Here is a 57671-nt window from a genome sequence, read left to right as displayed (position 1 = left end):
GGCCGTGAATACCTGCTGTAGTTACAATTTTATCACCTTTTTTCAGTTCACTGATTAACTTTTTATGGTCTTTAGCTTTTTTAAGCTGAGGACGGATCATAAAAAAGTAGAATACCAGTGCAATCGCTCCAAACATGATTAATTGTCTTGGATCAAATCCTCCTGCTGCCTGTAAAATTACTGTTGATGTCATTTTTATTTTTTTTGTTTTTTATGAATTTTGATCCTTATGGATGATGCCATAAACAATTGAACCAATTTATTTTTTAGCAAGTACCTCTCCTATCAAATGAACAGTGATTACCGTTGGGTTTGCATTTGATGTTACGGTTACTACCTTATCTTGCATACCCATTTTGCCTTCGCTATTGAAAACTACACTAATTATACCTTCTTTACCTGGCAAAATAGGTTCGCCTGGTACCTGCGGAATAGTACAGCCACAAGTTGCCGTTGCATTTGAAACGATGAGTGGACTTTTACCTGTATTTTTAAATTTGAAATCGTGCTTAACTTTTTCACCTTGTGTTATTTTACCAAAATCGAAAATATCGCGTTCGAAAACGATAACAGGTGCATCTGCCGGAGCAACTTTAGCCGTTTTTGACGTATCGTTGCCAACTGAAACAGTTGAAGAAGTTTCGCTGGTTTGATTATTTGCATTACGACATGCTACAAATGAAAGTGCAGCAATAGCCAGAATAAATGTTCTTTTCATTTTTAATCTTCGATTAATCCGCGGCCAATCTTTTTAATGGTATTATTTTTCTTAAGATCACCTAAAATTTTGTCTAAAATACCGTTAATAAACGAATTACTCTTCGGTGTACTGTAATCTTTTGATAACTCTAAATATTCGTTAATGGTTACTTTAACCGGAATAGATGGGAAATTTAGGAGCTCGCAAATGGCCATTTTCATCAAAATTGTATCCATTAATGCAATACGTTCTGATTCCCAGTTTTTAGTTCTATCGGCAATCATTTCCTGATATTTTGCATCGTTCTGCAAAGTATGTACAAAAAGATCCTGAACAAATTTGCTGTCTTCAACCCAATCGGCACTAATTTCGGTCAACTTATTTTTGAAAGGATCTTCGGATGTAAAGTTTTTCAAGGTTTTGGCAACCATACCTTTCATCACTTCGTGATCTACCTGCCAGTTGATAAATTTCTCTTCGAAAACCTGAATAATGGCCTGATTTTTTAAGATGATTTTACGGAAAATGTATTTTATGATATCTTTTGATGACTCTAAACTTTCGTTCGGATCGGCAAGATAATCGGCATATTCTTTTGATGCTTTTAAAGAATTGTAAACGGTTTTACGGATTTCCGGGTCGAAACCCCAATCAACCTTGTATTTTTTAATTGCAGAAACATACTCTGGATTTTGCTGCATTAAAACGCTAAACTTATTGTTTAGCAATTTCATGTTAGGATTAATATCCTCTGCTGTTTTAATAAACTTATTTGCGCGCTCCGCGGCGTCGTTAGCAGTAAATTCGGTAACTTCTACCATTAAAGATAACATCCAGATGTACATTTCGTACACGCTATCGATGCTCTGCATTAAAGTTTTTAAATCACCTTTAATGTCTTTTTTGTCTGCCATGTGCCATGCAAAAATATTTTGCAAAGCTTTGATTCTTAAGTGCCTTCTGTTTAACATGAATGTAAGAACGAGTGTGGTTTTTTAAAACCTGTTTTAATAATTATGATTTAATATGACGATTTAATTTTTTTAATATCTGCAATACGTTTCTCGGCAATGCGATTGGCAGCAATATTTGTTGATATATTTTCGGTTTTACTTAATTTAATTACACTGCGTGTAGCATCGTAAATATTATCTGTAAGCTGTACAGTACGTTTTTTACCAAAACCAGTTAACTCCGAATAGCAGGAAATTAATCCGCCTGCATTAATCAGGTAATCAGGTGCGAATAAAATCCCTTTCTTCAAAAGCAATTCGCTATCTGAAACCTCATCTTTTAACTGGTTGTTTGCTGACCCTGCAATAATTGCAAATTTCATTTTTTCGATGGTTTTGTTGTTAACTGTAGCACCCATTGCACACGGGGCATAAACATCGGCATCAGTTGTAAAAATCTTATCGGCTTCGATCGGTTTCGCTTTATATTTACGGGCAACATAAGTTAATTGTTCCTGATTAATATCGCTGATCAAAACTTCGGCGTTTTCTTTTCTTAACAGGGCAACCAGGTGCTCACCAACATTTCCGATACCTTGTACTACAATGGTTCTCCCTGCAAGCATATCTGTACCGAATACCTCTTTAACACTGGCTTTAATGCCTAAATAAACACCTTGAGCAGTAAAAGGAGCCGGATTACCCGCACCGCCTATTGACTCAGGAACACCGGTAACATAATTGGTTTCCATACGGATATATTCCATATCGCGTGTATTGGTACCCATTTCTTCTGCGGTAATAAATTCGCCATTTAGATTTTTAATAAACCTGCCATAGCTACGCATTAAAGTTTCTGTTTTGTCTTTTCTGGAATCGCCTATAATTACGCCTTTTCCACCGCCCAGATTTAATCCGGTTATCGCTGCTTTGTAAGTCATTCCGCGCGATAATCGCAGCGCATCTTCTAATGCTTCGCCTTCGGTGCTATAACTCCACATGCGCGTCCCGCCTAAAGCAGGACCCAATGTGGTATCGTGTATAGCAATAATTGCTTTTAAACCTGTATCTGGATCATTACAAAAAACCAATTTCTTGTGTCCATAGACACTTAACTGATCTAAAATTGATGAATCTGACGGAGAATTTGCTGGCATATTGAACGTTCGGCTAACCTGCTGCAAAATTAAAATAAAAAACCATTATTACATCTATTTAACGAAACTATAACAAAATTAATTCGGACGGGATTAAATAAACAAAGTTATTAGTTTGATAAAATTATTATTTTGGATATAACCAAGGTCTTGGGCCCTTATTAATTGATATAATCTTCTTTGTAGAAAATATACTCTATCTGATCTTAAGAATCACAGGCTTATGTTAAATAAACCTGATATAGCGGAAAGCCCACAGCGTAGCGAGGACTTGAAGCGATAGCAGGGCCGGTATGGCCAAAAAGCACCGAACCTTGCTTTTCAAAATAATCATTGACCACCTGAGAACAGCTTAGTTACCTTACATCTTCCATCCTACATCTTCCCTTTTACATTTGAAAGTGTCATTAATTTTTAAAGCTTAGGCCCGAATAGATAAATATGTGTTATGAAATAACAAAATTAGCTAAGTTTGTATGGAATGAAACATTTAAGCCGATTAAACAAATACTTTCTTAAGTATAAATGGTGGATTATACCCGGAAGTATTTTCGTGGTGATTTCTAATATTTTTGGTGTAGTGCCTGCACAGGTAATTGGCTATGCAGTTGATTTGATTAATGAAAACATTCAGATATTTAATCTATTTTATAGTTTCGATAGGCAGGCCATAATTTACGACATATTTAGCAGTAACCTTTTATTTTTTGGGTTGCTGGTTATTGCACTTTATTTATTACGCGGGCTGTTTCTGTTTTTTATGCGCCAAACCATTATTTTAATGTCGCGGCACATAGAGTTTGATATGAAAAACGATATCTACCAACATTATCAGAAGTTGAGCCTGGGTTTTTACCGCAGAAATAATACTGGCGATTTAATGAACCGGGCTACCGAAGATGTTAATCGGGTAAGAATGTATGTTGGTCCGGCGATTATGTACACCATTAATACCTTCGTTTTATCGGTGCTCATTATCTGGTCGATGTTTGATGTAAATTCGAAACTGGCCATTTATTGCCTGTTACCCCTTCCTTTCCTGGTGGTGATTATCTATTATGTGAATACGCTAATTTTTAAAAAAAGCGGCAAAATACAGGAGCGTTTATCAGATCTTTCCAGCTTTGTACAGGAACGTTTTTCAGGGATCAGAATCATTAAATCTTATGTTCGCGAAGATTATACACGAAACATGTTCGAAATACAGAGCAATGATTATAAAAAAGACTCAATGAGTTTGGTTAAAGTATCGGCTTTGTTTTATCCAACCATGCTTTTATTAATTGGACTGAGTACGATTTTAACCATATATATAGGTGGTATCCAGGTAATGAATGGCAGCATTACTGCAGGGAATATTGCAGAATTTATCATTTATATTAACCAGTTAACTTTTCCGGTAACTATGCTGGGCTGGGTCACTTCTTTAATCCAGCGGGCTGCTGCATCACAAAAAAGGATAAATGAGTTTTTAGATATTCCATCCGACATTGAATCGAAAGAAACTGCAGAAATTGAGCTAAAAGGTAATATCAAATTCGATAACGTGAGTTTTATTTATCCGGATACGGGCATTGAGGTCTTGAAAGATGTGAGTTTTGAGATCAATAGCGGAGAATTTGTAGCCATCATCGGCAAAACAGGTTCAGGAAAATCGACATTGGCAAATCTGATTATGAGGATGTATGACGTAGAAAATGGCATAATAGACATCGATGGAAAGAATATTAAAGCACTAAATCTTAAAGATTACCGTAACCAGATTGGCTTTGTACCACAAGAAGTTTTCCTCTTTTCGGATACCATAAAAAACAATATAGCCTTTGGTTTGGATACTGTTACTGATGAAGAAGTGCATACAGCAGCAAAAAATGCCTCGGTTTATACCAATATTATCGACTTCGAAGAAAAATTCGAAACGATGCTTGGTGAACGGGGAATAACCCTGTCCGGAGGACAAAAACAACGTGTTTCAATTGCAAGAGCATTGATTAAATCGCCTAAAATTTTAGTCTTCGACGATTGCCTTTCGGCAGTTGATACTAAAACAGAGGAGGAAATACTGCAAAACCTTGGTAAAATTATGGCCGGAAAAACAAGTATTTTAATTGCTCACAGGATTTCAACCATAAAAAACGCAGATAAGATTTTAGTACTTGATGATGGAAAAATCATCGAACAAGGCACACACAATGAATTACTTAAGCTAAATGGGAGTTATAAGGAACTTTATAATAACCAACTTTTGGAGGAGGAAACGCGTACGATTTAAATTGTATTAAAATTGTATTTTGAACTTTAAATATTTACTTTATATTTACCGAAACCAAAAACCAACATCAATACCAACCATGGGAGAATTCGACAACAAGGAAAGAGAAGAAGTTTTTTCAAAGAAAGTAAGAGCAGGTAAGAGAACTTATTTCTTCGACGTGAAGGCTACTAGATCGGGTGATTATTATTTAACAGTTACCGAGAGCAAGAAAAGATTAGAAGACGGTGTGTTTGTAAAACATAAAATCTTTTTATACAAAGAAGATTTCGAAAAATTTGCAGAAGGACTAAATGAAACGGTTGATTATATCAAAACTCACCAGGATGTGGTTGAAAAACGTTATGAATACTCTGAAAATGGAGAACATAGCACTAAAGCAAGCGACGATTTTACTTTTTAAGTAATTATAATTTCAATAGGAAGCCTCCGGTTTTAAAATCAGGAGGCTTTTTTTTGTGTATAATTTATTGTTTATTTTATACCTACACTACTTACGGCTACAGCAAGAATTAGCAGGAAATAACTCACTAGTAATACAATGGTAAGTATCCCCCAAAATTTAAAAAGTGATTTTACATTCGAAATGGCATCGTTTAAACTTTCCTGATCGCCAAACAGCACGCCTTGTTTGCCCTTAGCTGAAAAACGTAACAATAATAAACTTGGGTAAAAAAGAGTAAGGCTAGCAACAGGTAAAATATGGTAATCCCCGTGGCCCCGATACCCGCCAATGGTCCTAGTTGATTTAGCATTGCTGGATTTGCCGTTATTGCTGCTCCTATGCCAAATGAACTTAAGGTTAAAAATGCAGAGATAACAAAACCTACAACTGATAAAAACCTTGCCCATTTACTCATATCGTAAAAATAGCTCCGCATTTCTTCGGTAACAACCAATTTTACTTCCTGAGGTACTTCATTTTCAAAATCTTCCATTTATCTCTATCTATTTTGGGCTAAACTTAGATAAAATATAGATTTGATACAATAGTAAGGGTTTAAATAAAGGTTTTAAAAGCTTATCTTTGCGCGGAATTTAAGGCGGAAGGCGGAAGGCGGAAGGCGGAAGGCGGAAGGCGGAAGGCGGAAGGCGGAAAAGGTAAAATGGTTGATGGTATGATAGATCATGCCAAAATGCATAACTAAGCGTTAAAAATGAAACTCAAGGCTATTGACCATAAACTATGAACCAATGGCCAAAAACTAAAGATATAAAGACTAAAAAATAATGGCATTACAATGTGGTATAGTTGGTTTACCAAATGTGGGAAAATCGACTCTTTTTAATTGTTTATCAAATGCGAAAGCGCAGGCTGCAAACTTTCCCTTTTGTACTATTGAGCCCAATGTTGGAGTAATTACAGTACCTGATGACAGATTAACCAAACTAGCCGAGTTGGTTAAACCAAACAAAGTGCAACCAAACACAATCGAGATTGTTGATATTGCCGGATTGGTAAAAGGTGCATCGAAAGGTGAAGGTCTTGGAAACCAGTTTTTAGGAAACATCCGTGCTACCAATGCTATTATCCATGTTTTACGTTGTTTTGATGACGGAAATGTGATTCATGTGGATGGTTCTGTTGATCCGATCCGCGATCGTGAAATTATTGATACTGAACTGCAGCTTAAAGACCTGGATACCGTTGATAAACGGATTCAAAAAGTTGAAAAGATGGCTAAAACAGGTGGCGATAAGGATGCAAAACGTACCTATGAAATTTTAACGGTAGTTAAATCTCATTTAGAAAGTGGTAAATCAATCCGTACAGCACCATTGGCTCAGGATGATTTCGATTTTATTGAAGATTTAGGTCTACTTACGCAAAAACCTGTAATGTATGTTTGTAATGTTGATGAAGCATCGGTAATTAACGGCAATAAATATGTTGATTTGGTTAGAGCAAACGTTGCTGATGAAAATGCTGAAGTTTTAGTGATCTCTGCCAAAATTGAATCAGAAATTGCTGAACTGGATAGCTACGAAGAGCGTCAGGAGTTTTTAGCTGATTTAGGCTTAACTGAATCGGGTGTAAATAAATTGATTCGCGCAGCTTATAAATTATTAAATCTTTACACCTATTTCACCGCTGGTGTACAAGAAGTTAGAGCCTGGACGATTACGAAAGGTTTTACAGCTCCACAAGCTGCAGGTGTAATCCACACTGATTTCGAAAAAGGATTTATCCGTGCGGAGGTGATCAAATACAATGATTTCGTAACCCTAGGTTCTGAAAACGCGTGTAAAGATGCTGGTAAATTGGGTGTTGAAGGAAAAACCTATGTAGTGGAAGATGGCGACATTATGCACTTCAGGTTTAATGTTTAAGCCCCTAAATCCCCTAAGGGGACTTTTTAAAGCATAGATAGTGTAGAGCCATTCGAAAGAGTGGCTTTTTTTGCAGAATTTTTGCCACGGAGACACGAAATCTATTTAGCCAGAGTTGACAACTTTAATAATACAGTTGCACAGAAAGTTGTCAACTCCTCCAATATTATAAGTGATTTTTGTCACGGAAGCTCGGAAAACGTGGAAGATATTACGCTTTTAGTCGCGATTGGCTGCGTTACAGGAATTAACTACAGATGCGCACGGATAAACACAGTAATGAAGTGCTGTTTTTTCTTCTTTGTAGCAGTCATTTTGCAATCTAAACCCGATTGACAGTGAAAGCGCCTGATCCTTCATCGGGCCTTGAACAGAAAGCGGGAACAAACTTTAAAAAGAGCTTCTGCCTTTGCTTTTCAAATACAAGGAAATATTTTGATACAGAAAACACAGAAGAATTTTCGTTGCAACGATGATAAGCCGCAAACTCGTCATTCCGAGCGGAGTGCAACGTAGTCGGAAAATCTAAAAGATAGATTTCTCCATTTCGCTGCTCTTCAGTCGAGATGGCGATTTTTCTTCTAAACCACTAATCCGTAAGCAGCTAACTGTGCCCTGGTATCTTCGTAACCGGTATGATGAATACCTTTTAAACCCAAACCTTCAGCAACCTGTACAAATAACATACGGTCATCGACATACAAACTCGTTTCTACATCGCTTTGCGAAATATCAATGGCTACTTTAAAAATATCGGCATCGGGTTTACGGAAATGCACAAAACTTGAAGACACAAAAAAATCTACAAATTCATTCAGTTTAAAGGTATTAATGCGGTATTGGTTTAGCTCTCTTCCTTCGTTGCTGATTACAGCTACCTTCAGGTTATATTTCTTTTTTAAATCGCAAATTAACTGAATCATTTCGGGATAAGGAAGCGATTTTTGAACATGAATTCCTTAAAATCGTCGTAGGTAAAATTCCGTTCTTCGAAGAAAACAATACGCTCTAAATATTCATCAAGCGTTAATTTACCCACTTCATAGGTATCGAAAGTAAGGTGATGGCGTTCTTCGAGATCAACAGAGTCGAGGTTGAAAAGTACCGAAGCCTCTCCTCTTGCATGCCTATCCCAACCATTGGTTAATAAAACGCCCCCGATATCGGTAAAAAGTGTGGTAATTTTCTTCTGCATGATTTAAGTTTAAAGTAAAACGCCTTTTAAAATTAATACGGCAACACTGAAATAGATTACAATTCCGGTCACATCAACCATTGTAGCTACAAATGGTGCTGATGATGTTGCGGGATCGAGTTTCAGTTTTTTAAAATAATTGGCATCATCGAACCAATTAAACTGCCCCACAAAACAATGCCAACCAGGGTAAAAAAGATGGTAGCTGCTATTAAAAACCAATGTGGACCATAATTATAGAGATGTAACTGTTGCCAGGTTACAATTCGGACAAAACCAATGCTACCTAAGATGATGCCCAGCAAAGATCCTGAAATGAGCTCGCGGCGCATTACACGCCACCACTCGGCAATGGTTACCTCGCCTAAAGCCATGGCCTGGATAATTAATGTTGAAGCCTGAGAACCACTGTTTCCACCGCTGCTCATTATCAGTGGAATAAAAAGGGATAACACCACTGCCTTTTCGAGTTCGATTTCGAAGTGCTGCATGGCAGTTGCGGTTAACATTTCGCCTAAAAATAGCACAATTAACCAGCCAGCACGTTTTTTAACCAGTTTTAGGATCGGGATATCGAGATAAGGTTCATCCAAAGCTTCGGTACCCCCAATTTTGTGCATATCTTCGGTATATTCTTCATTCGCAATCCACAAAATATCATCTACCGTAACTATACCTAAAAGAATGTTATTCTCATCTACTACAGGTAAAGCCACACGGTTATTCATCCTGAAGATATTGATTGCATCTTCCTGCGGATCGTTTGCCTTTAAGGCAATGAAGCGTTTATCCGTTAATTCACCAATAATAGCTTCCGGATCGGCGAGTAAAACCTCACGAATCCTGATATCATCCAGCAATACCCCATCTTTATCAATGACGTAAACTACATCAATGGTTTCGGAGTTTTTACCATAACGCCTGATGTGCGCCAAAACATGAGTAATAGACCATTCGGGTTTTACAGCGATGTAATCGGGTGTCATTAAACGGCCGATACTATCTTCTTTATAGCCTAAAAGTGCGAGCGATTCTTTACGTTCTTCGGGCGGTAAAAGGGTGATCATTTTTTTAACCACATCACCTTTTAATTCGCTAAATAGTGCGGTACGATCATCAGGTGGCAGATCTTTGATGATCTGATTGAGTTTATTGCCGGAAAGTTTTTTTATGATACGTTCCTGCGTAGGAAAATCCAGGATCCTGAATACGTTTACTGCCCTGTTAAGGGATATGGTTTCAATAAATTTAGCTGCATATTGTGGGAGTTCATCTATCAGTTCTTCAACATCCGAAATATTAAGCTGATCCAGATATTGCTTTAACGCTTTATCATTCTCTTTTTCAAGTAGTTCCTGAATTTCTTCCACAACCATTTCTTCCATACACAGCTATTTAATTTGTTACATCCTTAAACCTCAATTAACGGTTCGCAAAGGTGCATTTTTATTTCCTAAAAAGCCAACCTAAGCATTTAAAAACCGTGAACCAAACAACCGAATTTAAAAATATGGATGCATAAAGCCAACATGAAGGAATGTCTGGGCTATGATTTAATCATTTTTTAACATAAAAAACATCAGGTTAAGCGGAAGCAGACTTAAGATCGGATTATTGGTTAAAATTTGCTTTTATATTTCGGCGAAATGTATTTGATTTTTCTATATTTGCAGCCTTGCTCCCGTAGTTCAATGGATAGAATTATGGTTTCCGGTACCATCGATATGAGTTCGAATCTCGTCGGGAGCACCTTACGAGACAAATCAGTTTTCACGCTGTTTGTCTCGTTTTTTATTTTATGTAAATCGCTATTAATCAGACATATTAAATCAACTCCCTCGTTCAATCTAGGTGTTCGATAACCCTTCACATCATATATTAGTTTTTCAGGGAAAATTGCTGCGATAATTTCACGTTTTAAGCCCATATCAGCCTCAAAATAGGCTTTTTTGATGCTTAGAAGGGTGTTCGATAGATTTTTGATCAGGTTGTCAATTTCAACTTGTTTTTTATCAAACTAGCAAAGATTTTTTCTTCAAACTGTTTTAATGACTCCTTAATCTTCAGGCGAAATTTGGTCGTTGATCATGAGTTTGCGAACTCTATCAATATTATCATTAGTGCATTAAGATTCTTTTTTCACCTGTCTTCTTTTCATAACTGCCCTTGATCATAATTATATTTAAAAGAGCGCACAAGTTGAGTCCAGTGATTAATCACTGGATAGTACACGTAATTTTCACGAAAGCATCAGAGATAAACAGCAATTAAACGGACAGAAAATAGCATTTTTCGTAAATATATATAGAGTTTACCAAACAGAAACTGCCGATTCATCACTGATTTTTGAAGATTCGTCAAACAAAAAACCGATTTTATACCATAAGCATTAAATAAACATCTTTTTACTCATATTTTCTCTACTTTCAGGTATTGACCAATCATTTTATAATCAATATTTTTACGCCCTAACGCTCTATACTTAATCTATGCTCGCGCGAATACTGTTGTCTCTGTTTTTCTTTGCCTTTATCGTTAAGGTACAGGCACAGCCACCCGTAAACGATGAAGTTAAAACCGCAAGCCTCCTTAAAAATGTTGCCGTTTATTGTTCTGGAGATGCTTCCTTTACCAGCGCCAATGCCACCGCAAGTGGGTATAAGAAGGGAAGCTTTTGGAGCAGCGAAGGAAAAGACGTTTGGTTTAGCTTTACAGCAATCGGTACCGATCTTACCGCTACGGTAACGGGACAGGCCGCTGGCAACAGCAACACATTGCTTACCCCCTTAATTGCTTTTTATACTTATAAAGACAATATACTTACCGAACAGATTGGTTCTATGACAACCGAGGGCAACCTTACGACTGCTTATAAAGGAGGGCTGATGATCGGGGAAATCTATTACATCCGTATCAGTGCCGAAAATGATGCCACAGGAAGCTTTAAACTTTGTGTAAATAGTTATAATCCACCTAATAAACCCGGACAAGATTTCTCATCCGCTTCGCCTTTATGCAATAAAGATGGTTTTACTGAGCTTAAAGTGACCGGGGCTGGAATGAATAACAGCGAGGCAAACGGCACCTGTTTAAGTATTGAATCGAACAGTGCCTGGTATACCTGGATAGCAGCCAATAATGGAACTTTAGGTTTTACCATTACACCTACTGCCGTTACAGATGATATAGATTGGGTATTATTTGATCTCGGGCCTGCCACAGCCCCAGCCACGCCATCTTCAACTAATGCCATCCGTTGCGCTGCAGGCAGTGGTGTAGATTGCAGTCCAAAGTATTACATTACAGGCGCCAATAGTACCTCGGTTGATCTTACCGAACAAGGTGGTTGCTCGCCAAACCAGGATGGTTTTGTTAAGGCCATCGACATGATCGAAGGGCACCAATATGCTTTATTGATCGATAATTTTTCGAACAAAAATAATGGCTTTACGCTTGCATTTGATGGAAATGGGGAGTTTTTAGGACCAAAATCAGCCATTGAGATTAAAACCGAAGATGCATGCCTCAATACCCAAAAATTTATATTTACTGCTAATGCGAGTAATTATAGCAGCTTAAAATGGAGTTTTGGCGAAGGTGCCAGCATCACCACTGCCAGTACCACCGGTCCTTTCGAAATTACATACAGTACACCAGGCCCCAAAACGGTAGTACTCGAAGCTTTTTCGTTGAGGGGTTGCCGCACCGTAAACAGTTATTCTTTTTATGTAACTCTAAAGCCCAATAAGCCAATAATCTCGGCGAATAGAACCAACTTTTGTTTAGGCAGCACGATGGAACTCAGTATACCGGAAGTACAGGATGCCTCTTACAAATGGACAGGTCCGGTTGGCTTTACCGATACAACCGCAGCCATTAGTGTGCCGATAACAGATTTTGCCCAAGTAGGCGATTATACGGTGACGGTAAGAGTGGGCGATTGTTATAGTGAAGTGGCGACAATTAATATACCTACCATTGTGAGAAACCCGGTAGCAAATTTCCAGACAGACCCTACTGTACCAGGTAAGTTTGCAGCCCCTGTTCCCATTACTTTTTTAAACCATTCACGCAATGCCGATTATTTTGAATGGAATTTCGGCGATGATGAAACCTCTACCGATTATCAGCCTACGCATGTTTACCAGAAAAAGGAAACTATATGGTAACGCTGAGAGCTTTTACCAACAATGGCTGTGTAGATATATTTACACTCAATAACCTGGTTGTACTGGACGGAAGTACTTTGCAGATCCCAAATTCTTTTCTCCTAACGGAGATGGCATTAACGACCTGCTAAATGTTAACGTAAGCAATTTAAAAAGATTTAGTTTTAAAATCTTTAACCGCTATGGTGATGAGCTTTTCTTCGCTACTAATATCTTCGATTCCTGGGATGGTACCTGGCGCAATAAACCTCTACCAGTTGGCGCTTATTATTATGTATTGAACGGAACAGATGTTTTTAATAAGGAAGTGCGTTTTACCGGCTCTATTACGCTGATCAGATAACTACCATTGACGTTGTGGACACACCACTTTATAAACATTATTGAGCAATAAACCCAGTACAATTTCGTGGCTACCCTTGCTGGCCTGGTTGAGGGTAGAAGTGGTAAAATCATAACTATAGCTTAGGTTAAAAAGGTGGTTGATATTAAAACCAGCCATCATATTTAAAGCATCTTGTTTTCTATAACCTGCGCCAACCCAAATACGGTCTTTAAAACCCATTTTCACATTCACATCTACCGACAAAGGAACATTTTGCACATACTTAAATAATAAAGACGGCGTAAAATTTAAGTCTTCGGCCAGGTAAAACTTATAACCACTATTCAGAAATACATGTGGAACCTGCTTGCCCGTATAATATTTTTCATCGCCAGAAAAGCTTAATTTCTGCGGCAAAACCTGTTGAACAGACAGTCCCGTAAAAAAATTAGCTCCGTATAACCAAGCACCCACTGAAAGATCGGGCAAAAGCCTGCCATTGGCAGTATTATTTAAAGCCGGATCCTGCGGATTTTCGAGCACCAGGGCATTAATATCGATCGCCACGCGGCTAATTCCACCTGCAACACCCAATGAAAGATTCAATTGGTTATTTAGCTGTAAATGATAGGCATAACTGATATCAAAAGTAGTGGTAGAAAGTTGCCCAGCTTTATCCGACACAGCCACAAAACCCACGCCATGATGCGCAGGTGAAGCCGTATAGTTTTGGGTATAACTTCTGGAACGCGGATCGTTACCGTTGGTTTGAAATGATAAGGCGTTGGCCCATAAGTATTCGTTGCCCAATGCCCAATGTGCAGATACAAAAGCAGTCTTTGGCGCATCCTGTAATCCTGCCCATTGCTGTCTGTAGCCCACTTTTACATCTGTATAGTTTTCAATGCCACTTAGTGCCGGGTTTAATAGGTAACTATTTAGAAGGTATTGGCTATATTGTGGCCGTTGCTGTGCTTTAAGGCCTAAACCAGCAAATAACAACAATATTAAAAGCCACTTTTTCATTACCACTCTTTCTTTTCCGTTCTACTGTTTACCCAGCCTTTTCTCTAGTAAGCGAATGCGTTCTTCCTGTTTTTTCACATCACCCAATAAGCCATTATACTGTTTATCCTTTTCTATTAAATGTAGCGTAAGTTCTTCTATCTTTTTCAACAACAATTTGTTCATTTCCCCAACAGCCATTCCATCGCGTTCAAACTCCTTTGCCGATGGAACTTCGGGCAAGTGTCTATTGGCTTTGATATAAGCTTCCAGCTTCACCAAAGTTTCAAGTTCGTATTCTTCTTCGAATACATAATCTGGTGCGCCATTACCATCCACCCTAATCTCTTTTGCTTTTATTTTACCATTAACGGTAAGCTTCTCGGTTGGGGTAGCTATACCTATTCCTACATTACCCAACCGATCTATCCGCATTTGTTCGGTATTTTCATTTGTACTGAAGGTCATGAACCCCCCGGTCTTACTTCCACCTCTATAAAAACTTATCGAACTGTTAACTAAGCCATAGAAACCGTGTTCTAATGCAAAAGTTTTCCCATTGTAATTTGAAAATTGGGTTTCATAGCCTTTTACACCTAAATAAGTTCCCAACCCTTCCTGGTCTCCTTCGGCCATCCTAGAAAGTACAGTACCTAATTCCCCCGAACCTAAGTACTTAGCTACATCTAATACGGCTTTAGGAGATACGGTACCGATACCTACATTACCTGTAATTCCCAAAATCATTCCTGTTTTGTACTTCAACGATTCGTAACTGCTTTCCGAACCTGCATATTTGAATTGCAATCCATATCCACCATTGTCAACATTAGTTGTCAGTTTCATGCCATAGGATGTATTAACACCTGAGTGATTGACAAACTCCAACTCGCTATTGCCGTTTCCGACCTGTCCAAGCTTAACGCGCTCAAAATTATACAAGCCTGGAATTGTAATTTGCTTAGCAGTAATTTCATTTCCAATATTTCCTAACTGTAAACCTGTTAAGGGGCTAGAAGTTCCAATACCTACTTTACCATCCGCCGAAATCCTAAGCCTTTCGGCCATGCCAGAATATAAGGAAAGTCCCGTTTTATTGCTATACAAGCTCTCGGCAACACTAGCAATACCGGCCCATTTATCTTCACTTAGATAACCTGAATAGAACTTAAGGCCATTAATTTCTCCCACGGCTCCTGCGATAACCCTTGAACTCATCATCCAACCGTTTTGTGACGATTGAATATCAAGCTGGACTTTAGGATCAGTTGTGCCGATACCTACTCTGCCATCTCCCGAAATCCGTACCCTTTCGGCCATGCCAGAATATAAGGAAAGTCCTGTTTTAGTGCTAGTTAAATTTTCAGAAACACTAGCAATACCAGCCCATTTATCTTCATCAGGAGCCCCTGAATAGAACTTTAAGCCATTAATTTCTCCTGCGGCTACTGCAGTAGCCCTTGAACTCATGATCCAACCGCTCTGTAAAGATTGAATGTCGAGCGGCGTTTTAGGATCAGTTGTGCCAACTCCCAGTTTCCCCCTTTTAGGGTCATAAAAGTCAAGTTTCTGGTGCCCCAACTTTGAATTTCATTCCTGGGATCTCGCTGCCACCATGTTCTGGTATTTACCTGGGGCTGCAAAAATGAAACATCAACCGCAATACCATCATGTAATGACGCCGAAAAACCAATCGTTGCCATCTTTATTACGATAAAGCCATATTTTACGCATCATATTATTACTAACTGAACCATTTATGTTTGATATTTCTATTGCATCATCTTTAGTAATCCCCAATTGGGCCATTACAATATTTAAAAAACCCCCTATAAATATTAATACCAGTATTATCTTCTTCATGATGCTATTTTTTGCTTTTAAATAATATTTCCAGCTTTGTAATTCTTTCCTCCTGAGATTGATTTTTTTCTTTTTCCTCGGCAAGTTGTTTATTTTTTTCAATGAGGTGCAGCGTAAGCTCCTCTATCTTTTTCAGTAACAACTTGTTCATTTCACCAATAGACATTCCATCGCGTTCAAACTCTTTTGCAGAAGGCACTTCAGGCAGGTGTTTGTTTACTTTTATATAACTTTCTAAGGCTTCTAACGTTTCCACTTTATATCCATCTTCAAACACATAGTCAGGTGCACCAGCACCATTTACCCTGATTTCAACAGCACCTATCTTACCGTTTACTGAAAGCATTTCTTTGGGTTCAGACGTACCGATGCCTACTTTACTTCCGGTAGGATTGATTATAAGATCGCCACCCCATTGGGTTAAGTTATAATTATGAGTGCCAATTATCGTTCTTCCCCCAAAGCCACTCCCGATTACCAACCTATCTGAGGCATTATCAGATCCGCCAAAATCTGCAGCAATCCATCCTGTATGCAAATTAGAATCTTGCCCTGTGTTAAAGGAATTGATCGAATTACGACTATTGCCATTAAAAATTGCGTTACCTAAACGCAAACGATCTAGTTGAGCATTTCCGTTCACATTAAAAAGTTCAGTCGGATAAGATGTACCTATCCCAACTTTGCCATCACCTGTAACCCTCAGTTTTTCAGTCTGATTGGTATAAATAGAGAAACCTGTACTATTGCTGTGTAAATCCTCTACAACACTAGCAATACCAGCCCATTTATCATCACCAGGATAACCTGAATAGAACTTTAAGCCATTAATCTCTCCCGGGGATTTTGCAGTAACCCTTGAACTCATCATCCAACCGTTTTGTGAAGATTGAATATCGAGCGGGGTTTTAGGATCAGTTGTGCCAATACCTACTTTGCCATCTCCTGAAATCCTTATTCTTTCGACCATGCCAGCATATAAGGAAAGTCCAGTTTTGCTACTATGTAAACTTTCGGAAACGCTAGCAATACCAGACCATTTATCTTCACTGGGGTAACCTGAATAGAACTTAAAACCATTAATCTCTCCCGGGGATACTGCAGTACCCCTTGAACTCACTATCCAGCCGTTTTGTGAAGATTGAATATCTAGCGGGGTTTTAGGGTCAGTTGTGCCAATCCCTACTTTGCCATCTCCCGAAATCCTTACCCTTTCGGCCATACCAGAATATAAGGAAAGCCCTGTTTTAGTGCTATGCAAAGTCTCACAAACACTAGCAATACCGGCCCATTTATCTTCACCAGGATAACCTGAATAGAACTTTAAGCCATTAATCTCTCCCGGGGATTTTGCAGTAACCCTTGAGCTCATTATCCAACCGTTTTGTGAAGATTGAATATCGAGTGGGGTCTTAGGATCAGTTGTGCCAACACCAAGTTTCCCCGCTTTTAATGTCATAAAAGTCCAGTTTCTGGTGCCCCAACTTTGAATTTCATTTCCAGGATCCCGCTGCCACCAGGTTCTGGTATTTACCTGGGGCTGCAAAAAGAAGCATCAATCGCAATAGCATCATGTAATGATGCAGAATACCAATCGTTGCCATCTTTATAACGATAAAGCCATATTTTACGCATCATATTATTACTGGCTGAGCCATTAATGTTTGATATTTCCAATACATCGTCTTTATTAATCCCCAATTGGGCTTTTACATTATAAAAACTGCCTAAAAATGTTAATACCAGGATTATTTTCTTCATTTTGTTATTTTCTTCTTTTAAATAATATTTTGGTTTATAGCCTAAAAGAATTAAACGGGGTTAGTTATTCCTCCAACAGACGTAATGGGCCAATCTAAAATCCTGAATTAAAATGGCAAAAAAAACCGTGTTTGATGAAACCCAGGTTTTTGACAGTCTAAAACCACCAAGTAAATGACTAAATGTATTAATGTAAATTACGGATGAAAGTTTTTGGTATCTTGAAAGCGAATTTCTATATGCCTAACCATAATTGAAAATTATTAATTCCAACACGATTACTGAACTGGACATCTTATCATAAGTCAGCAACACTGCCCTACTCACGAAGACTTGCGCTAATGACAGCGTACTGGAGCAGCTGGCCGCAGGTGTTGCCCCTGCAACCGGAGAGGTTTTCCCGCCCGATAGCCCCTACCAGCAGGCCGCAGTGATCAGAGCGCTCTATTTTGCGCTTGCCGAACTTAAAGTTTTAGCAGTTAAGGGAAAATAGGGACAGTTATGGACACCATCAGAAGATGAGGTATTGGTAAAACAGTTTAACGAAGGCAATAAGATCTCCCAACTCGCTAAACTACACGGACGATCTTATGGCGCAATTAAAGCCAGGCTTATCAAACTCGAAATACTATAAAAGTAAAAAGCCCAGTATAAGAACCGGGCAAAGATTATTAGTTCTTAAAGCATAAAATACTTAGACTAAACAAAGGTCTCAGCGAGACGCTAAGACCAGATTGGGTAAAAAGCCTTGGCACAATTGCGAGGCTAAGATTATTAAACTGTTAAGCACAAGTCAACCCGGTACACAGTCTTGCACGCTAAGACTTGCGCTAGTGAGGGTTATATTTTCCCATGGCAATATTATTAACAATTAATTTTCCCATACCCGCACCAATTAAATAATCATGATCATTAAAAGCAATTAAAAAATCATTATTTAAGTTAGTAATATAAAAAACAAATTTATAACAATTTTCAAAAATTTTAGTTAATACACCCCCATCATCGAATAAAAACATATTCTCATCGTCATCATGATCAAAGAACAAAACAACACTTTCTTTGTCAAAAATCTGATTGAACAACTCCCAAGCAAATTTATATCTAATACTATCACGATCTACAATATCCTCCCATAATGGGAACGAGTACTTTTCCTTATGGCAAAATTTTTCTAAAACAATCTGTAATACTTTTTTTGATTTTTCAACAGGCAATAGTACCAGTTCATAGTTAATTATTTTTGCAGCCTCTAAAACTTCATTACTGTGCGATATAATCATAATTACTTTTATTGTTTAACTTTCGATCTTCCAGCAGGAACTGCATCTAAAATAATATGGCCACTGTCTTGTTTATTTCCTTTCCCTCTAGTCTGCCATCCAATATGAGGGGCATCGGGGCCATCTGTATCGTGAGCATAATCAATACTAACTTCAGCCCCTCCAGCTGCTCTATATTCTACTGGAATAGACTTACCATACATTGTTTTACCCCATTTAGTCACTTTAAAATCTTCTCGATCTACACCTGTTTTCTTAAACGCATAATCCAAAACATCATTAAATGACACCTGTTGACTCCTAAAATCTTCATCTGCTCCGACTTTAAAATTATACCTCATTAGGTTTATTTTCCCGTTCCCTAGTCTCTTACTTGCTTCTTGAGCGTACTTATAATCCGAAGCAAATGCTTTTCCTGTCGCAAGTCTCTCCTTAACCTCAATTAGGTATTGTGTTGGAAGGCTAGAAGGATCACTTGTGAAAATCTGAAAATGATTTTTGGCTGCATTCTCGTAATTTTTCACTTGCTCACGCGCATTTTTTTGTCTCAACCAAGCACCTTCGTAGCCTCCATTTGGATCATTTGGAACTGGTATTAAAACGTTAATTACAACTCCAACTGTAGTTCCTAAAATCCTTCCGAATAAACCCGCACTCTCTCCTATTAGACTTGAACCACCTTGTGTTATAAGTCTGCCAGACTGATCAACTGCAAATTTAGTTCCTATTTCTTCAGCTTTTCTTAAAACAATTTTACTCGTTGCTTTAGCAACTTCTTTCGTCGCAGTTGCTTTCTCCAATCCATCAAGATCTATATTTTCAATAGGAGAATTACTAGCGAATTGATAAGTACTCAAATCGGGGTAACGATAACTTAAAGGGTCTGTACTTAAGAATTTCCCTATCCTTGGGTCATAGATCCTCATCCCGTAATCCTGCTGATTACCCGCACCTTTTACCTCATTATCGTTCTCCTTACCGTTAAAACCATAACGGTACCCTTCGACTCCGCTCAGGGTGACAGCTCGGCCCGGCATCTGCCCGCCAAAGGCATAATAATCGTTACTGTTAATTACATCAGCCTCATAGGTACCACCCGTTTGTAAACGGTTATCGCTTACTACCGCCATTACGTTACCCAGGTGGTTACTTAACTCAAAGAACTTAAGGCCATAGCTATTCCAAATGCTGCTGCCATTGGCTGTTGCTAAATTAAGGTTTGGTTTCCACATTCCCAAGCGGTTACTGCCATACAGCTGTTGCTCGCGCCAGTTGTTGGTATTGCCGGTATTATCGTACACGGCTAAACTGTTACCCTGAGCATCGCGTACATAATAAGTGGTAATGCCATTGTAAAGCTTGCTTACCCGGTTACCCGATGGATCGTAAGTATAATTAATGCCGCTGCTACTTTTGCTGATGCTCCTGATTTTACCGTAAATACTCCAATCTATATTACTGATGCCTTCTGCAGCATCCGTTTTTAAATTACCAATTTCATCGTAGCTATAACTGTTATTGCCAATATCATTTCCATTGGTTACGCCTACTGCATCGTTTAAAGCGACCAGGCGGTTATTTATGAGTTTGCCAGAAGCATCTCGGTTGTAGGTATAGCCCAAATTATCCATGGTGTTACCATTTTGGTTATTGCGCTGCAGGTTTAAAATATTGCCATTACCATCGTAACTAAAACCTTCTTTAAACTTATCGTTTGCACTGGCAAAACTCCAGTTGCCCGTACCAATATCGTGTTGGCGTACATTTTTAATGCGGTTTAACTGATCGTAGCCATAACTGTAACCCACAGTTGCCCCATTGTTTATTTTGGCAATGCTGTAGGTACTGTTACTGATATTCCCATTGAACAAAGGTTTACCAGTAAGGTCGCCATTTGTGCCCGCGTAGGTATTAGCAAAAGCCCCATTGCCTCCTATAGGACTATAATCGCCATTGTAATAACCCAGGCTATAAGCCAATGCATCTTTGGCGATGGTTGCATTTTGGCCAGTTCCCGCATCGGCACCCATTTCGATGGCTGGGTCTAATTTGGTTCCATTTACGCCTTTTAGCCAGCCCTGTAAGGTATAAGCATAATCTATGCCCTGTACTTTTTCTAGACTACGGCCAAGTTCCATCCTGGCCAAAGGCCCGTGCAGGTAATACTGATAACTTGCATCCAGGCGACGGCTGGGATCGGTTAAGGTACTGCCAAATCCATAGTTTACCACATTTGCCTGAGTGCTGCTCCATGCCGAGGTTAAACGGTTATCGGCATCATATTTATACTGGTAATAAAAGGCATCGTTCTGGCCATGCTGGTAGGCCAGAAAATTAACCTTGCCGCTAACTAAATCGTATTCGTAGTTTATTGTTTTTAAACCCAGTCCGTTAATCTGCTGGTATAACGTTTTAACATTACCGCTTACATCATAGTTATAATACGTTGCATTAATGGCTGATGTTCCTGTTGTTTCGCGATAAACACTGGCCGATACACGTTTACGGGTATTATTCTGCCCAAGGCCAGGGAATGTACCAGTACCGCTGATTACGCCATCATAATAAGTTTGGGTAATCTGCGTATTACTACCGAGGTTTATAAAGTTACGGTAAAAAGTATTGTCTACATAAGCAGGTTCGGTTAAACCACTGCTTGCCGTATTCTTCTGTCCTACCTCTTTTATCCTTCCCAATGCATCATAATCGGTATAGCTAAAGTTATTGTCCACGGCCTGTTTTGCGTTTTGCGAAATTACCAAACGGCTTAGGTAATCGTACCAGAACTTACTGGTACCGGCATCAGGAGTATATTGTTTTACTACCTGGTTAGTGGCGTTGTAGGCATAAGTGGTGGTTAACCTGTGTAAGGGATAGGTACCGTTAAATTGGGTTTCCAAAGTACTATTTTCGGCAATGGTGGTAGGTTCACCGGCAGCCGGTATGTTAAAGCGATACCAGGCCAGTGCAGTGCCATCTGCAACAGCAAAACAAGGACTCGCTGCATTGGCCGTAATTTCGCCAGCGGCCATTAAACGTCCGCTATAAATGCGCAGGTGTTTTAAATTGGTAAAATTGCGCGGCATATTAATAGGGTTGCTGGTAATGGTCCAACCACAACCTGCTGCCGGCGCACCCGCCACAGGACTGTATACTTTTCCGTTTATCCAGATCTGTAAAGCACCCCGAGCAAGGTCTGTTCCCTGTACTACGACATGTGTCCATGGTGATAATGGTAAAATATCGCTAACATTTGCTGTAACATGGTTACTTAGTACAATGCTGACATTATCTGATGCCGTTTGGTTTAAAGTAAAAACATCTACGTTAACCAAATTACCGTTTACACAGGCCTGTAACATATATTTCATATCAGGTGTGGCGGCAATAAACTGTTTGCCTCCGTCGGCATTGGTATGCAGCCACATTTCTACCGCGTTGTTACTATGCCCCTGTAAGGTATTACTCAAGGTTTGCAAAGCTGTATTCTGATCAGCTTCGGTGAGCGGGCCATTGTAATTACAGTTTTCGGGGTAGGCCTTTCTGCCACGCTGTACCAGTTCAATCTCATTATCGCTTAACAGTGATACCCCTTCTGGCGGTACTGTACGGATGAGGTTACCGGCCAGATCATAATAGTATAGTGTATAGTGGTAAATCTGCTGTGATGCCTTAAGTGTAACATTAGTCTTTGCAGCCGCACAGGTACTCACATAGGCATTAACGAATTTTCTTTTTTCTTCGTTAATGTAACTGCTGTATTGCTCGCTTCCTGTTCCATAAGCCTGATCGATCAATGTTTTTACACAAGCCATCGGATCGACCGGTGCGGCGACATAAGATGGTTCGTTACATAATAAGTCGCGGTTACTGGTACTATAATTCACGTAATCCTGGTACGACAGGAAAAAGCCGAATTTCTGGTTTAAATAGTTACTAAAAATGGTTTCGTAATTGGCAGATGCCAGATTTAGGGTATTTCCGAAGGCTGTATTTAATTCGGAAACAGCAGCATTATAAGCATTTCTAGATATACAACCATTTGCCCCTGCGTCCAGAAAAACTGGGAGTTTGATATCATTATCCAGCAGGTGTTTACAGTTGGTACAGCCTTTAATCAGGGTATTCAGCTCTGCTTCGGTTAAAGTCATTGCACCACCATAATGTGTTACCAGTGTATTGTAAAAACCTGGCGCACCATAACCAGGCAGGTTCATTAACTTAGCACAGATCGCATCTGTAGTAGCAGAGATAGAAACCTGGGTAGGTTGCTGTATCACCTCATGCGGATATGGCGAATCGATTAACCATGGGTTAAGCAGATCTGTAAACGTAGTAATGCCTAAAGTGTATTTAATTACATCGCCAAAATTCCTGGCTGCATTTCCGTTTATGTTTATGCTGGTTGAGCCTGGTAAACTGCTGGCGCCAAAAGGATGATCAAGGTCTCCTCCAAGATTACATAAAATGATTAAGTTATTTCTGAGTTCATCTATTTTTGAGGTGAAGTTGCCAGCTTCCAAACCTTTTTGAAGGCGCTGGATCCAGCCATCGGCACTACCCGTACAAGAAGTATTAACCTGACTGGCTAAAGCTGCATATTGCTCTGCTTTATACTGCGCTTCGGTTAAACCTGTTTTGGGAGCTATAATATCTGGGTCGAACCTACTCTTTTTTCAGCATAAATGGCCGGGCAATCGCTTACAGTACTTCCGTCACAAATGGGAATAGTCGAACACACATTTGCTCCAAAGACTTTATCAATACATTGAACTGCTATAACCCTCGGGAAACACAAATAATCTGGATTATTATAGTCACTGTAATATTCTTCATGCTTATACTCCCAGTAAGAACTCGTTTGACCACTATTTAAGTAGAGAACCTGTGTCATTGTTATACCAGTACCAATTGGATTGTTCCCATTGCTTATCTGAATTTTTAAATCAACACGAATATCTCTTGGCGCTGCAGTAGCAAGACCATTGGCATCTAAATACTGTAAATTTATTCGCCTTATAGTGTTTGAATACGGCCTGTTATTACAAATTATATTTTGTCTTGACACCTCAACATCATTCACATTAACACAGTACGATGTTGATACATTTTGTAATTGTTGTGTTTCTGAAATACTGGATTTTGCCTCAATTGCCTTTTTAGTTTGAGTTGTTGATGCTATATTAGATCCAGCATCTGTAAAATATTTAGCTACCCAAACATTTCTGTAAATTCTATAGTTTCCTTTTTCATTCTGGACAGCGAAATAAGGTTTAAATTCATATTCACCAAACTTCCTGAAGACATCAGCTACTGAGCTAACATTATTACTTTTTCTAGCTTGGGGCGTAGCGCTTTTATTGGTTTCATTAGGTGCTACTGTACTAACACTATAGATGTTATTACTATCGAAATCGGCTAAAACCCACTGCTCGCTCGAATTATTTGCCATTAATTGTTGTGTTATCTCACATGGAATTGGCCGTTCTAAATTATTAGTATTTGCTTCAACGGCTTTAAAAAGTGCTGTAGACTGTAGATCGCATGGATTACCGCCACCGCCACCGCCGATATAATTGGAACAGGAACTCAGCCACACATTGTTAAAAACACGCTGTTCTCCATTATAATAAACTGTTAAACAATCAAGAAACTCAGGAACGGTACTACCTGAACAATAACTTGGCAGTACAGCATCCGGAGAATAATTATCTATATAATAATCATAGCGATAAGGGTAATTGGTGACATAATAATGATTGTTGCCGTAATCACCATCAGGGGATATTGAAACTGAACTAGAACATACCTGAGGGATTGTTTCTGTGCAGGTAATTTCCCACACATTGGTATATCTTATCGTTCCTCCAGAAGGTACGCTTACCTCCAGGCAGTTATAAAACTGTCTGGCACCTAAATTGCTGCAGTTAATTGCAGGTGGCGCATTATGCGTTCCGGTAATGTAGGTATAAGTAACCTGCTGGTTATTAAGATAATCGAATGTTCTGTAGCTATTTGGTGAAAGTTGTTGACTAGTGCCTGGGAACACCCTTGTTGAGCAATCGCCGTTGTTAGTATAATCATACTCAGCACTTACCGGTTTCCCTATGGTACAAGAAGTAGCAGTATTACAGGTTTCTATATTTCTAAGTATCTCTATATATTTTGCTTTAAGCTCCAGATAATAATCACGGTAAAGCTGCCATTCGCGGTTTTCTACCCTACATGCATTGTTGGGGCTGCAGGTATTCCAGTTCTGTGCTGTTGTATTAACACCTAAATTGGTGGTACCGGTAGTATCAGCACAATAAAGTGCGAAATCGATAAAAGCATTGATATTTTTTACAGCAACATCGTTACGGCCTGTTTTTACCACACTAAAATTGGTGAGGTCGAATTCCATATTGCTCTTGTAAGTACTACGTGCAGGATCGGTAAAAAAAGGATCGGTATTGAGCAACCAGTTTATTGCATTATTGCGGTGATAGCCAATTGCTGCTGCCGTTTCTATCTCCTTTAAACTGTTATCCCATGCTTTTTCTCCAGAGTGGTTGATACAAAACTGTAATTTGCAATATTCGGGGTGGAAACGGAGAAACTGTTCTGCCCATTCTGGTTTCCAGTACCTCACCAAATCAGATAGTGTAAATGAAGCATCGTAAGGTGAGGTAATACTACCATCCTCCCTGGTTACGGCAGTATTGGTGTATAGCGGATCAGAACTATTCACGTTATCAAATACCCCATGTTTAAAATAAAGTTGTAGTACGTTGGTAGCCGTTTCCAAAAAGCTACCAGCATCATCAACCATGGCATATTGCCCGCCAGGTGAAACATCCAGTAACATCGGGTTACGGTAATCATCGCAAGGGGTAGCAGTGCTCACGCAACCTGCTTCGAGCGCAGCTACTTTGTTCAAAAGGTCATCATAAGTATCCGAAATAAGATTCTGATAAGGAGCCGGAGCTTCGCCAAGCTGATTAAGCTTAGCCACAAACATGGTTGTAAAATCGGCTTTGGTCCCAAGTTTTGTCCTTGCTGTTTTACAATCGGCAAAACAATCCTGAAAACGGCTTTCTACCAGATATTTCAAAACAAAATCGGACTGTTTTTTAAGATAAAGCGCATCCTGACCTTTTCTGACATATTCATCTGTAAAGTAATTGATTACTTTTTCGCTCAGGTTAAAATTAAAGGTGATGTAATATTCGCCAATCTGGTTAAACGCGGTTTCGATATTTCCGTTGTATATACCACCATCATCGCAATTGGATGTTTCAGTGCCAATTTTAACAGGGGTAGCGGTATTGTAAACAACTACATTGCAATTATCGCGTATGGTGATACTCAGTTCATAATAGCAATTGCTGCATGGTTTAAAAGCGGTACCCGGATATTGGGCAATCAATTTTTCTATATCATACTTTAAGGTAACCGGACCCGTTACGGATGCGATATAAGTGGTAGTTGCATTTAAGCTTAAACGGCTGGCATCAAAATTAAACTGTTCTGGTTTTAATATTTTCATACTAAGCTCTTGCGCAATAGGTTTGTTATCTAGGCTCGAAACGTTATCAGGTGTATTGCCCGTTAAAGCGGTTGCTATCGTTTTACCACTGGCATTAAGGTAGCTGATACTGATCTGTCCGTTTGGATCGATCACCATATTTTTAAGGTAATGCTCTGCAAAACCTACATCATTACCAAATAGCCTATCCAATTCCCATTGTTCTGGTTTAGCATAAAAATATCGGGTGGTGTGCTTTTCGCCAGTACCAGGCTGAAAAGTATAACCAACACCTCCCTGTAATTTTATCCGCCCGGTGTTATCAGGTGTATACTGCGTTACCGACAAAGGATAACCACCTGCATCTGGAATATATTTATTAAAGGATGTTAGGTTTTTAAACTGGTTTTGTGATGAATAATATTGAGATGCTCCTGATGATATATTTAACGCCGTTGGTAAAGGTTCGCAATTGGCAGCATTTAAATCGGCATAACTGTATGGCAAATTACTGGCATTCTTATTAAAAGATGGGAAATAATGCAAAGCTTGATTGGTTGTACTTTCCCTAACCGGCGCAGGTAAAATACTCGCTGCAGCACGCCCAAACTGATCATAAACGTTCTCTTGTACAACAGCTACATCATCACTATTATTAAGGGTTACGGTTTGGCGCCCCCTCAGCGATCCATCAAAATAACTGACTACCTCTTTCTTTTTGCCCTCTTCGGCGTAAGTAGCAGAATATTGCCAGTTTAAATTTTCCTGATGCCAACTCGGCTCCCATATCGCATAGCTATTATTATTATCCTGTTTGTAAAACCATTCGCCAGTATTTCTAAGCCCATCTGTAGTGTATTGCACCTGCCTCATCCTCACCAGGATATATTTGGCACTGTATAACAAAGATATGGTATAATTATTTTCGTGGGTGGTTATCCGTGTTGCGTTGTTTCTAAATATAGTTCCGATGTCATCATTCGAATATGCCCCACTATTAGATTTTAATGCATCTGCGATCGTCTCCCACTCTGATCCGCCATCAATACCTACCCATTCTATATCGTATTCTTCTGCTCCAGGTACCAAAGTCCAGCTAAGTTTTAATTGATTGTCCTGAACAGTTCCAACACTTAATCTTTGCAGGCCTTTACTTTTGACCTGTCCTCCCTGTTCACCATTGATACCCAAAAACAGATAAGGTTTAAAAGCATATTTACGGTCGATATTAATCATACTACTTAACTGCAATACGGGTGGCAACTGGGCTCCAAACTCAGGACTGTTAATAGATATCACATATACTTTTACATAATATCCGTTCTCGAAGCTATAAGTATCGATACCTTTATAAACGGCACCCGCATTTTTGTCATAATTTACCTTAAGCTCTACCTCGTTAATTTTGGTTGCATCCATTTGTGCTGGCGAACTAAAATATTCGATCCTTACCTTTAAGCTGCAACTAAATGACTGGCTGATAGACTGTTCATCCAAAACCTGTAGATTAATGGAATTTTTAACCGAAATATTGGTAATATCAGCCCAGTTAAATGATGTGTTTTTAAATTTCTCGTCTTTTACTAGTAATGAATCGCCAACTTTAATGGAACCTTTCAAGAAATTTTGATAGGGCTCTACCGCTGCAAATGCATATTGCTGCAGCAATACCAGTAAAGAAACCACAAAAATAAAACGGAGCGTTTTTAACATAACTAAATTATTTCTTAATAATATTTTATTCCAATCAGGCATTATTACCTAATTATTTTCATCTCAATAATTTGAAAACACGATACCGTGTTTCGCCAGACAACTCGTTTAGCTGTTTTAACCTATTGCCATTCATTGAGTAAGGGCAAAGCGTTAAGCTACAACTATAGGCCTATCTCTATTACTTCATAATCGCTATAAGCGTGAACAGCTTTAAATCCTTTATCTGTTTTTGTAATTATCCTTTCAGTAGATAGCAGTTCTGCCTGATTCAGATCACTTTTTTCAGAATATTTCATAAAAATGGTTTTATCCAATTTTGTATTTAAAGGATCATCCAAGTTGCTTAATCTGATAAAAACTTCAGTTGGTTTAAATGTTTCGCTATTAAAAGTGATGCTATACTCTTTACAGGTTACATGATGGAGGTTTAGCAATGATATTTTACGGAATCCATCCGGTGCGGGCATTTCTACAACACTATATCTTTCTTCCCTTAAGCGTTCAACCAGTTTATCCATCTGGGGGAACATTAACTGTGGATTTATACTTTTGTGCGGCGAAAGCATGATTTTTTTTGCTGTCCGTCAGCCTGCACACAATAAGATTTCGTATTTATCATTTCTACCAGATTCATCTTGTAGTAAAAGCTGCTGTCTCTTTTTATAAAACAATAAGCTGCATTATTGATATTCGCCGAACTATCTTTACCGTCATGAACACTTAAGGTACCTGATATGGCAAGTTGATCTGAATTAAAATCGATCGCTTTACCAGCTAGTGTAAAGAGCTTTAGTTTTGCTGTATCAATGTCAATGGTTTCAACAGTATCTTGTACGGCCACTAGTTTCACTACACGCTTATTTGCAACTATTTTAGCACTTGCAAAAGCAACAAACAAAATCGCTACAAAGCCTACTGATGAAAAGATTATTTTTTTATTTAAGGTTTTCATGTTTATAAGTTCTTTTTTCTGTATGATGAGCGGTTTTCTTTAATGGTGGCAATGCCTCTTTCTGTTTCTTTCTTCACACGGCTCAGTGAACCTTCATCATCATATTCGTAAAAGGTTGCAAAAGCATTTTCATCCAGTTCGGCCATCAATTTAAAATTACGGCTATCGTAAGCATACGATTTTAATAGGGCGTCTTTTGGATAGATTCTAATATCGTCTATATAAATTCCACTATAGTTGGCTTTCAGTACAAAATCCATTTTTGGATATCCACTTACCTGTGTATTTATCCGTCCTTCAAGTAATTTCCACCCTTCTACAACGGCTTTGAAGTTTAATGTTACCGGATAACTGTAATTATAATATGGCACCTGGTAATAAGCGCTGATATTGACACTTTTGTTAGTAGGCTGATTATCCTTTACCCAAACATTAAATACATATTCATTGCCCTGAACCGGCTCAAAACCGCGGGGTAGTAAACCATAATTATTAAGCAGGTTAAATTCGCTATTGTTGTTCCGTGTAAGGTAGGGCATAGTTTTTTGCTCCCTATTGTGTTTTATTGTAGAAAGCACAACACCATCCGTTGTTAACGCCAGGCTATAATTACCGGAGTGAGAAAACGAATTCGAAATAGCCCCATATAAAGGCTGGTTATATGGCTTCGAAACAAATTCCTTAACCACACTGGTATCAGGCATAACAGCATGGCGCCCGCGGTCTTCAAAACTATTGACATAGATTTCTCTGTTTCTGGCATTGGATGCAACTGCCGATGGCAATTCGCCTTTAAAATCAAAACTAGCTACACTATATCGGTTTAAGGCATCTTTATTTTCTAACTCCTGCCCATATTTATCGTACTGGGTAATGATATTGGATGTGACCCATCTCAGCTCTCCAAAATTTTCGACCAGATTTACCCAAGGAAAGCCCACATTCCAGTAAGATTTAAAATTCTTAAAGTACCCGGCATTAGCAACGTTCATACCTTTCTTTCCTGAAGAAAAGATATTATCATAAGCCCTGTTTTCCTGATATACTTTTTGTTGATTTGGCCGCCAGTTACCCTTTAGCCCTTGTATAAAAGGGTTATAGAAAGTATCATAAGTGAAATGCCATGTTTTAATGCCATTAATCGTCCTAAAACTTTGTATATTATAGTTATTTGCAAGAGAAGACGTTGAAAATATTGTTGCAGGTATATTAGTATTCGAAGCAGATAGAACATTTTGTATGTCATCCCGGTAAATTTCAACACCGATACTTCCCGGGTTACCTGACCAGTTGTTGTAAGCATTAGAAATATTATATCCTTCCACTTCAATTTTATGTGTTCCCGCCGTTAGATAAACAGGCACAATAGTCCAGTATAAATAAGTTTCGGGAAAGCTTACAGCGGGTAATAACAGATTGTTATCTATGGTGATTTTAATCCTATCATCACCTGCAAATCCAATAAAATAGTATTTACTAACCGGAGCATCAAACGTGGAAGTAAAGCCTAAAGGCTCAGCCAAACTTGCAGGGATACTTGTATCAGGCCAAATCCCAACATTGCTTAATCTGGAGTTTAAATAATTGTTACTGAAATAATAATAATAATCTGGATTTCCACATGGAGCATTAAAAGAGTTACCTTCAGCATCGCAAGGATTATAAAAACGTGATCCGGAGCGACCATGCTCAGTATTATACCCAGCAATTCTGAAATTGAAAGTAGAAGAAGTATTCTCAATACGGTCTGTTACCTGTCCCAAACCATCTATCGGCCATTCATCATCATAAGTGGTAACCGATGCAGATAATACCTTCATGTGGCTTAGATCACCATTAATATTTAGTTTATTATTTTTTATCGGATTATTTATTGATACAATACTCTCCGTTCCGGCAGATAAAAGATTTCTATAGCCAGAGCGCACTACCTTAAAACTTATAGCTACTCCTTCTCCTGTAATCGATTTTAATACTTTACCGCTGCGATCGATCAGTATTTTTGATGGTTCCAGTAGATTGATGGCAATTGTATTAGGATTGGTAGGGTTACCATTATAAATTGTACTTCGGTTATCTGCAACCCAATAATGCGTCCCTGTTCCCAAATTAACTAATTCGTCTCCCTGTGTTAATAAAGCCCAATAAACGTCATTAATTTCATGTAGGTTATTCAAAGAAACATTTTTAAGAGTCATCCCTAGGTTCTGGTAGGCTCCGCCCATTTTTAGGTAGGCCCAATAAGCAGGTAAATTAAGCGAGTAGTAATCTTTATTAAACTCATTTTGGGTTTTAGTTATCAGTGCCTCACCAGTTACGCCATCATAAGCTACATTTTCTACTGCAATAGAAGAACCATTTTCCTTTTTAATTACTTTCTTAACCAACCCGTTGGTTTGTATCACTTTGACGGCACAAGCCGATCTGAATAGCTTATATTCGTTATTACTATTAATTGGAAAATGTGGAATTACCAAAGGGAAGAAAATGAAAGGTATCACATCTACCCCCAGGTTTACAGCAAGCCCTGAATTGTTTGTTTCTTGTTCCCTAAAATCGGTATAAAACTCTATATCCCTTCCTATTATGCCAGGCTTAACATTTCCGTTGGCTTCTACTATGCTAACATTGTTATTTAACCTTTTCTCTACAGCATCTTGATCATCAACCTGATAATAATATTCAGTTGAAGAAACATCGGCAGCAGAACTATTAAATATCCTGGTTGCCTTGGGCTTTCCATGCATGTCGTTCAGTTCGATACTATAGCCCTGCGACATTACCATTTCTTCTACGCTACTGGTTTGAATAAGGGAATAACTGTTTTGCGGTTTAGGATTATATTTTTTTAACGGCAAAATATTCACCCTCACCGGAAAATCTTTAGCGGTATAAAACTCATTAACAATGTAACCGGTTTTAGGAATCTGATTAGATGGCAAACTCGCGCCTACTTCGAGATCTTTAACAGTTACTTTACTGTAGCCAATACTGGGAGAAGGATATAATGATTCTCCAAAAGGTGCTTCTAATTCAAAATAATTATTGATCGTTCCTTTTATTTTCTGAATGTAAGGCACTGGCTGTTTCAAGGCATTTTCATCATTACCTATAGATGGTTCGTAAGTAGCTACCCCACTGCTTATTTTTTTCCGGTACCCGATGTGGTTGTGTATTCATAACTTTGACCATAAATCCCTTTAGGAGCGTTGGTCCCAGTCAGCACATCCCATTCATCTTTTATGGTAACTTGTTTAACCCTAGAGCCCCCACCCAATTTCGGAGCAGCAGTTAAACTGATACGCGCAAAAGCCTTACCTGCTTCCACTGTATTGCAATAACCTTTTCGTATTGCTTTTTGATAAAAATTTTCGCGGAGTTCTTTCAGGTTACCGGCAGCATTCATTACTGCACTAACTGCTGCACCAATGCCCGTATTCCGGTTATCGCCTACCCTATTCTGATAACCCGGATATGCAAATTTTGGATATTCGTTCTTCATTTTTTGCCAGGCAGCAAAACGAATGGGATTGGTTATTGACCCACCTTCAGCTATTTGTTCTAAGCTAATTTTTGCTACTCCCGAATTGACATTAACTGAAGTTACCTTGCAATAGGCCGATACAAAATCGACCCCGTTATTACTTGAAGGTGCACTTGGTGTACTTACATTAACCTGCGATTTGGTATAGATATAATCAGATCCATTTAGGTACGTATTTTTGAACCATTGGGTCTGATCCTGGCCCATTGGCGGAACAGAATCTATATTGAGTTGTATGGCATTGGCATTGGCCAAAGTTGTACCATCGGGAAAACTATAAGGAACCATAACCGCTGCATGCTTGTTCTGCACATAGGAATAATCGTCTGCTTCGTATATTACCCCGATATTTCCACCCGAAGGCAATTCAATATTACTGATATGCCATAAACCCGCAACCTGGTCAGCATAAGCTTTATCCTGAGTTGCATAAGGGTATTCCACATTTGTTAAGTTTCCGGGATTCGTCTGATTTTTATAATTGCCCCAACGGTCGGTCATCATCGTTCCATAAGGGATATCAGTACCGTTGATTTTAGAATTGTAGGTAAATATATAAGGATGAAATTGACCTTTATGGGTGTTTCCATATTCAGTCCAAATCTTTTTTAAGGTTAATTTACCTCCACCACTGGCTATAGAATTTGGTGTATTTGGACATAAGTCATAACCATACTCAAATTTCACCACTTTAATCGGTTTGCTTAAATTCTCTTTAGAATAGAGGCGAATTTCCTTTAAACATTTCTGCCTAGTTCCAACATCCAGGCCACCTCTCCAATCTGTTACGCCTAAACCATCAAGCCTGTCTTCAGTAATAAAATAGGCAACTTTCGTTTTCGATTCGATAGAATGTATATAATAAATTTCTTTTTCGCCATAAATGATAGAACCCTTATCATCATCCGGATCGGCGAGTAAACCCCTGTTTAAACTTCCCTCGGGTACATGTATACCACCGTTTTTCTTATTACCAAAAGGAGTACGCCACCTGTATTTATCTATCTTGCTATAATTAAATTTAATAGCGGTACCATTATCATCCAATGTAATCCCATCATTGGTTTTATCCACATAATCGGGAGATAAAATGCCGCTGATTAGATAACTGTAAGCATAAGCAGGCTGTGTATCTTTGTGGTAATAATCATCAACTCCTTTTTGCAAGTGATCTATTGTAGTGCCATTTAAAGGCACATCAACTTTGCCAGTACCATTATTTCCTGCATTATTTACGGCGAAAGACATCTCTGTTTGTGAGATATTATATACCGGAACGCCATATACCATCCGCTGTCCGGAGCAATTGGTAACGGTTATTTCAGAAATGTGGTGTTTTTTCCTCATATCATCAATCCTTGCAACACGTGTAGGTGCTATTGCATTCACTCCCATATAATTTGGATCAAAAGTCTGTCCATCTATAAAACTATAGGTGTCTATTGTCTTACTTAGACCAGCAATAGCAGCTTCACCAGCAGTTAAGTATGAGATTGAGGTATTCTGTATCTGACGTTTATCTTTCTCTATTTTCCCACTAACAGATAATACATTACTACTAAAATTACTTACCGTGCTAAAACTCGATGATGCTGTTTTATTAGAAGTTGAAATCGAAAGAGGAGTTGATGCATATAACTTTGATACCATGACACTGTCTTCAATGTTTTTATCTTCTGCATTTCTAAAGAAAACGTGCTGCCTGGTAGGATCAGTAGTGGGCTCATCCTGAAAATCACCATTTTTTAGATAATTATTGTCATTAGTCCACTTTCTCGTCACATTTGAAGTAGATTGGTTAAAAGCAGTTATACCACCATGAGCATAAGCGCCAAATCCAATATCACCGCCAATACTGCTTACTTTGGAGTTATCTGCAACTTCATTATCAAAGTATATACCTGTTCCACCTCTGTAGAGCCTAAATTGACCAGAACCTGTTTGGCTGTTATAGGCAAATACATCTGGCGTAGCAATTGGCAAAAGCTAAGTTTGGCAATTCCGGTATTACAGGATTGTCTTTTTCTCTAATAAAATCGTGCAAAGCCTTTTTTTGATTTTTCCCACGCTCTGCGTATAAATACCCATATTCGGGGTTTCTGAAATTGCCGCCGTTAGAGATGTACCTTACACTTTTATAACCCGTTCCGCCCGCACTACCATAAAGACCAAAAACAGTTCCACCAACATCTACACTAAAAGAACCATATTCTGAAGTATAAGGCACCTGAAGTTTGGGCATTATAGGCTCTGTATTATAGGAAATAGATGAGGAAGTATTATAACTCATAAAACTTTTATTAAAACTCAATGTCTTTAAACCTGAGCGACTATTGTATCCTAAAGAAGAACTAAAACCTGCGTTTACCAGTGTCTTTTCCTCTTTGAATGCAGATATAGATAGTGAAGCATTTGGAGTTACATCTACCCCAGAGGCTGTGCTTGATAAAATGCCAATTCCCAAACCTGCTGTAAGCTGGCCATCGTTCGCCAATGAAAAAGACATACCGGCATTGGCACCTATTTCAGCACCTATGCCAGTATAATTATCACTAAAAATACCAAAGGTTAATGAACCGTTAAGACCTGCTCCTCCTTTAAAGGCTGTGTTTTTACCAAAAAGTTCGACTTTGGCAGTTAGTTTACCTCCAACTGTTATTTTGGGTTTGGTATATTGTTCTGTTACTAACTCATCCCCACTTAAATCGTCGGGGATTCCTCTTAATTGTCGATTAATAGCACCTACGTTTAAGTTCCAACCCAAACCAACCCAACTGGCTTCGTCATCAATACCTACTCCTGATTGGTAGTTTAAATTAATGGGATAGCCATCAACATCTAAAAGCGGAACATTATATTTAAAATCCCCACTAAACAAATCAACCATATCAGAAACACCTACTGGTTGAAAAGATTGTGCTTCTGGCTGGGCCGGACCGGAGGTTAATGCATATACACTTAATGGTTGAAAAATTTGTATCAGCCATAGTACAAGCAAAAATTTAGCAATAAATTTGGTCTTGTTAATTAAAGTATATCCCATATTATTTAATCGTGAGAATGTATTTTTTTATTAATAATTTGATCCTGATAAATCAACATGTATTCTTTTAAAGAAAGGTCCTGATTACTGAACCCTATAAGAAATTCGTAACTCCCCTTTATCCCATTGGCAACGGGTTCCACATAGTCAGGATATAACTTTATATTGTTATTGAGGAGATAAAAGCAACTATCAGCGTGATAAAGAAAGGATTCTGTAATTTTTTCTTTTCCATGCTCAATAAATTTTTTATCAGGAAATACCCTAACCATAAAAGTCTGCATCCGATCGTTTGATGATGTTTTTTTTAATTGGGCCATTACCCGTATATCATTATCCAAACTCTGTCCTGAAGGGCTTTTAGAAGTACATGAAAACATCAATCCAAGTAAAATTATTATAGTATACTTTCTCATTCTGTAGGGTGTTTATATAGAAATCTCAAACTTTTCTGTCCACCATCTGGCAACTGTATTTTCATGATGTACGAATAGTTATTATCAAATGAAAAGTTATGGCTCAAATCGATATAAATTTTATTTTGGCCACGTTTAAGTTTCAATTTCGGTAAGCTTCTTATTTTTTTCGAAGGATTATTAATGCAAAGGATACTATATTTCAGATCCTGTTCCCCATAAGAGTTTACCAATGCAAACTTCATATTTCCCTCTGCGATATAATAATTCCCCTTAACCAAATCCTCTATATCCCTATACCCATAATCGGTAGGAATCACATTGTTCACACTATCCTGACAGTTCACTTCAAACGACCAGATATCTGATCGGTTGATGATGGTTTGATCGCGGTAAGCGCTTACCTGCCAGGCATATTTTTTACCCGCTACGAGTTCTTTTGAGTTTGGCGGATACACCAATAAATTGGCCACTACTCCTTTCTGATTCACAATAGGGAGATTGTAATTTAAGGCTTCAACTGCATTCTGTTTATCTTTAATTTCTACCAGCATCACCTGGTAAAGCAAGCCATCCATCTTGGGCATAGAGGGCTGCCAGGTAAGCAGTGGCCGTTTTTCGCAAATTTCGTCCTGATCGTAGGGCTCAATCAGATCTAACGGTGCTGGCGGGGTAATCTCATTATTAAAGGTTTGATCGATAATAATCTCCTGACTTGAAGAGGCTAAGTAAATATTAAACGAATATTCGTAATCCCCCTGTGGAAAATATTGATTGCGCCTGATAAAATTTGCCGTTGCATTCTGCGCCATGGCTACGTTAGCCGTGCGGGCAACTCCCGATGGAATGATGTTGTTCCCTGGTACAATGGTAAATGCTTCGGTTTGTATGGTGGCAATTTTTCCTGCACGGGCTTCCCGTATAGTAATGTTCATTCTCACCGATTTAACGCCTGAAGCATTAAATATCGAAACCCTGAAAAGGCCATTTAAGGTAGTGCCATATACCTCCGGAACAAACACAATACTGGTTTGAGCAGAGACAGCAGTGCTTATGGAAATAAATAAAATAAATAATCTTAATTTAAGCTTGCTCATTGTTTGTCGAGATAATAGTGTATAGATATTTCTCCCCTGTTAGTAGAAAAAAGATCCGGATAGGTTGGGGTAATCAGGTTTTTGCGGATGTCTACATAGGCCGAGATATCAAAGTGTTTCTTCAGCATAAACTGGATACTTTGTTTAATACCAGCCTGGCGGGCAAGATTTTGATTATCGAGGTAACTTAATCCGCTCGACATTGAAACGCCTCTAAACAATTGGTACTGCAAGGATGCATCTGAGTTGAGCATATTGCCCAATATAGTGTTGGCATTAAGCTCGCGGTTATAAAACAGGTTTCCTGAAAGTGAAAAGTCTTTAAATACTACTGTTTGTACGTAATTAAACTGCATCAGACTAGAATTGCCCAATGATAATGGATTTGCTATTTCCTGTTGTGCCACACTAATATGGCTAAAGCCACGTTGCCCAAAGAGTTTATAATTAGAGTTAATATCGATTTGGAGTTTTTTAGAGGCATAAACCGGTGTGCTCCCCTGCGATACTTTATCTACACCATTATCAATGTATTTTAAACCTAAGTTGGTCGAACGTGAAATGCGGAACCTCGAATCGAGCTGGATATTGTGGTTGCTCCAATGCGAATTATCAGTAGCGCTGATCGGCATGTTCTTAAAATCTGACCGCACGGTAAGCGTCATTTTATTGTGGAAGAAATCTTTACGGATATTACCGCCAAACCTTAAATTAAGGTTACCAATACCTTGCTGACCTGGATTTTGAAAGCCCGAACCAGCATAATTAACAAATACAGCACTTCTGAGTCCGAGTTTTTTAGAATCAATGGAGTGGTTTAGGCCAACTGACATGGTCTGCAGAAAGTCATCCCTAAAGTAATTGCCATTGGTATTTCTATCGATCATTAACTGATCTGGACCAAATGCAGCAAGCTCTTTATATTGGGTAGAAGATTTAGAAACATCGAAGGTAAGTGTTCCTGCTTTACTAAAGTTAAAGGCCTGGCTAAGGGTAAAAACCATATTATTGCGCGGCAATGAATTTTGTGCAAAGCCAATGTTACCGTTAAACTGTCTATCGTAGGTGCCCACCCAAGAAAGCTTACCTGAGCCGAATGAAAAATTGGTAGTAGGTACACTTAAATAACTGTATAGTTTAGGAATGGCATAAGTAGATGAATTAAACCCGGCATCTTTTGATGAGTTAAGGTCGCGGTTTGTACTTAGCCCAACACTTACCGGGCCTCTTGGTGTTCTTAAAGAAAAATTGAAACCGTTTAAAAAGAGATCGCGATTTAGAAAACTCCCGGGCAATTGGTGACCAAAATTGCCAGCCTGAAATTCATGCAGCCGGGCATAACTTTTTTGTAAAAAACCCATATCCTTTCCTTTGGAAAGTTCTGATACAAAGAAATTTTCGAGTTCGCGCTGAGAGATTTTGCCCTGGGCAACTTTTTCCAGCAGTTCCAGTTTTTCCGGATCGAGCCCACTGTCATAAACCGACTGCTGTACCTTTTTGGATTTCAGTAAACAATTCCTGTTTTTTAGCATTTAATAAGTTTGTAAGGGAATCCTGTCCTTGTTGACTAAGCTGTTTCCCCCGTTCTGTGCCTGATCTTTTATTTCTTCTGTAAATTCGTTCAGTTTTCCCTTCAACTCCAATTCATCCATCTTGAGCATACTTCTTAAATTTTCGGGATTATTTAAATATGCCTGTAGTTTTGGTGAAGCCGAAAGATTAAGATTCTTTGCAATCTTATCCTGTATTTTCTTCCGGAGAAAAGACTCTGCGGTTTGTCCACTCAACACGTTTTTACGTAAGTTGCGGTACTGATCAAGATCTGCCTTAAAAAACTGGTTAAAACTTGGTTTTGGTAAATTGAACTTAAAGAGATTGCCCTGATCCAAACTGAAATCACGCATGGCTGTATAAGTGTTCGCCAATGAAAGATCGATAGGAATATTATACACCTTTAATTGTCCAGAAAAAGTTACATTATTTAACAGGTTTTTACCATTGGCAGGATTTTGCGTCTTGATGTATTGGGTTTCATTCCCTACAGAAACATCGCTAAACTGTATCTTATTCCCCTTTTTAAGCGTATCTTTCTTTAATAGTTTAGCAATATCGGATTGTTTTACACGCTGATCTGCCTGCGCCAATACCGACTTTTTAGCCACCTGGATTTTTTCCATCGCCAGAGAATCGATTTTAGAGCGTTTCTTCTTCCCTGATTTAAGACTATCAATAACGGATTGCTTTGTTTTAGTATACTGTGCCGACGCATCTGCCGAAATATTTACAGGTTGTACCTTAAGTCCTTTTTTCAAGGAATCTTTTTTTAATAATCCGGTTAAATCCGACTGATTAAAACGTTCCTTTACCTGTGTGGTGATTGCCTTTTTGGATGTCTGGATTTTCTGTGCGGCCAGCGAATCCAATTTCGGGATTTTCTTTTTACCCGATTTCAGGCTATCTGCAATGGCCTGCTCGGGAGAGGGAAGCTGCGCGAGAAGCTGCATTGATTGCAGGCAAAAGAATACCAGCAAAGTAGCTGTTATTACGGCTTTGTTCATACGTTATATTTAGCATTGCTTTATCAAGGTTTTTCCAGGCATTTATAGGGCAGGAACAGACATCAATAAGGCGTTAATTTGTTTGGCTTGTGAGTCTGGAGACTCAATTTCTAAGATCATGATAAAAATGGCGGTAAAAAAACTGAGCTGGACCTGTTTCCACAAACAGGACTTTTCTGCTGACGAAAGCCTCTGAATGTTTGATGCCCCCCGATATTCAATGCCCATTTTTTTAAAAAACATTTAATTTATAGATCATCGTGATGTTATAATTTTCTTTTCCTTGGTGTTGACAATAGCTGTTTAACCTGTTTCTTTACTGCTAAAAGCATTTGTTGTTGGATTTCGGCATTCTGCTTTAGTATAATAATATCTTTCTGTTGTATAGATAAGGTTTTATCTTTTTCAATCAGATGCAACGTAAGCTCTTCTATTTTTTTTAGCAGCAATTTGTTCATTTCTCCAACAGCCATTCCGTCCCTTTCAAATGCGTTTGCAGAAGGTACTTCAGGCAAATGTTTATTAACCTTAACATATTGCTCAATTTCACTCAGCGAAAGCTTATCATAATTATCTTCGAAAACATAATCAGGCATATCCTGTGCATCAATACGGATTTCACGGGCTTTGATTTTGCCATTTACCGTTAATTTTTCGGTCGGTGTAATTGTCCCAATACCAACATTCCCTGTGTTAAAATAGCTTGGGATGTTATTATTATTAGCAAGCTGAATTACCGGATTACCTCCTCCATTGGCATTGGTAATCCTAATTCCACTACTAAATCGGTGCGTTGCCCATCCATCATTCAGGTCAACAATGTCTCCATCATCCGCCAATTTTATCCCCCCTCCGGTAGCATTCCCTGTTGATACCAGAAGATTACCTGAAACAGCAATATCGCCACCCAAAACCTGCAACTTTGACGTTGGGTTAATAGTCCCTATGCCCACATTTCCTTTTGAAATATAATGTGTGCCTTCGCCTGTGACCATAAGATTGCTGGTAGAGGTTAAAGGATTATCAGATAAGAATGGTACCGAAAAATCGTCAATTGCTGTCGGTATAGGTGCTGTATTTATTTTAATTTGATTGATATAATCAAGATTATCTACCCGTTCCTGTTGATAGGTAATTTTTACCCTATACGTTGCATAATTCCTTATGTCGATATAAATGGGCAAGGCCTTATTAATATAGCCCCCGTAGGTAGTAGCTAGATTGTAAGCAGTACCTAGCGTTACCGTTGCATGTTGTTCCTGCCCTCCACTTTCTACGAGGCTAATTTTAGTCTGACCTGAATTAATTCCTGTACCAAAACCGTTATTAATAATATACTTTTGATAACCAGTAGTGAAAGATTGCTGAAAAAGTTCAACTATAATTACACCTCCCAGCTGCCAGTGATAAGAATTAAAGCCAAGTGTAGCTACCTCGTACCTCATTGCCTGCAGGTTATTTGCGGACAAATTGTTTATTACCGATGATTTTAATCCATTTTGATCGGAATGGGTCTGCGCATTTACCCGAATACAAAAAGTAAATACAAGACAGAAGATTATACTTGTAAAAAAATTATTTTTCATGATGCATTTAGTTCGATTTTTTCCTTCTCATAAATTAACAGCAAACACTTGCAACATTATTAAAGACAATATGACTACCAATTCTACTATTCATATCATAAATATTGTTACCTGATAGCCGGCTATATTTGTTACAGGTAATGATTAATCTACTGCTAATTAGTTTGTTTGTGAATGGAGCAACTTCAGTTCGAAGATTGGGAAATAAAATAGAAATTCGCACCCCTAAGCTCTGGCGTTACACATAAAGATGACTTTTATACTATGAACAGGATAAAATGTATGATGAAACTGTATTTTTTGTTATTTATATCTACATATTATATTTGAGCCAAATAACTCGCCTTTGTATGAAATTTTAACTGCATTCCAGCAAATGGTATCCTGCTACCCCTGGAAGTCCTCTGCGACCATAATCTGCTGAATTATTTTTAGTAGAATACGGGCATTAATATCAAACCAGGTGTCTTCTTTTATCTGAAAATGCCCTACAGGATTTAAAGTATTTACTCCTGCAGGCCTAGAATTGGAGAAGCATACTGAGTATATGTTTGGTCTGAAAAAGAAACATTTGTATAAAACAGCAGCTATTTGAGACAGAAATTTCATTTATTAAGGGATTTAATTTTTCTCTAGTTCAAAGATCTTTAAACGTTGGGCGTCAAATAGGCCATCCCGTTCAAGATTAAGCTTGTGCTCTTGAATGATGTACAAGGTGAACTCCTCGACTTTTTTTAAAAGCAGTTTATTCATTTCTCCCAGTTCTAATCCATTCTTTTCAGCTTCAATAGCACCAGTTATTTCTGGCAGGTGTTTCTTTTCTTTGATGTAACTCTCCAACTCTTCTAAGGTTGTAATCTTATAATCCTTCTCAAAAACATAATCGGGCATATCCTGTGCATCTACCCTGATTTCTCTTGCTCTTATTTTACCATTAACGGTGAGTTTTTCAGTTGGCGCAGTTGTACCAATCCCTACATTCCCTCCACTACTTATGTACATCAGTTGCGTTTCTATACCACTATTATTTAAATTGTGAAAGCCAAAACCACCTGAACTACCCCCACCCTGGTTAGATATAAAATTGGTTTCACCTCTTGATCCTGATCTATTTGAGCCAATTAATAGCTTTCCGGTGCCTGTTAAATAACTGATATTTGATAAAGCAAGGTTGGTTCCTCCGAATATGGCAGTTCCCGAAACTTCAAGTGTCCCTAAGGGACTTTGCGTACCAATACCAAATCCGTTTGAGCCAAAAAAGATTGGGTGATGATTACCATTAGACAATAGACAATTGGATTGCCTTTACCCGCCTTTATTAGCACTATATAAGCTTAACCCATAGCTGAACCGGTGTGAAGCCCATCCATCATTCAAGTCTACTATATCACCATCATCACTTAACGTTATTCCACCACCTGTACTATTGTCTATCGATACATACAGCCTACCGCTGGCTCTGATATCTCCACCAACATCGAATTTATATGCAGGAACCTGGATGCCAATGCCTACCAATCCATTAATATCCATGAATAGACCTTTTGTGGTATTGTTACCCCACGGCTGCAAACCAAATGTGCTAGTATTATCTAGAAATCCCATTCCGTAAGCCATTTTAGACTTTCTTACAAATGCTAAATGAAAATTAGTGCCTTGGCTGGCGGGGCGAGTAATCTGCAACATACCATACCTTGTGGCTTCGTAAGAATCTCCTACATCCAACGAAGAGTTGATCGTTATACCGTTGGTAGTTGTGTTACCTAAATCTGTCACGCTTTGTAATGTCTGAGCCTGTAAGGATAGTGAGATACTGAAAACGGCAGAAAGGAGAAATATTGATCTCAATACTGGATTTAATTCAAATTTAATTCTATATTTTTTAACTATGTTGCAATTGGCTACTATTTTTACCTAAGTTCACAAATATTACATGTGCCAGATCGGCATCTATTTTATACTAATAACCATCAATCTAGAAGTGCTTAGTTTGTTTTGCGAAGCTTGAAAACTCCGGTTCGAAGATGGAAGAAAAAAAGAAACTTTATATAGTTAACTGTTAGCCTTACACATAAGTAGTATTATGATACCATGAACAGGATAAAACGTATGCCCAAACTTCTTTTTATCAATTATGTAACATGATTATATATTTGGAATATAATGCGCTCTTATATGAAATTTAACTGCATTGCAGGCGGGCGATGATTCTGCTAACCAAGAATTCCTCTGTGACCATAATCTGCTAAATTATTAGTTAGTAGATATGATATTGATTACTGGTTTTACTCCTTAGCAATATCGTGCGCACTATTTGAATATATTATCAACGACTGGCAATCATTTAGTTTGTTTGTAAAGTGGAGAACTTCAAATCGAATATGGGCGAAATAAAATAAGATTCATACCACTAAGCTATAGTGTTACACATACGGGTAGCTTTTGTACTATGAACAGGATAAAATGTATGATGAAACTGTATTTTTTTTGTTATTTATATCTACAGATTATATATTTGAGTTAAATAGCTCTCCCCTGTATGAAATTTAACTGTATTGCAGTAGATGATGATTCTGCAAACTTAGAACTACTGTGTGATTATCTCACCACACTTGACGATTATGAACTTATAGAAAGTTTTACCGACCCCATTAAAGCAATGAAATACATTGTTTCGGGAGATAATCTAGATATTGTTTTCATGGATATAGAAATGCCTGGGCTTTCTGGAATCGATCTGGCTAGAATTATCAGACATAAAACCAGAAATCTAATTTTTACAACCGGGCATTCCAAATATGCACTTGATGCGTTTGAAATTGAAGCTGATGCTTTTCTCCTCAAACCTTTCTCTCTGGGCCATTTTGCTACCGTATTGCATAAATTACAAAACAGACGCATTTTACCTACCCTGGAAAAGAAAAAATTGATGATCAGTATTTCTTTATCAAAAGTAAAAATGATAAGTCGAAATTGGTAAAAATCAGGTTTGATGAAATTATAGCAATAGAAAGTATTCAGAATTACATTTCGATATACACAACGCAAAAAACAGTTGTAGCACACCTTACCCTTACAAAAATTAAAGAAATACTCAAGAATAACAATTCATTTATTCAGATCCACAGGTCTTTTATTATTTCAAGAAACTATTTAGAAGAAATTGAGAACAACCTGGTAAGAATGAAAAACGATCTATTGCTAACCATTGGCGAAAATTACCGCGATGAACTTATCGGTTTTGTAAAAACAAAAACAATCAGAACCGGAAGGAACTAGTCTATCAATTATATTATTTGATAAATAACATAACTGAGTAAACAATGCTATCAATTTCAAAAGTTAAAAACAGATATGCTTCAACTTGTTTATTTCGAAATCTTCAATAAAAAAGTTCGTTAATGGTCTCGTCGGGAGCAATATTTAAAACTTGCATGTCCAGTTGGGAAGTTTTTTTTATAAAAAATACACCAAAATATACCTTTAGATTTATATTGACCTTTTTTCAGCTCAATATGAATTCTTTTAGCTGCAACAATACCGCGATCAAAACAAATTAAAATAAAGGTCTCAAAAAAGGAAGAATTCCTTATGCTTAAATAAGGTATTTGTTTTTTCAACCGGCCTGACCAACAAGGTTCTGAAGTGATCGCTGGTTTCGTATATGGAGATACCGGTCAATTCGCCTCTTATTCTGTTGCTGCAACAAACTTGGATATAGATTCATTAAAATATTAACCAATAACATCACTGTGGCAAATAAGTACAGGCCCTGGGATAATTTAATTACGATGAAAATCATCATAAATAGAAAAGCAAAAAGATGGTTTAGTTCAGCCTTTGTCATTTCTAATCTATATTCTCCCAGCTCATTTGCCAGGATTTTTTTAGTGACTGATAACATGGGATTGAAATATTTAAAGAAGCTATGCATGATGATCCACTTGAACGGTGTTAGTCCAATTAATCCGTTAACCTTTTCATTTTTTATGAAATTTAGGTAAGGCAACCTATTCTTGTAAAAACTTGTTCCTGAAAGTATAGCAGTTATGATCATGCCAACTATCCAGGAAATAAAAGCAATCGAAAAACTAAATGTAAAATACTTAATCATAAGCTGAGGCGTCGCTTTTATACTATAAGCGTAACTTTAAATAACGAAAATAATAAATAACTGTGAAATTGCATTACACATCAAGGATTGAAGCAGAATTGCATTAATTAAAGCGATGATACATCATTTTTAGTTAAAATCACGATCTTTATTAACTCAAATAAAACAAACAGATATGAAAAAATTATTTTTAATATTCCTGCTGCTGCCTTTTATTGGCACCGCACAGGTTAAAGGCACTCATTTTGAACACGGACTTTCCTGGCAGCAGGTGAAGGAGAAAGCCAAAAAAGAGAACAAATACCTTTTGGTCGACTGCTTTACTACCTGGTGTGGTCCTTGCAAATATATGGCCAGTACCATTTTCCCGCAGGAGAAAGTTGGTGAATTCTTTAACAAAAACTTTGTAAATGTTAAGGTACAGTTCGACCAGACCAAAAATGATAGCGAAGAAGTGAAAAGCTGGTATGCCGATGCCCAGTCTATGAGCAAAGAGTTCAGGATAAATGCCTATCCTACCTTTCTGATCTTCTCTCCGCAGGGCAAGCTTGTACACCGTATTGTGGGGGCAGTGAAGCAGATGAATTTATAGCCAGAGCGCAGATGGCGCTGAACCCGGAAACCCAATATTATACGCTGATGAAAAAAAGCGAATCTGGAAATGTGGCTCCTGAGACCTTGAAACAATTAGCCATTAGTGCCGAGGCTGCCTATGATGAGGAAAACTCCGCAAAGTTTGCCAACGCTTATATTGCTACGCAAAAAGACCTCTATACGAAAGAGAACCTGGAGTTTCTCAGCAGATATACTAAAAGCAGCAAAAGCAAGGGATTTGAGCTCATGCTAAATCATCCTGAAAAAATAGATGCCGTTCTGGGAAAGGGAAAATCAAATGAAATTTTAAGCGCTGTTGTTCTGGAGGAAAGCATCTATCCCGGGCTTAGAAAACCCAACGCAAATATAGATTCACTGGTTGCAGCCTTAAAATCGAAATACCCGATGGTAGACATTAGCAAACCTGTAGACCTGATCAAGATCCAGATTTTTCAGAGCGAAAAAAATGGGACAAATTTCAGCCCGCAGTATTAAGCTATATGAAAAAATACGGTACAGAAGTACGTGCTGATATGCTGAATTCATTTGCCTGGACTGTTTTCGAAAACTGTAAAGATGCTAACTGCATCACTGAGGCATTGAGCTGGAGTAAACGCAGCGTGGATGAGACCCAAAGCAAAGAGCCAGCTTACCTTGACACTTATGCCAATCTGCTGTATAAGCTGGGTAAGAAGGACCAGGCGATCGCTATGCAGCAGAAAGCAGTAGACCTGGTTACAGCTGAAAATAAAGCACAGTACCAGGTTACGCTTGAGAAAATGAAAAAAGGTAAATAATCCTTAAGATTAAGAAAAAGGGGATGTAGCTTATGGTGCTGCATCCCCTTTTTGAGTTTAAAAAGCAATTTAAGTATCCGCGTTTGAGCACGAGCAGACGAAAATCCATTAATTGCCATTCTTTCAATTCACAGAATTTCTATGTCGCTAATATAATATGCTATGGGCGTGCTGGTGTCTTTTCAAAGCAAACCCTCACATACATTCGGCATATAAGGGTTTGCTTGCATACTGGTTCATCCATCTTTGGATAATTACATTTTATCGGGACATCTCTATCATGGTTGAAAGTTGCCTCACGGCAACCTCATTTGGCCAAAGCAATCCCAATTCTTTAAAGCGTATTTTACCATTGCCATCAATAATAAACTTTGCAGGAATTCCGGAAACACCAAATGAGGTTACTGCAGGATTCTTTTTGTAACGGGATCTTTAGTATCCATATACAAGGGCAAATCCAGGTTATGGGTTAACAAATAGTTTACAGCATCAGGTTTTGGGTTTGGAACCGTTTCCCAGGTATGTATAAACAAAAACTTTACCGTCGGGTCATTTTTATATTTGTTAACCATCATTTGCATCGCCGGAAGCGACTTTTTACAGGGTCCGCACCAGGTTGCCCAAAAATCAAGAACAATCGTCTTTCCTTTAAAGTCTGACAAGGAGACTTCCTTGCCGTTTATATCTTTCACTTTAAATTCAGGCGCCTGCTCCGCTATCATTTTGGCTGCTATTTCTGCTTTGTATTTGTTGTCAAACTGATTGGTAAGCGTAGCCAGGTAAGCATTTGTATCTTTGCCAGGGTGCACACTTATGTAGGCCTTTTTCAGTTCATTCTTCAAATCATCATTGGCCAGGCCTGATAAAACTGCTTTCTCCAGTTCAGGAAGCGCTTCCTGGTACCTGCCGGTTTTGCTCATCAAATAATAATACTGTGCAGTCAATCCTGTACTTTTTTTGTTAGCCTGCTCATAGCATTCCTTAATAGCAGCGAAAGCTTTTTCATGGTTCCCCAGTTTATCCTCCACCTGACTATATAGTTGTAACAAATACAACCGCTCTTCATTTGCATTTTTTGGGTTATTCAATTCTTGCCCAACCAATGTTTCAGCAGCTTTCAAATCATACCCTATTAAGCCCGTCGCAAAGTTTTCAACGTACATGATTCTTGCAGTTTCCTGGATCTGGTTAAAATAATATAAAGCCTTCGCAGAGTTTTTTGCTATTACAAAATTATCTACCAATATAGCTCTGTATTGATCAAAACTCTCATTCGGATGGGCTTTGACCAGGCGGTTAAGAATGGCTTCTTTTTCTGAGAGATCAATAAAGAGCTTCAAAGAATCAAGACTAGCCTTATAAGCGGGTTCTGCCTGCTGACTATATCCCGATAAACTTATAAACAGAAGCGCAATAAATACTATTATTTTTCTCATTTTGATTAGATATTATAAATCTTTTTATAAGTTACATCGACAGATTTTGTCTGGCAGCGGCAATTTGCATAATTTCCCCAAAGCCGGTAAATTTCTTAGTGTAGGTACCGTTGTTAAATTCTCCTGGGCATTGATGTCGAAATAATAAACTTCGCCCGCTGAACCATTATTCACACCGATCACCAGTTGTTTGCTGGTACTTCGTTTCATTTCGATATCTTTAATTACATACCCAGTCGGGAAAGTGTAGATGAGCCTTGCCGATTTAGCAAGCATGTCGTATAAATACACGTTATTTCCGGCGGTATAATAAAGTTGTTTTAAGATGGAAGAGGTTGCAAAATTAGTGGCGCTACCAATTTCCGGACTACTATCCATTTTTTGATTAACCCCAGGGTGAGTACTATTTCCATCCCCTGTTAAAGATAGTAAGTAGCGTCCATCGTTACCTTCCATAATATAATACCATTCAATTCCCTCTTGTGATAAGGTTGTTACGCCCCGATCATAAGCGATCATTTTTTTGCCTACGTTCGCCATATCAAACGAGTTTGTTGTTAAAGGTGTTGCAGGTGCACGATCCAGAATTCTCGACAGATAGGGCATCTGCATAAAACTCATTGTGTTGTTATCGTAGAAATAAGTCATACTATAATCGGCGGGGAATATGCCGGGGAATAAATTATAGTTACCAGGAATGCGCTGAGTAAAGGGTTTGACATTGTCTGAGTTTGCACCGGAAAGCCCAACATATAAATTGCCGTCTGCCACTATATACTGTTCAAATTGCAAATTATTTATCATAAATACTGGGGCAGTTTTGAACGGAAGTGGTGTAGCCAAACCCGGGAGAATCGAACTTTTGTCACCAAGATCCAGCCAGTCGTTCATGTTAAAACGATAAACATTTTGATCACTGAAGTAATAGAAGAAACCACCCTTCCCAAAATTATATAAGGCCAGTGCTTTACCTGGATAGGTTTTATTGTTTGCCACTTCCATAGGATTGTCAAAAATGACATCGTCTGTCCGAATCAAAGAAACTTTGCCTTTTCCATCTTTGTTATTTACAATATACCAACCATCAGGATAAACACCATTCACTGTGATGGTATATTGCTTTACTGTATAAATGCCATTTCTCTTGCTCGTTACTTTGTATATTACCGGATAAGTACCTGGACTTAGTGTTACTTTGATGCGTAGATTTTTTGTTTTAGCAATTGTTGTTGTATCTGTTGCTGTATTAAGTTTCCAGCTATAAGTAAATGAATCACCTTCTGGCATTGTTTGCGCCAATGTTGGTGTGATAATCAACGAATCCAGTTGTGGAACTGTAAAAGTAGTTATAGCATCTGTAATCTTAATGTCGTTGATTTGATCATATTTAAAAGATTGATTGTCTTTTTTACAGGCAGAAAATGCCAGCATGATGAAAATAAAAACCGGGCTGAGCTTTAAAAAGTATTTTAAATGCATAATATTTTAAATTAAGGGAACGATATTCTTTGACCGTTCTCATCTAACAATGGACCATTTGCAGCCTCGTAAGCGGCCAGCGCATTCCTCAGGGTAACCGGAAAGTTCAGTAAGCCATCAGAACCAATCTTATTGTAATCAAAATCGGTTATCCCCAATGTTTTCACCATGAACTTATATTTTACGGCACTGAAATCCCCGAAATCGCCCTGGAGGTAGATCCAATAACCAGGCTCAATGTATTGGCCGGTTACATCAACCTTCAGGTATCTGAAGTTTTCTTCCGTAACTTCGTTAATACCAGGTGTCTGGCCAAGAGTACCCAGAGTAAAGTCTTTGGTTTCTGCAGGTTCCAGTACAATCCTGTACACATTGCTGGCCATTCCGGCAGAATTGAGCAATATCAGGGGATAATTAAATTTCGATGCGCCTGCCGGAACGGTGAATTCTTTCAACTCAAAATCTACTCCTGCAGTTGCGGTAGTTCCCTGGGCTGTTTTCAGCAGCACCGTGCGCGGTTTATCGGATAACTTCCCGGTGATGCGCATGGGTATAAACAGGGTGTCCCTTTGCTTTTGAGTAGCTTGAAAGGCAAAAGAGTAGCTTCTTACGGCTGTGGTATTTAATTGTTCGTAGGTATAGGCAAAGAAACTAACGCCATCCTTTCCCTGGTAGGTTTCGACTGCTTCTTTCTTGCATGAAAAAAGACAGGCCGCCACCATGATATATGATAAGTATTTCATAATACGAGTTTGATTAGTTTGCATAATTCGGATTAAATTGAAGTTCAGAAGGCGGAATTGGGAGTACGTACTGCGCAGGTGCCATAGCAGGACCAAATTGCATTCTAGAAGTTTTAATGCGCTTATAGTAAAAGAACAATTGTCCTTCTGCATAAAATTCCTTCTGATATTCTTTCGTAATCTCCGCTTTAAGCGTCACTGCGGTGAGCGTATTCGGCAAAACTTTAATTCCCCTGTTCAGACGCACCATATTTAAATATCCAACGCCAATCTCAGGCGTTGATGCCGTCTCAGCCAGGATATAATACATTTCAGAAAGGCGTATACCTGGTACATACTGGTCGAGTAAATTATCGGTAATTGGGGTGGTAGAACTGGATGCCTGCCAGAATTTAGATGGGAACGGAACTCCTCCCTCCTGCTCAAGGCGAAACGCAAATCTGAAATCTGAACCGCCGCCATTGCTGGTTTCGTAAAGTGTATTAAAATTAGCGGCGCTACGTGTAAGCGTTTGGCTTGCAGCCCCCCTAAACCTAAAATATTTTTGTACAGTGGGCAGTATATCCCTAACCCTGATCATAAATACCTGCTCGTTAAAATACAAGCGGTCACGTACTGTCAATCCCTGTGAAACAACGCCAGCTTGTGCCTGGGTTACAAAAGTATATTTTGCAGAGTTAACTACCACATTTGCAGCCGCCGCCGCCCCGATATTATCGCCGCTATATAACATAATTCTCGCTTCCAGCGCTTTTACACCATAATAATTAAGCTTATTCCGCCTGGTCCGTAAATCGCTGGTCACAATCGGATCAACAGGTAACAGTAGACTTTCCGCTTCTTTCAGGTCGGCCAGGGCAAATTTAACCACCTCTGCAGTTGTTGCTGGGGGATTTGCATTTTGGTTGACATCTTTTTTATATGGGATGGCTTTTAGATTGGCACCCGCAGTATATTCAGGCCCAAACATCCGTAATAAATCAAAATGCAAAAATGCCCTTAAGGCTAAAGCTTCACCACGTAATAGTGCGTACGAATTATTAGATAGCACAGATCGGTTTGTTTCTGTATTTGCAATTATTTTATTAGCTGCGGCAATTGCACTATAACTGGCAGACCAGATGGAATCAGTATAGCTTACGACTTCTGTTGAAGCGTAGTTCAGGAGTTGTGTCTGTTGCAACTGAACTGACGATGCAGGGTCAATTGTCGCATAATTTTGAGCAAGCGCGGAAGCGAAGCCCATGGAAAGGTTATCCCCATAGAGTTTGCTACTGGCAAGCTGGCCATATACGCCTGATAAAGCCTGTTGAAAACCAACTTCTGAAGTAAACAGCTGTTCTTCAGATAGACTCGTTTTGGGCGTTACATCCAAAAATTTCTTACAACCGGAAAACATCGCAACTATTGCCAGGATTCCTATAATTAATGTTGTTCTTTTCATTGGGATATGAATATGTTTTTTGAATTTAAAATCTTGCACTTAAACCAAATGTATACTCTCTGGCAAAAGGATTATCTGTACCACGTTCTATTTCAATAGAGCTAAAGGTAGCCAGGTTGTTCGTTGTGGCACTAACACTTAGGTTCTGCAAGCCTAACTTTTTTACAAATGCGGTTTTGAACTGATAACTCAAATTAATTGAGCTGAGCTGAATGTTATTATCGCGCTGAACAAAACGTGAAGTAAGCTTTGTGGGTGTCGGAGAGGTTGTAATTCTACGGTATGGGCTCAAACTTCCAGGTCCAGTCCACCCCAGGTCATACGCTCTTCGGTCTACATTGTTACGCGCATCAACGGCCTCCACACGGTTTAATAACGTACTGTTATACAGATCAGCACCATAATTATAATTGAAACTGAAATTTAAGGCAAAACCTGCGTACAGGAAGTTTGAATTAATGGCACCTGTCCATTTAGGGCGTGTATCGCCAACATAGGTTTTATCATTAACATCCCACACAAAGGTTGGCGTACCATCTGCTTTCAGGTAAACTTCCTGGCCGGTAACCGGATCAATGCCGAGTGACCTCACCGCATAAATTGCCGTTGTCGATTGACCTTCAATAAACTGCGCATTTTCAGCTGTTTGATTAGGATTATTCGCATTCAATGCAGCGTTGAAGGCTTTGAGTTTATCAGAAACTTCTTTTAACACCGATTTATTAGTGGCTGCATTGACAGAAACATTCCATTTTAAGCCTTTACGAGGGTCAGATAGGATGGTATAACCGATGTCGAGTTGTAATCCCCTGTTCTGAATTTTACCTAAATTTTCAGTGTACGAAGGGAAACCTGTACTAGATGCCAGCGAAACTGTAGTCAGCGCATTCTGCGTTACTTCGTTATAAAATTCTGCATTAAAAGTTAAACGGTTGTCCAGAAATGCTGAAGCAATACCAATGTTAGACTTCAATACCTGTTGCCAGCTTAAATTCGGGTTTCCAAGTGCACCGGGAAAAGCACCTACTTCACCAAAATAGCCAGTAGACGTACCCAGGTTGTACCTGAATTGTGCGGCGTAAGGATCTTGTACAGATGTACCGGTAGAACCGTAACTACCGCGAATCCTCAACAGGTTAATAGTTTTGCTATCTTTAAGGAATTGTTCATTATTGATGTTCCATCCTAAACCTGCAGACCAGAAATTACCAAACTTATTATTCTCTCCATAAGCAGAAGAGCCGTCTCTGGTATAGGTAAAATCGGTAAAATACCGGTTATCATAAGAGTAGTTCGCACTTCCGGTATAGGAAAGATTGTTAATTGTGCTTTCCGTCCCGGTAGGCCTGCTGTTTAAATATTGCGCTGCAAATAAGATATTGTCCAGACGATCAAAAGGGAAACCCTGTGTTGATACGTTATATGAATTTAAGCTTGTACTGGCAAGCCTGAATCCTGCATATACTGTAACGCCATGCTTTCCAAAATTCTTATTGTAGTTCACAGAACCGGTTCCATCCATGGTAAAGGCATCGCTGTTGTCTTTCGAATAGGAACCTCTTGCACTTAAATCTGCTATACCATTGAAACGGCTATCTAAAGCGGAATAGAAATTATCTATTGTTCCGTTCAATTTTGTGATACCCAATGCACCATTGAACCATAATGATTTACTAAAGTCGTAACGTACAGTAGTGTTATTTCTTAAATTAAAGTTTTTATTTCTGTTGTTGATAGTATTGTACTTTATATCCATTAATGGGTTTAAGACAACTGAACCTGCTACACCGAAGCCCAAATTGATGTTCTCCAGGTACTGGTTTACATTACCATTTTCATCATAAGGTTTCCAGTACGGATTCAAATTCAGGTACTGACTAAATTCACCATAGGGCGAGTCATTAGAAATAACCTGTGTTGCAATCGTGTTGTTCTGGAACGTTAATTGATGGGTTTTATAACTTAGCGTAAAACTTCCCGAATAATTTTTTCTATCCTGTCCTTTCATTACGCCTTGTAACAGATTTCCGCTGAAAGTAAGGTTGAAAGTCAAAGACTGGTCGCCCCCACGTAATGAAAGGTTGGTTCTGTTGTTTATCCCTGTTTGAACGGGAATAGATTTCCAATCCGTATTCACACCGCTCACCATTGCTTTATATCGTTCTGCATTTATGGCTTGTCCTCTATAACTGTTTAGAAAACCTACTCTACGCTCAAAATCCAATTTTTCTTCTGAATTCAGCATGTGGTATACAGAAAGATCAGGGGATGCTAATGTTAAGTTATTGGTTATGGAAACTTCCACTTTTCCTCTCGGCGGCAAGATTGTGGTAACAACCATTACACCATTACCCCCACGAGAACCATACATTGCGGTAGCAGAGGCATCTTTTAACAAGGTTACTGATGCAATTTGATTCATGTCGAGGTCTACGATTGCTTGTAATGAAACCTGGAATCCATCGAGAATAAATAATGGTGTATTGGGGTTTCCAACAAGTTCTGAACCCAGGGTTGGGTAAGAAGTTTGCCCACGCATGGTAATTTCAGGTAGCGCATTGATATTACCCCCAATCTTATTATTGGGAATAATTCTGAAGGAAGGATCGAGGGCCGCAATGCCAGCAAATACATTTACGGGACTCACGGCCTTAAGCTCGGCTGCAGTGATGGTTTTGGCTGCTCCGGTGTAGGTGTTAACCTTCCGGTCGACCATCCCAGTGATTACCGTTTCATTTAGTGTCAACTGCTCCTCCTCCATATAAATGGTATAATTCGAATTGGGCGAGATAGGTACATCCACGGTCTTATAACCTACAAACCTGAACTCCAAAGATTCTGCACCTGCCGGGATGCTGATGGTAAATTTTCCATTTTTATCCGTCTGGACGGCAGATTTTGTTCCCTTGATAGATACCGTAACCCCTGGGATTGGCTTATGTTCTTTGGCATCGCCAACAAAACCGGAAATGACTTCCAGGCTAGCTTTTGCACCTGCTTTAATCACCACCGTCTGGTTGCGTATGGTAAAATCCAGATTTTGCGCTGCAAAAATTTGTTTAAGCACAGCGGGCAATTCAGCATTTTTAACATTGATGGTTACAGGTATTGAATTTTCCAATAAGTCGTCCGCGTAAAAAAATTATAACCTGTCTGTTGGTTAAGTTCCTTAAAAACGGATCGAAGTGAAGCATTTGACTTGGTTAAAGTCACTTTTTGAGCGAGGCTAGATGCACTTACCTGCATAAGGCACGCTATTATGATCACGATGGTTAAGCGCATAGTTAACAATAATTTGAGGTACAGCCGATTAGGCATACCAAATTTCCTTGATTTTTGATACATTAGTAGTTGGTTTGGTTAAACAGTCTCTGATGCGTTGGTCCGTAGCAAGACTGTGGTTGTAAATTGATTTTCAATCGAATATTCCAGACTATGATCAGGTCCCGGCAGTTAAACGGGGCCTGTTTTTTTGGATATCTTCTTTATCGTATTTTTTTTGTCATGTGGTTTGTTTAAAGGTTAAAATTCAGTTGATTATTCGTTATTTATTATCTGGATACATATACGGTTCTGCCCTTAACTTTAAAATGTGCTTCTCCGGTAGACTCGACGATTTCGAGAACTTTAGACAATTTATCAAACCTCGATACTTTACCACTGAAGCGCTGATTGGTTTTTTCACCCATGTAAACCACTTCAACGTTATACCAGCGCTCAATCATCTTCATGATGTTTTCAATGTGCTCACTTTCCACCACAAATTCGTTATTTTTCCAGGCAACAGCCAGATCGGTATCCGTTTCACCAATCTGTATTTTACCAGCGATCAGCTTCGCTTGTTGCCCAGGCTTTAGTACTTTAGAATTACCCGATGCAGATAACTTCACGCTTCCCTCTAACAAGGTTGTTTTTTCTACTGCGTCATCGGCATAGCTGCTGATGTTAAAATGAGTTCCTAATACTTCTACTTCCTGCCGATCTGTCTTTACAACAAATGGATGTTGCTTATCCTTGGCTACTTCAAAATATCCTTCACCACTAAGCGTAACTACGCGCTTTCCGTTTTCAATGAGGGAGGTGGCGTATGTGAGACTAGATGCAGCATTTAAATAGACAAGCGATCCGTCAGGCAACCGTACCTGATAGGTTTCCCCACGGGCGGTAGACAGGGTATTGGAAGCATTTGGATCAGAAGTTTTTTCATCAACTTCGTATACCAGTTTGCCGTCGCCTGATTTAGTAATGACTATTCCGGATTCTCTTCCTATTTCACCACTAACCGCATTTGCTAAACTGACTTTCCTGCCATTTGCCATGGTAAGTGTCGCACCATATCCCCCTGGTTTTATATCATGTACAGTAATTGTGGGAACAGTGACAACCTTTTCTGGTTGGTTATTGAAGAAATAAACACCTATGTATACTACGGCCAAAACGGCAGCAACGGCAGCGATTTTTAACCAAAGTTTAAGTACTTTATTTTTATCTTCAGGTATGGCATGTGCTGATTCCTTAATCTGAACAAACAAATCCTGGTCAACCTTTCCCAGTACCTTTGCAATGGCAAAATCATTTTCATAGTACTCATCCTGGGTTTCTAATGCGCCGATGATGAGCTCTTTCAATATTTCCCGGTCTTCATCAAGTTGAAAATAATTCATCAGACGCTGGGTTTCTTCGGGACTACAGGTATTATCCAGGTGTTTTTTGAAGAGTATACGGAGTTGTTCAGATGTTTTCAAGGTTTAATTTTTACAGCTAATACGGAGCTGTTCAAAAATATCCTTAGTCTGTTAACAAGAAATTAACAATTAATTTCCAAAAACAACGATCAGGATCAAAAGCCTTTGAATAAAACACTCAAAACTATCGAAATGGCAAGTGCCGGAGAATCCCTAAAATAAGTTTTAAGAAATCTATTTGCCTGCAGCATGTGGCTACTGATGGTTTTGGCATTAATACCCATAATCTGCTCTACTTCTTTATAAGATTTACCCTCTAATTTGCAAAGTATAAATACCATTTTACGTTGAGGAGGCATCAGGTTTATGGCATGTTGTAATTTTTGAGCATCTTCTTTACTCAGCAAATCTTCTTCAACGTGAAGATACAGCTCTGAACTTGAAGCAACCATTTTAGTCAATAAACGTTTGTCTTTGGCTACTTTCCGAAAATAATCGTGCACCAGGTTCTCTGCTATACGAAAGAGATAAGATTTAAAAGATTTTTCGGGATCAATCTGCGCACGCACCTCCCATATTTTAAAGAAAAGCTCTTGCAGCACCTCTTTTACCAGGTCGTCAGATTTGAGAAGCTTGAATAAATTTCCGGCGATCCGAAATTTATAGTTATTGTATAGTATTTCAAATGCCCGCTCGTCACCATCTTTTAATTGAAGTAGTAAAGACTTTTCATCGGTGTAATTAACGTTGATCATTCGTCTGGCAAATATACATTAACTTAAAAAAGACAAGGTAGTTATAATTTTGGAAACGTAACAGTGCGTTTATTTAACTGTAGTTTTTATAGATCCGATCCAATGTCCCAGGTATTAGGGACGAAAACATAAAACACATTGATAGGCCTGAAGCGCGGTCTTTGGAAGTCTGAGAATTATTTGCCATCCTG

At 38.6% G+C, this 57671-nt stretch carries 47 protein-coding genes, 1 tRNA gene and 1 pseudogene (1 of these 49 running past the window's edge); 13 read left to right on the top strand and 36 right to left on the bottom strand.

Annotated elements, in window-relative coordinates:
• From yajC to ACQ86H_RS10045, 4 genes are all read right to left on the bottom strand, one after another.
• On the bottom strand, positions 1-193 hold the 5' portion of the coding sequence (gene yajC, locus ACQ86H_RS10060) for a preprotein translocase subunit YajC (protein ID WP_138822022.1). The gene continues 131 nt to the left of window position 1, outside the view; the window shows 193 of its 324 coding nt (coding positions 1-193); it begins with the start codon at positions 191-193; the stop codon falls past the left edge of the window.
• Positions 194-259: 66 nt separating this feature from the next.
• Entirely contained in the window at positions 260-718 is a 459-nt protein-coding gene (locus ACQ86H_RS10055) for a DUF1573 domain-containing protein (protein ID WP_431294733.1), read from the bottom strand.
• 2 nt (positions 719-720) lie between these two features.
• On the bottom strand, positions 721-1671 hold the full coding sequence (nusB, locus tag ACQ86H_RS10050; protein WP_138822024.1) for a transcription antitermination factor NusB: 951 nt from the start codon (positions 1669-1671) through the stop codon (positions 721-723).
• A gap of 50 nt (positions 1672-1721) precedes the next feature.
• Positions 1722-2810, bottom strand: a complete 1089-nt coding sequence (locus ACQ86H_RS10045) for a Glu/Leu/Phe/Val family dehydrogenase (RefSeq protein WP_431294732.1) — start codon at positions 2808-2810, stop codon at positions 1722-1724.
• Positions 2811-3291: 481 nt separating this feature from the next.
• Between ACQ86H_RS10045 and ACQ86H_RS10040 the strand changes: the two genes are divergently transcribed.
• The gene (locus tag ACQ86H_RS10040; protein WP_431294731.1) at positions 3292-5082 is read left to right on the top strand and encodes an ABC transporter ATP-binding protein; all 1791 of its coding nucleotides are present in this window, start codon (positions 3292-3294) and stop codon (positions 5080-5082) included.
• 79 nt (positions 5083-5161) lie between these two features.
• Positions 5162-5485, top strand: a complete 324-nt coding sequence (locus ACQ86H_RS10035; RefSeq protein WP_029275977.1) for a DUF3276 family protein — start codon at positions 5162-5164, stop codon at positions 5483-5485.
• Positions 5486-5678: 193 nt separating this feature from the next.
• Here the strand turns inward: ACQ86H_RS10035 and ACQ86H_RS10030 are convergent, their stop codons facing one another.
• Complete coding sequence (locus ACQ86H_RS10030) at positions 5679-6020, bottom strand: hypothetical protein (protein ID WP_431294730.1); 342 nt, start codon at positions 6018-6020, stop codon at positions 5679-5681.
• A 292-nt stretch (positions 6021-6312) separates the two neighbouring features.
• Here ACQ86H_RS10030 and ychF point away from each other — a divergent pair, with 292 nt between their 5' ends.
• Positions 6313-7413, top strand: a complete 1101-nt coding sequence (ychF, locus tag ACQ86H_RS10025; RefSeq protein WP_090499941.1) for a redox-regulated ATPase YchF — start codon at positions 6313-6315, stop codon at positions 7411-7413.
• 581 nt (positions 7414-7994) lie between these two features.
• Here the strand turns inward: ychF and ACQ86H_RS10020 are convergent.
• The 3 genes and pseudogenes from ACQ86H_RS10020 to mgtE form a co-directional block, all read right to left on the bottom strand.
• A complete protein-coding gene (locus tag ACQ86H_RS10020; protein ID WP_431294729.1) occupies positions 7995-8336 on the bottom strand; it encodes an HAD hydrolase-like protein in 342 nt (113 codons plus the stop codon).
• On the bottom strand, positions 8333-8608 hold the full coding sequence (locus ACQ86H_RS10015; RefSeq protein WP_431294728.1) for a hypothetical protein: 276 nt from the start codon (positions 8606-8608) through the stop codon (positions 8333-8335). The genes ACQ86H_RS10020 and ACQ86H_RS10015 overlap by 4 nt, the downstream gene beginning before the upstream one ends.
• A gap of 9 nt (positions 8609-8617) precedes the next feature.
• A pseudogene (gene mgtE, locus ACQ86H_RS10010) lies at positions 8618-9984 on the bottom strand (magnesium transporter).
• Between the two features lie 301 nt (positions 9985-10285).
• Between mgtE and ACQ86H_RS10005 the strand changes: the two are divergent.
• The 4 genes from ACQ86H_RS10005 (at position 10286) to ACQ86H_RS09990 (ending at position 13120) form a co-directional block, all read left to right on the top strand.
• Positions 10286-10357 (top strand) — tRNA-Arg (locus ACQ86H_RS10005).
• 740 nt (positions 10358-11097) lie between these two features.
• Positions 11098-12777 (top strand): hypothetical protein, encoded by a 1680-nt coding sequence (locus ACQ86H_RS10000; protein WP_431294727.1) that lies wholly within the window; start codon positions 11098-11100, stop codon positions 12775-12777.
• Positions 12771-12908, top strand: a complete 138-nt coding sequence (locus ACQ86H_RS09995; RefSeq protein WP_431294726.1) for a hypothetical protein — start codon at positions 12771-12773, stop codon at positions 12906-12908. Before ACQ86H_RS10000 ends, ACQ86H_RS09995 begins: the two co-directional genes overlap by 7 nt.
• The gene (locus ACQ86H_RS09990) at positions 12893-13120 is read left to right on the top strand and encodes a gliding motility-associated C-terminal domain-containing protein (protein WP_431295372.1); all 228 of its coding nucleotides are present in this window, start codon (positions 12893-12895) and stop codon (positions 13118-13120) included. Before ACQ86H_RS09995 ends, ACQ86H_RS09990 begins: the two co-directional genes overlap by 16 nt.
• Here the strand turns inward: ACQ86H_RS09990 and ACQ86H_RS09985 are convergent, their stop codons facing one another.
• The 5 genes from ACQ86H_RS09985 to ACQ86H_RS09965 all read right to left on the bottom strand — a co-directional run bounded on the left by ACQ86H_RS09985 (position 13121) and on the right by ACQ86H_RS09965 (position 17731).
• Positions 13121-14128, bottom strand: coding sequence for a PorP/SprF family type IX secretion system membrane protein (locus ACQ86H_RS09985; protein ID WP_431294725.1), 1008 nt, complete (start codon positions 14126-14128; stop codon positions 13121-13123).
• A 21-nt stretch (positions 14129-14149) separates the two neighbouring features.
• The gene (locus tag ACQ86H_RS09980) at positions 14150-15688 is read right to left on the bottom strand and encodes a hypothetical protein (RefSeq protein WP_431294724.1); all 1539 of its coding nucleotides are present in this window, start codon (positions 15686-15688) and stop codon (positions 14150-14152) included.
• A gap of 87 nt (positions 15689-15775) precedes the next feature.
• The gene (locus tag ACQ86H_RS09975) at positions 15776-15970 is read right to left on the bottom strand and encodes a hypothetical protein (RefSeq protein WP_431294723.1); all 195 of its coding nucleotides are present in this window, start codon (positions 15968-15970) and stop codon (positions 15776-15778) included.
• 4 nt (positions 15971-15974) lie between these two features.
• Positions 15975-17516, bottom strand: coding sequence for a hypothetical protein (locus ACQ86H_RS09970; protein ID WP_431294722.1), 1542 nt, complete (start codon positions 17514-17516; stop codon positions 15975-15977).
• A complete protein-coding gene (locus ACQ86H_RS09965; protein WP_431294721.1) occupies positions 17501-17731 on the bottom strand; it encodes a hypothetical protein in 231 nt (76 codons plus the stop codon). Before ACQ86H_RS09965 ends, ACQ86H_RS09970 begins: the two co-directional genes overlap by 16 nt.
• Positions 17732-18257: 526 nt before the next feature.
• Here ACQ86H_RS09965 and ACQ86H_RS09960 point away from each other — a divergent pair.
• A complete protein-coding gene (locus ACQ86H_RS09960; protein ID WP_431294720.1) occupies positions 18258-18365 on the top strand; it encodes a helix-turn-helix domain-containing protein in 108 nt (35 codons plus the stop codon).
• A 196-nt stretch (positions 18366-18561) separates the two neighbouring features.
• Here ACQ86H_RS09960 and ACQ86H_RS09955 read toward each other — a convergent pair whose 3' ends face one another.
• From ACQ86H_RS09955 to ACQ86H_RS09885, 15 genes are all read right to left on the bottom strand, one after another.
• Positions 18562-19014, bottom strand: a complete 453-nt coding sequence (locus ACQ86H_RS09955) for a hypothetical protein (RefSeq protein WP_431294719.1) — start codon at positions 19012-19014, stop codon at positions 18562-18564.
• Between the two features lie 8 nt (positions 19015-19022).
• On the bottom strand, positions 19023-23537 hold the full coding sequence (locus tag ACQ86H_RS09950) for a polymorphic toxin type 47 domain-containing protein (RefSeq protein ID WP_431294718.1): 4515 nt from the start codon (positions 23535-23537) through the stop codon (positions 19023-19025).
• Between the two features lie 122 nt (positions 23538-23659).
• Positions 23660-28234 carry a DUF6443 domain-containing protein gene (locus ACQ86H_RS09945; protein ID WP_431294717.1) on the bottom strand — a complete coding sequence of 1525 codons (4575 nt, stop codon included), beginning with the start codon at positions 28232-28234 and terminating at the stop codon, positions 23660-23662.
• Between the two features lie 164 nt (positions 28235-28398).
• Complete coding sequence (locus ACQ86H_RS09940; protein WP_431294716.1) at positions 28399-28755, bottom strand: hypothetical protein; 357 nt, start codon at positions 28753-28755, stop codon at positions 28399-28401.
• Between the two features lie 23 nt (positions 28756-28778).
• Complete coding sequence (locus ACQ86H_RS09935) at positions 28779-29189, bottom strand: hypothetical protein (protein WP_431294715.1); 411 nt, start codon at positions 29187-29189, stop codon at positions 28779-28781.
• Between the two features lie 2 nt (positions 29190-29191).
• Positions 29192-32281 carry a hypothetical protein gene (locus ACQ86H_RS09930; protein WP_431294714.1) on the bottom strand — a complete coding sequence of 1030 codons (3090 nt, stop codon included), beginning with the start codon at positions 32279-32281 and terminating at the stop codon, positions 29192-29194.
• Between the two features lie 50 nt (positions 32282-32331).
• Positions 32332-34716 (bottom strand): hypothetical protein, encoded by a 2385-nt coding sequence (locus tag ACQ86H_RS09925; protein ID WP_431294713.1) that lies wholly within the window; start codon positions 34714-34716, stop codon positions 32332-32334.
• The gene (locus tag ACQ86H_RS09920) at positions 34682-35776 is read right to left on the bottom strand and encodes a hypothetical protein (RefSeq protein WP_431294712.1); all 1095 of its coding nucleotides are present in this window, start codon (positions 35774-35776) and stop codon (positions 34682-34684) included. Before ACQ86H_RS09920 ends, ACQ86H_RS09925 begins: the two co-directional genes overlap by 35 nt.
• Positions 35777-35781: 5 nt before the next feature.
• The gene (locus tag ACQ86H_RS09915) at positions 35782-36192 is read right to left on the bottom strand and encodes a hypothetical protein (RefSeq protein WP_431294711.1); all 411 of its coding nucleotides are present in this window, start codon (positions 36190-36192) and stop codon (positions 35782-35784) included.
• On the bottom strand, positions 36189-37289 hold the full coding sequence (locus ACQ86H_RS09910; RefSeq protein WP_431294710.1) for a DUF928 domain-containing protein: 1101 nt from the start codon (positions 37287-37289) through the stop codon (positions 36189-36191). The genes ACQ86H_RS09915 and ACQ86H_RS09910 overlap by 4 nt, the downstream gene beginning before the upstream one ends.
• Positions 37286-38821 (bottom strand): hypothetical protein, encoded by a 1536-nt coding sequence (locus tag ACQ86H_RS09905; RefSeq protein ID WP_431294709.1) that lies wholly within the window; start codon positions 38819-38821, stop codon positions 37286-37288. The genes ACQ86H_RS09910 and ACQ86H_RS09905 overlap by 4 nt, the downstream gene beginning before the upstream one ends.
• Positions 38822-39847 carry a hypothetical protein gene (locus tag ACQ86H_RS09900; protein ID WP_431294708.1) on the bottom strand — a complete coding sequence of 342 codons (1026 nt, stop codon included), beginning with the start codon at positions 39845-39847 and terminating at the stop codon, positions 38822-38824.
• A 266-nt stretch (positions 39848-40113) separates the two neighbouring features.
• Positions 40114-41292, bottom strand: a complete 1179-nt coding sequence (locus ACQ86H_RS09895) for a hypothetical protein (protein ID WP_431294707.1) — start codon at positions 41290-41292, stop codon at positions 40114-40116.
• Positions 41293-42054: 762 nt separating this feature from the next.
• Entirely contained in the window at positions 42055-42720 is a 666-nt protein-coding gene (locus ACQ86H_RS09890) for a hypothetical protein (protein ID WP_431294706.1), read from the bottom strand.
• Positions 42721-42738: 18 nt separating this feature from the next.
• Positions 42739-43281 (bottom strand): hypothetical protein, encoded by a 543-nt coding sequence (locus ACQ86H_RS09885; RefSeq protein WP_431294705.1) that lies wholly within the window; start codon positions 43279-43281, stop codon positions 42739-42741.
• 691 nt (positions 43282-43972) lie between these two features.
• On the opposite strand from ACQ86H_RS09885, the gene ACQ86H_RS09880 reads away from it, so the two are divergent.
• Both ACQ86H_RS09880 and ACQ86H_RS09875 read left to right on the top strand, forming a co-directional pair.
• Positions 43973-44413, top strand: coding sequence for a LytR/AlgR family response regulator transcription factor (locus ACQ86H_RS09880; protein ID WP_431294704.1), 441 nt, complete (start codon positions 43973-43975; stop codon positions 44411-44413).
• The gene (locus ACQ86H_RS09875; RefSeq protein WP_431294703.1) at positions 44407-44712 is read left to right on the top strand and encodes a LytR/AlgR family response regulator transcription factor; all 306 of its coding nucleotides are present in this window, start codon (positions 44407-44409) and stop codon (positions 44710-44712) included. The genes ACQ86H_RS09880 and ACQ86H_RS09875 overlap by 7 nt, the downstream gene beginning before the upstream one ends.
• A 337-nt stretch (positions 44713-45049) precedes the next feature.
• Here the strand turns inward: ACQ86H_RS09875 and ACQ86H_RS09870 are convergent, their stop codons facing one another.
• Positions 45050-45490, bottom strand: coding sequence for a hypothetical protein (locus ACQ86H_RS09870; RefSeq protein ID WP_431295371.1), 441 nt, complete (start codon positions 45488-45490; stop codon positions 45050-45052).
• 232 nt (positions 45491-45722) lie between these two features.
• Between ACQ86H_RS09870 and ACQ86H_RS09865 the strand changes: the two genes are divergently transcribed.
• The 3 genes from ACQ86H_RS09865 to ACQ86H_RS09855 are packed head-to-tail and all read left to right on the top strand — an operon-like array spanning position 45723 to position 46938.
• A complete protein-coding gene (locus tag ACQ86H_RS09865) occupies positions 45723-46139 on the top strand; it encodes a thioredoxin family protein (protein ID WP_431294702.1) in 417 nt (138 codons plus the stop codon).
• A 47-nt stretch (positions 46140-46186) separates the two neighbouring features.
• Complete coding sequence (locus ACQ86H_RS09860) at positions 46187-46636, top strand: hypothetical protein (protein ID WP_431294701.1); 450 nt, start codon at positions 46187-46189, stop codon at positions 46634-46636.
• Positions 46637-46641: 5 nt separating this feature from the next.
• Positions 46642-46938 carry a hypothetical protein gene (locus ACQ86H_RS09855; RefSeq protein WP_431294700.1) on the top strand — a complete coding sequence of 99 codons (297 nt, stop codon included), beginning with the start codon at positions 46642-46644 and terminating at the stop codon, positions 46936-46938.
• A 401-nt stretch (positions 46939-47339) separates the two neighbouring features.
• Here the strand turns inward: ACQ86H_RS09855 and ACQ86H_RS09850 are convergent, their stop codons facing one another.
• From ACQ86H_RS09850 to ACQ86H_RS09820, 7 genes are all read right to left on the bottom strand, one after another.
• Complete coding sequence (locus ACQ86H_RS09850; protein WP_431294699.1) at positions 47340-48374, bottom strand: TlpA family protein disulfide reductase; 1035 nt, start codon at positions 48372-48374, stop codon at positions 47340-47342.
• A 24-nt stretch (positions 48375-48398) separates the two neighbouring features.
• Positions 48399-49853, bottom strand: a complete 1455-nt coding sequence (locus ACQ86H_RS09845) for a PKD-like family lipoprotein (protein ID WP_431294698.1) — start codon at positions 49851-49853, stop codon at positions 48399-48401.
• An 11-nt stretch (positions 49854-49864) separates the two neighbouring features.
• Positions 49865-50596 (bottom strand): DUF4843 domain-containing protein, encoded by a 732-nt coding sequence (locus ACQ86H_RS09840; protein WP_431294697.1) that lies wholly within the window; start codon positions 50594-50596, stop codon positions 49865-49867.
• 13 nt (positions 50597-50609) lie between these two features.
• Positions 50610-52040 (bottom strand): RagB/SusD family nutrient uptake outer membrane protein, encoded by a 1431-nt coding sequence (locus ACQ86H_RS09835; protein ID WP_431294696.1) that lies wholly within the window; start codon positions 52038-52040, stop codon positions 50610-50612.
• Positions 52041-52065: 25 nt separating this feature from the next.
• The gene (locus tag ACQ86H_RS09830; RefSeq protein ID WP_431294695.1) at positions 52066-55161 is read right to left on the bottom strand and encodes a SusC/RagA family TonB-linked outer membrane protein; all 3096 of its coding nucleotides are present in this window, start codon (positions 55159-55161) and stop codon (positions 52066-52068) included.
• 430 nt (positions 55162-55591) lie between these two features.
• The gene (locus ACQ86H_RS09825) at positions 55592-56785 is read right to left on the bottom strand and encodes a FecR family protein (protein WP_431294694.1); all 1194 of its coding nucleotides are present in this window, start codon (positions 56783-56785) and stop codon (positions 55592-55594) included.
• Positions 56786-56880: 95 nt separating this feature from the next.
• Positions 56881-57480 (bottom strand): RNA polymerase sigma factor, encoded by a 600-nt coding sequence (locus ACQ86H_RS09820; RefSeq protein WP_138822039.1) that lies wholly within the window; start codon positions 57478-57480, stop codon positions 56881-56883.
• Between the last annotated feature and the right edge of the window lie 191 nt (positions 57481-57671).

Source organism: Pedobacter sp. P26 (genome assembly GCF_050632135.1).
GTDB lineage: Bacteria > Bacteroidota > Bacteroidia > Sphingobacteriales > Sphingobacteriaceae > Pedobacter.
This window is presented reverse-complemented; position numbering and strand designations above follow the sequence as displayed.

What these genes read in the sequence shown, in the direction of transcription:
- ACQ86H_RS09850 (WP_431294699.1), bottom strand. Translation starts at nt 48,374, where the DNA reads ATGAGAAAAATAATAGTATTTATTGCGCTTCTGTTTATAAGTTTATCG.
- ACQ86H_RS09870 (WP_431295371.1), bottom strand. Translation starts at nt 45,490, where the DNA reads ATGATCATAACTGCTATACTTTCAGGAACAAGTTTTTACAAGAATAGG.
- ACQ86H_RS09955 (WP_431294719.1), bottom strand. Translation starts at nt 19,014, where the DNA reads ATGATTATATCGCACAGTAATGAAGTTTTAGAGGCTGCAAAAATAATT.
- ACQ86H_RS10045 (WP_431294732.1), bottom strand. Translation starts at nt 2,810, where the DNA reads ATGCCAGCAAATTCTCCGTCAGATTCATCAATTTTAGATCAGTTAAGT.
- ychF (WP_090499941.1), top strand. Translation starts at nt 6,313, where the DNA reads ATGGCATTACAATGTGGTATAGTTGGTTTACCAAATGTGGGAAAATCG.
- ACQ86H_RS10000 (WP_431294727.1), top strand. Translation starts at nt 11,098, where the DNA reads ATGCTCGCGCGAATACTGTTGTCTCTGTTTTTCTTTGCCTTTATCGTT.
- ACQ86H_RS09975 (WP_431294723.1), bottom strand. Translation starts at nt 15,970, where the DNA reads ATGAAGAAGATAATACTGGTATTAATATTTATAGGGGGTTTTTTAAAT.
- ACQ86H_RS09895 (WP_431294707.1), bottom strand. Translation starts at nt 41,292, where the DNA reads ATGAGGTACGAGGTAGCTACACTTGGCTTTAATTCTTATCACTGGCAG.
- ACQ86H_RS09905 (WP_431294709.1), bottom strand. Translation starts at nt 38,821, where the DNA reads ATGCTAAAAAACAGGAATTGTTTACTGAAATCCAAAAAGGTACAGCAG.
- ACQ86H_RS09945 (WP_431294717.1), bottom strand. Translation starts at nt 28,234, where the DNA reads ATGTTAAAAACGCTCCGTTTTATTTTTGTGGTTTCTTTACTGGTATTG.
- ACQ86H_RS10040 (WP_431294731.1), top strand. Translation starts at nt 3,292, where the DNA reads ATGAAACATTTAAGCCGATTAAACAAATACTTTCTTAAGTATAAATGG.
- ACQ86H_RS09820 (WP_138822039.1), bottom strand. Translation starts at nt 57,480, where the DNA reads ATGATCAACGTTAATTACACCGATGAAAAGTCTTTACTACTTCAATTA.
- ACQ86H_RS09920 (WP_431294712.1), bottom strand. Translation starts at nt 35,776, where the DNA reads ATGGGATATACTTTAATTAACAAGACCAAATTTATTGCTAAATTTTTG.
- ACQ86H_RS09965 (WP_431294721.1), bottom strand. Translation starts at nt 17,731, where the DNA reads ATGAAGAAAATAATCCTGGTATTAACATTTTTAGGCAGTTTTTATAAT.
- ACQ86H_RS10055 (WP_431294733.1), bottom strand. Translation starts at nt 718, where the DNA reads ATGAAAAGAACATTTATTCTGGCTATTGCTGCACTTTCATTTGTAGCA.
- ACQ86H_RS09985 (WP_431294725.1), bottom strand. Translation starts at nt 14,128, where the DNA reads ATGAAAAAGTGGCTTTTAATATTGTTGTTATTTGCTGGTTTAGGCCTT.
- ACQ86H_RS09915 (WP_431294711.1), bottom strand. Translation starts at nt 36,192, where the DNA reads ATGAGAAAGTATACTATAATAATTTTACTTGGATTGATGTTTTCATGT.
- ACQ86H_RS09880 (WP_431294704.1), top strand. Translation starts at nt 43,973, where the DNA reads ATGAAATTTAACTGTATTGCAGTAGATGATGATTCTGCAAACTTAGAA.
- ACQ86H_RS10015 (WP_431294728.1), bottom strand. Translation starts at nt 8,608, where the DNA reads ATGCAGAAGAAAATTACCACACTTTTTACCGATATCGGGGGCGTTTTA.
- ACQ86H_RS09855 (WP_431294700.1), top strand. Translation starts at nt 46,642, where the DNA reads ATGAAAAAATACGGTACAGAAGTACGTGCTGATATGCTGAATTCATTT.
- nusB (WP_138822024.1), bottom strand. Translation starts at nt 1,671, where the DNA reads ATGTTAAACAGAAGGCACTTAAGAATCAAAGCTTTGCAAAATATTTTT.
- ACQ86H_RS09910 (WP_431294710.1), bottom strand. Translation starts at nt 37,289, where the DNA reads ATGAGCAAGCTTAAATTAAGATTATTTATTTTATTTATTTCCATAAGC.
- ACQ86H_RS10030 (WP_431294730.1), bottom strand. Translation starts at nt 6,020, where the DNA reads ATGGAAGATTTTGAAAATGAAGTACCTCAGGAAGTAAAATTGGTTGTT.
- ACQ86H_RS09900 (WP_431294708.1), bottom strand. Translation starts at nt 39,847, where the DNA reads ATGAACAAAGCCGTAATAACAGCTACTTTGCTGGTATTCTTTTGCCTG.
- ACQ86H_RS09940 (WP_431294716.1), bottom strand. Translation starts at nt 28,755, where the DNA reads ATGGATAAACTGGTTGAACGCTTAAGGGAAGAAAGATATAGTGTTGTA.
- ACQ86H_RS09935 (WP_431294715.1), bottom strand. Translation starts at nt 29,189, where the DNA reads ATGAAAACCTTAAATAAAAAAATAATCTTTTCATCAGTAGGCTTTGTA.
- ACQ86H_RS09840 (WP_431294697.1), bottom strand. Translation starts at nt 50,596, where the DNA reads ATGAAATACTTATCATATATCATGGTGGCGGCCTGTCTTTTTTCATGC.
- ACQ86H_RS09995 (WP_431294726.1), top strand. Translation starts at nt 12,771, where the DNA reads ATGGTAACGCTGAGAGCTTTTACCAACAATGGCTGTGTAGATATATTT.
- ACQ86H_RS09865 (WP_431294702.1), top strand. Translation starts at nt 45,723, where the DNA reads ATGAAAAAATTATTTTTAATATTCCTGCTGCTGCCTTTTATTGGCACC.
- ACQ86H_RS09860 (WP_431294701.1), top strand. Translation starts at nt 46,187, where the DNA reads ATGAAAAAAAGCGAATCTGGAAATGTGGCTCCTGAGACCTTGAAACAA.
- ACQ86H_RS10020 (WP_431294729.1), bottom strand. Translation starts at nt 8,336, where the DNA reads ATGATTCAGTTAATTTGCGATTTAAAAAAGAAATATAACCTGAAGGTA.
- ACQ86H_RS10035 (WP_029275977.1), top strand. Translation starts at nt 5,162, where the DNA reads ATGGGAGAATTCGACAACAAGGAAAGAGAAGAAGTTTTTTCAAAGAAA.
- ACQ86H_RS09845 (WP_431294698.1), bottom strand. Translation starts at nt 49,853, where the DNA reads ATGCATTTAAAATACTTTTTAAAGCTCAGCCCGGTTTTTATTTTCATC.
- ACQ86H_RS09835 (WP_431294696.1), bottom strand. Translation starts at nt 52,040, where the DNA reads ATGAAAAGAACAACATTAATTATAGGAATCCTGGCAATAGTTGCGATG.